The following is a 57,671-nucleotide window of genomic DNA, read 5'->3' on the forward strand; positions in this document are numbered from 1 at the left end:
CCGGGCGATGTTTCTATGCAGCTGAGGACGCAGTTTCACCTCTCTGGCAGGGGCAGAGCTTCTTAGTTGATGAGTGCATTTCAGGCTGGGCAATTCGTCATGGCGAGACGGTGACCGTTTCTGATGTTCAGCTTGATTCACGCATTCCACAAGCAGCCTATAGCCAAACCTTCGTCCAGAGCTTGGTAATGGTGCCCATCGGCAAGCCGGCTCCAGTCGCAGCATTGGGTGCGTACTGGTCGACAGTGCGGGATCATGACGTTCATACGATCAAACAGTTGGAGCGGCTAGCACAACTCGCAACCGTAGCGATCGAAAACGTGCGCATCATGCAAGCGCGCGATCGAGGAGCAGCCATTGGAGCCGCTCAGAATCGCATCCTCAAGCTGGCGGTTGAAGAAATCCCACTCAACCTCATGCTTGAAGTGATAGTTCGCGAGATGGAAATGCTATCGATCTCGGGCTTCATTGGAAGCATTTTGCTTCTGAGCGAAAGCGGGGAGCAGTTGGAATTCGTTGCAAGTCCGAGCCTCCCCCACGTATACAGCGAGGCCATCAAACACATCGCTGACGCTCAATTGCTTGACTCTCCAAGGGTCGTGAGCTCTCAGCTTGGCACGACAGAAAATGCGTTCTGGAGCGAGCTTCACGCGCTAACCCTTAGAATGGATTTGCACGTCTGCTGGTGGAATCTAATACGTTCGGCGCAGGGCACGGTGCTGGGTGCTGTCGTTTTATTACATGGGGAACCGCGTGAACCGCTACCATCGGACGTAGAGATCGTCGACTTTATAATTCAGATGATCGCTCTGATCGTACATCGCTCCCAATCGGAGTCCGCGGTGCGAATCAGCGAGGAACGACTGCGTCTTGCTGTTGAACATGCTGATGTCGGTTTTTGGGACGTGGACTGCGTTCAGGGCACGTTGATATGGCCCTCCCAGACCAGAGCGATGTTTGGTATTTCCCCGGATGCGCCTGTCACTCTTCAAGACTTCTACGATGGTCTGCATCCTGACGATCGCGAAGCTACAGTTGCTGCATTCGCAGCGGCAATGGACCCCGAACGCCGAGCGCTGTACGAAGTCGACTACCGAACGGTGGGGCGAGAGGACGGCGTAGTTCGCTGGGTAGCCGCCAAGGGGCGAGGTATGTTCGATGACTCCGGTCTATGCGTGCGCGTGTCGGGTACTGCCATCGAAATCACTCCCCGTAAAGCTGCTGAAGAGCAGCTGCGGATACTTAATGCCACGCTTGAAACACGGATTGCCCAGGCCATTGAGGAACGCGAAGAGGCTCAGCTAGCGCTGCGTCAGAGCCAAAAAATGGAAGCCATGGGGCAGCTCACCGGTGGTGTGGCACATGATTTCAATAACCTGCTCACGCCTATTGTCGGCACACTTGACCTTCTGCAGCGAAGAGGCATTGGCGGCGAGAGAGAGAAGCGGTTGATATCCGGCGCGATACAGTCTGCCGACCGCGCAAAGACTCTTGTGCAACGATTGCTCGCCTTCGCTCGCCGTCAGCCGCTGCAGAAGGTTCCGGTCGACGTGACAAAGCTGCTCAGGGAAATGGGCGATCTCGTGGCCAGCACCACTGGCCCGCAAATCAAGGTGGTGATTGATGCTCCAAGCGATTTGCCAGCGGCATTCGCCGATGTTAACCAACTGGAAATGGCTCTTCTGAATCTCTCGGTGAATGCCCGTGACGCAATGGTCGATGGAGGAACGATCCGCATGTCTGCCCAGAGAGAGTTGGTCGAGGACGGTCATCGCTCGAAGCTCCCTTCGGGCGAATACCTGTGTATTTCAGTTGCGGACACCGGCATCGGCATGGACGCGGTTACGCTGAGCCGAGCGGTAGAGCCGTTCTTTTCCACCAAGGGCGTTGGAAAAGGGACAGGTCTGGGGCTTTCGATGGTTCACGGTTTAGCATCGCAGTTGAACGGAGCGCTCACCATTCGGAGCTCGCCGGGCCTGGGCACAAATGTTGAGCTCTGGCTTCCACGGAGCCTGGCTAAAACGATCAACCCGTTACGCAATGTGGAGACTTCGCAACAAGTGCCTATAACTGGGACGGCATTGCTGGTTGACGATGAGGAGCTTGTACGTGCGAGCACATCGTACATGCTGGTCGAACTGGGCTATCGTGTCATCGAGGCGGCCTCGGCCGAAGAGGCGATTGAGGTAATGGACGCCGGTGGAGCTTTTGAACTGCTCGTTACTGATCACTTGATGCCCGGCATTAACGGAACCGAGCTCGCCAGAGTTGTACGTGCAAGTCGACCAGACACCGCCGTTCTTTTAATCTCGGGTTATGCCGAGCGAGGGGGCATTGACCCGGAGCTACCCCAGCTGAGCAAGCCATTTCGCAAAGCCGACCTCGCCATCAGCCTCTCAAAACTTCGCAATCAGTCCTGGGACGATGCGGCCAAAGTTTGGCATTAGTGGCTTGGCTCGCCCCGTAAATTCACCAGCGGCACAGATTATCGTCATGATCTATGCCTTTTTGATGCCATGCCTGACCTTCCTACAGAACTACAACCGTCCGTCGGGCATCAGACGATTCCCTAGAGCACGGTCGATCTCTGCGTGACACCGAGACAAGTGCTCATCGCTGAGCAAACCTGATTGATGAAGCGCAGTTGCATAGCGATGAAGAAGGACTGCCGCCTGTGCGGCAGATGCCCGGTCAGCAGCATCGGAAACGCTGTCAAGATCGCCAATGAGCGTATCTAGTTGATGCGTATCGAGTAGAAGCATGGGACATCCAGTGCGTGTACGAGGTGCTAGTAATGTTGACTGTGGCCCATCGCCATAATTCAAACTTTTTACGAGCGCTCGTTGCTTGAAGAGGATTTCCCAACTCCACCAAGCCAGGTTGGACTGAGTTGAGATGGTGGAGCCGTCAAGCCAGACGGAGGTCTGCTCCGCGCGTCGATATCCTCCCACTCCGAGGGCAGCCGCTGTTCCCCACAGGTCATGCAGATGTAGACCTCCGGCGCAAGTCTCAAGTAATAACCTTTGCGGATAAAAGGGTGGCTACAACCTGCGGGAGGCTGGTTATGGCGGTTGGATGCAGCGGACATGAATGATACCTCGGCAGGAGGCGTCAACCTTCTGTTTGAATGTGAAGCGCATATGCGCAATGGGTGAGAATTTATGTTCAGGGGAGGTGGGCTGCGTCACTGCGAGATCACAGGGCGATATCGACACTGATCGCCGCCCTGCCTTCCTGAATTTTTCCGAGAGTCTTTCCCCTCTGTCCGCCTGAGAAGTCCTGCTGCCAGCACCCCATTGCACCGGTCCCAGCAGAACTTCCAGCGCAGCGCTGACAGGAGGTCATCGCTCGCTGGCTGCCGGGGTTTTCCGCTACGTCGCACTTTCCGGCTAACGACGTCCAGGCACCGGCCCTTAGGCCCACCCTGGCGATGGTCCCGCAAATATCCCCGGTGTGGTTTATCGGCAGGCGGCGAAAGCAGAGGCGCAGCACTCGTAAGGCGCACTCCTATGGTGGACGCGCTCTCAAGAATGCCGATGCAAAAGGCCCGGCCGAGTCCGATCAACGGTGCAATAAGCGGGGGTAAGAATTTGAGAGGAACCGGTGATGGCCTAGGAAACATCACCGGAAAATTGCGGGTGTGAAGATCTGTCGATGGCAGCAGATCTGCTTAGCCCTTGCTTTTCGCAGGGTCCGCGCTACGAGGATACGTGCGTTCCTCCTGGATAGTGCCGTCTTCCTTGTGGATCTTCAACGAAGCCGTTTTGCCCTCAAGGAATGCTGTTGCCAACTGGATTGCTTCAGCTTTGGTTGCCGCGCTTTTGGAGGCTCGGGTTGCGCCTTCCTTTTTCAGGGCCCAGCCAGTGTCCGACTTGATGAGATGATAGTTTTCCATAGTGCCTCCTTTTTTTCAGTCCTTCTTTTCGACGCATTGAGTTGATGTTCGTTTGGTTTATTTTGCTCAGCCTTTCCATGGATTGTCGTCGGATTGCGTTACTTTCAGTGGCTGCATCCGTGCTTAGCCATTCGAGGGGTTAGGGGCAGGTGCGTCCGGCTGAATTTCGCCTAGCAAGTAACCATAGCCACTCAACAAGCTATGTGATAGTTGCATTTCTATCCGTTTGGGCGCTGAACTATTTCTCGCTAAAAGCTAAACTCGGTCGCGTGCGGTCCAGGAAGCGGTGCTCTGGTTTAACCCGTACAAAACGTGTGAATTGTCTGATCCGACAGATATCTTCAAATTTCCCTACGTTAGGTGCGAGAGACAAAACAGAAGTTTTTTACTCGTACTCCAGCCCCCATTGCACCTCGAGGGAGTTCCCTGCGAGGTGGATTCGCAGGAGTAACATATGAACACCTTTGGCATCAGACTCAGGCAAGAACGTAAACGGCTAGGTTTAACCCAGCTTCAAATGGCAAAACTCGGTGGCGTCGAGCCGAATGCACAGGGCCATTACGAATCGGGCGCTCGCTCACCCAAGGCCTCATATCTTCAACGCCTTAGCGACGCTGGCGTAAATGTCGGGTATCTTTTTTCCGACAACCCACCAGATCATTCAGACGGAATCGTTACGACTACCCTCCCTGGTCGTCTTGGGGGAGGCCCTGCCGGTGCTGCCGCAGCGTTAATATCCCAATTCGGACTGAATATAGTTACAACCGCACAGATCGTCTATGACGCTGCGAGGTCGTGCTCACGAGCGGTGCCATCCGTAGATGAAGAAGAACTTGAAAAACAGTTGAGCAGCCTGAAATTCACCACCGCACGATTCGTCGAATCAGCCTTGGTTCTCATCCCGCGATGTGTTTGTGTTGATCACCGCACTTCCAGCTGCACAACATCCCCGGCTCGAACTGAGACCTCACCACCCAAAGAATCAACCGACCCAGGTGCATAAACACCTGAGCGGCCGTCTAATCCCCAGAGGATACCTACACCTCAAGTGACGGCTCGCCGCAACGTGAAAAAAGCGCGGCGAGCCTGGCGCCTCCTTAGCGGTACAGCAGAGCTTTGCAAAATAGCCAACCCAGTTTTCCCTTGGATGAGCGGCAAACGCTGCCTGCGGAAGATATCGCCAAGGGCGTTCTACCTCCGCTCCCCTGAAGGTCAGCATTCACGAGGTTCTTCCTCGACCGCAGCGCCAAGCAGATCATAATATCGGTAATGGAAGTCCGCTTGCTCTTTGCGACCTTCCATTTTTGCTTTCAGTGCTTCCTTCAGGTGCCAGTCGCGCATCCGGCGAAGACTTTCCAACTGTCTTTGCGAACGTGAACTGTTCGGCATATGCCCTCCATGACTGCTGCGGCCTTTTGACTATAGATATTAGACGTCCTCAGCATCACGAGCGTAAAAAAGCCGCACCGAAGTGTAGCTAACTGAAGTTGCCCTGCTAAGGCGAGTATGGATGTTGCTACGGCTCGGAATTTCGAGCCAACCGTGCGGCAAAGGTCAATTCACTTTAGTTTTCCCAGACAGACGGCTATAAATTCAGGCTGCAAACACTATGTGGATTTCCTGCTGATGGTGGAGGAGGAAGACGTGCACAGCTTCGGACGCAGGCTTAAGCAGGAGCGCATACGTCTAGGCTTGAGTCAACGTGAGCTCGCCAAGATTGGAGGGGTTGAGCCAAATGCTCAATTCCATTACGAATCTGGCACACGTTCGCCCAAGGCTGACTATCTGCAAAACCTTGTGCGGGCAGGTGTGGACCTCTCGTACTTGTTTACAAACGATTCGGACACGTACCCAAGCGAACCTGCGTCGACAAATTCAGGTCGATTTCTTACGACGAATATGCGTTCGGATGAGGCTGTCGTGCTGCTGATCACACAGTGCGGCCATAATATTGAAACTGTTGTGCAAACTATCCACGACGTGGCTAGGTACTGGTCAATTAACCTTTCCAGTTGCGAAGCAAAAGAATTTGAACTTCAAATGTTAGAGCTGAAGGCGAGCGCCACGCGTTTGATAGACACTGCCTTGCGACTTTCTACCACTCATTCCTTATGACCCAGAGCGATGCGAAAGTTCAGATGAAGGCAACGCGCCGAACCCGGCGATCGGTCTGCGCTGTTTTATGCCTAAAGAACCCATATCTTTTTTGACGCTCAGATAGACGGCATGAGCAGCCCCTAAGTTTGTTGATGGGTGTTCACCCTCGAACAGGTGTAGTGAGCCATGCATAACTACCCGATTGGCCGCAGAACTCGGTAGGCGCTACAGCTATAATTAGCTATCGAGAGGATCTTTTGAAGCCCATTTTTAGCCCCGACTCGAGCAATCAATCGAGACCCGTATACCTATCATGCCTACAATTCTGCTAACAGAGTGGAACCGCCGCTGGCGATTGAGTGCGGATCACGTCACCTGCCGCCGGTGCCAAGCTGAGCAGCCGTTCGAGTCTGACGGCCAGGCGTTCGAGCACTTCGCGAACTGTCCCTATCAAAAGGATGGACGGAATCCTTGGAGGGACCTTGAAATTGCGCTGGACGCGTCGAACCGCCGTGGAAAAGATGGAGCGATCAATATATAGGAGAGACATTTGTGCCGGACTTTTGGTCCACCCGTTTGACTGCGCTCACCCAAGCTTGCATTAGCTGCTCCCGCATTACTGAGTAATCGCCGTCGGCGACCCGAAGCGGCTATTACAGGATTAGCAATCGAACCTTATAACACGTCAACATGGGAACACTGGCTGCGCTGCCACTGTTTGGGTGAAAGTCCGGCATGTTTGCGAAACGCGCGGGTGAAGTGGGCTTGATCGGCGAAGCCACATTCGAACGCCACTTCGCACATCGACAGTGACCGTTCAGTTATCAAATGCTGGGCCCGTTCGATGCGCGATTTATGCATCCACTCTTGCGGCGACATGCCGGTGGCTTTCTTGAACGCGCGAGAGAAATGGCTTCGGGACAATGAGCAGCGGGATGCGACCTGGGCGATGGACAGTTTCTCCTCAAAACAGGAGGCGAGAATTTGTTTGGCTTTGCGTTCAAGCCAAGGTGCCAAGGCAGCCTTTTGCGCAGGGGCCGCGCCCTCATCCTCACGGCGAACCGCTTGCTCCGAGCAACGCGCCATGCCCATCTGAGGCTGGGCTCGGAAAACGGCGCACCCATTGATCTGCAGCATTGGCTGAACAGCCAGTGCGATTGGGTAACTTTCCTGTTGCAACACGGCCGTGTTCATTGTCTCTCCTCGTAGTGCGCGCAGCCGTATCCGTCACCGGGAGGGCATCGGCTTGCATCTGAATCATGAGTCAGGGGATGCGGTGTTCAGCGACCGCGTCCGCTTCGTAATCCCCCTTTGATCGAGGGCCTTGTGGAGTGGCGGCGGCTAAACGCTCATTCAAGTTAACGGATCTACCGACCAATCTTTCGTGCATTTTTGAGCTTCCGGTGGCGCAGAAATGCGCCAGTGAAGTCTTGCCAGCCCTGCTAGCATCCGCTCTCTGTCAACCGAACCGGCGCACACAAGGCGTCCTACCCGAGCCAGGAGAATGCAATTGGCTGCTTCACGTCCGAATGACCGAAAAACCGCGTACTGGGGCGTTCCTTGGGAAGCAGGTTATGGCTACCCGCAAGCGCGGCTGGAAGGGAGCGCGATCTATGTGTCCGGCCAGTTCAACCACGATGAAGACGGCAATCTGGTCGCCCCGGCCCCACTCGACAGCAAGGGCAAACCTCGTGATTTCTCCAAGATGGGAGAGCAGATGCGTACTGCCTACGAAAACATTTCCAAGCTGCTCGCCCTTTACGGCGCCACGCTCGAGGACGTAGTCGAGGAAACGTTGTATGTGCTGGACATGGATGCGGCATTCGCCGTGGTGGGCAGTGTGCGCAAGGCAGCCTACGGCACCGAGCACCCGCAGTGCGCAAGCAACATCATTGGGGTGTCCAGGTTGGCGCAGCGTCCGCAATTGGTCGACATCGCGTGCAAGGCCGTCATCGGCTCACGAGCCGCTTGAGCGAAATTGCGCCCGACGCGACTACACCGGATGGACGAGCTGCCCTTCGATAAGGGGCCTCTGGTTGGCCACCGCAGCGGCGCAGAACGTCATGAAGGCCTTTACCCGCCATGACTTGCGAATGTCCTGGTGGGTGAGCAGCCAGAGTTCATCATTGAGATCGGGCACCACCGGGCCGACTCGTCTCAGGCCCGGGGTCATATCGCCCAGCATGCAGGGCAGGAACCCGAACCCCAGCCCCGCCGCGATCGCTGCGCTGGCCGCCGCGACCGAATCGGTGCGATACGAGATGCAGTGCGCATCCACTCGGCCGTCGAGGTAGGTGGTGGCCTTCAAATCACGAAGCCCCCCAGAATACGACACCCACGACTGGCCCTCGGCGAAAGTTGCGGAACCCGGCGCGCTTCTGGCGTTGCCGTAAGGCGCCCAAGCGATTGTCGCGAGCTTTCGCCCCACCAGGCTCTCCGATGGTTTCTTGGTGGCCCTTACCGCGATGTCCGACTCGTCCCGGGCCAGGCTCAGTGTTTGGTTGCCCACCAGCACCTCGATGGTGATTCCTTCGTTGACCGCTTTGAAGTCGGCGATGATGGGGGTCAGGAAATACAGGAGCAACGAGTCACTGGTGGTGATTCGCAGCTTGCCCAGAAGCCCGTGCCCCGCCCGTGATATGCGTCGGGCGACGCTGACGATGTCGAGCTCGACGCGTTCGGCCAGAGCACGCAGCTCCGCGCCTTCCGTGGTGAGCATGTAACCCGAGCGCCGATGATCGAACAGGGCGATGCCTAATGTCTTCTCGAGCTGCGTCACTCGGCGTGAAACAGTGGACACGTTGATCCCGAGCCTCTTGGCAGTGACGGCGCGATTGCCACACTCGCTGAGGGTCTTGATGATGCGAAGATCGTCCCACGAAAGCTGGTTGACTGCCTCACTCAGGTCCCACTTGGCGTTGCCATGCGTACCCTGCCCCGACGACATACCTTTTGGTGATGATTTCACGCCCGACCTTCCAGACCTCTAGTTAGCGCATCATACGAAAAGGCGTGCAGGAGAACCATTCTGAGGGGTGCAAGTACCGTTAGTGATTACTCGTGAGAACTACCGGACGAATGACATGTTCTAGGATCGGATCGGTAATTCTTGAACCTCCTACAGATAGGAGGCCTTGCTATGAAAAATCTGAAATCAGCAAATAGCTCACCGTGGAACAAGGGGAAGCTAGTCGGTCAAAAGTCGCCGCTGCGCTTGCGAGATATCTGGGGCATCCGTATCAGGCTGGAGCTTGCTGCGAGGATCAGGGACCTTGCATTCTTCGATCTGGCGATCGATAGCAAGCTGCGCGCATGCGACTTGACCAAGCTGCGAGTTCGAGATGTCGCGCACGGAGCCCATGTGTCATCACGTGCCATCGTAATGCAGCAAAAAACTCATCGACCTGTGCAGTTTGAAATCACAGTTCAAACCCGAGCTGCCCTCGAAGCGTGGTTGAATCACGCCCGGTTGAAGAATGAAGACTTCCTTTTCCCTAGTCGCCAAAGCAACTCTGCACATTTATCGACCCGCCAATATTCGCGCATCGTGAAATCCTGGGTAGCATCCATCGCTCTTGATCCGGCGTCATATGGTACTCACTCAATGCGGCGGACCAAAGCATCATTGATTTATCGTCGGACCAAAAATATCAGGGCGGTACAGATACTATTGGGGCACACCAAGCTGGAGAGCACCGTCAGGTACCTCGGCATTGAAGTAGACGATGCGCTGGAGATGGCAGAGCAAACAGAGGTATAAACAGACAGGGACGGTGGCATTAATCGCCGCCGTCTTTGACAGGTCAGATGCTAGGACAAGCATTCATCCTCTACAGCTATCCAGTATTTCGTGGAGCTCTATCCAGGGCAAACGCGAACTCTGGATGAGGGCACTCACAGTGCTCGGTGTGCGGAAAACGCCTGTTCCGCATCCATCAACCCCTGTCCTGCCAAACAACCACGGCAGACCAATTTACCGTCTGGAATTTGAAACCAAGCGCTCCACTGAAGCAACCTGCGCTCTGTGTCCATGACTTGATCCTCTCGTTCCCGGAGCTTCTTCAACATACCCTTTTGCAGCGGCGTGTAAATGCTCAATCGAGTAACTTCGTTTGAGAGTCTCGACAGACTGGCGGCCTACGGCCAAAAGCTGCCAGTCCTGCTCGTATCAGTTCTAAACGCCATGCAGCGGGATGAAAAAAGCCCCGCCCCTACATTGAAGTTCTTGCGTGGAAGAACTCAATGAAGGGGCGAGGCAAAAGGAGCATAACTGGAGGATGTCCCCACCAACCGCTCATGAGGAACAGATCGGCTGGTCAGTCGGGCTAACCAACCTTCGACTTCAGGCCTGGGCGCTGTGAGGTGTCTGCTGTTTGGCGACATCCTCGATATTCGCAACCGGCTTGGAGCCACGGATCAATGCCATCACGCACCAGGCGACGATATACGCAGCTCCGCACATTACGAACAGGATGTTGTAGCCAGCATTGATGTTACCCAGCAGTTTGAAGTGATCAAGAATCACGCCAACCAGTAGGGGGAACAGTGTCGCACCGAGCGCACCGGCAAGGCCGCCGATTCCCACGACGGAACCCACCAACTGCTTGGGGAACATGTCGGATGGTGTTGTGAACAGGTTCGCAGACCAACCTTGATGAGCAGCCGCAGCCAGGCTCAACAAGCCCACCATGACCCACATGTTTTCGATCCACGGCGCGAACGCGATTGGCACAACCAGAAACGCCAGGCCCAACATAGTCGTTTGTCGGGCCTTGGAGACCGCCCAGCCCCGCGCGATCAGCCTGGAAGAAATCCAACCGCCGCCAATGCTGCCAATTGAGGTCGATGTGTAGACGATCACAAGGGGGAGACCCAAGCTTTTCAGATCAAGCCCGAAACGCGCGTTGAAGTAAGACGGCAGCCAAAACAGCATGAACCACCAAATTGGATCAGTCAGGAGTTTGCCGCTAAAAAATGTCCAGGTTGCCCGCAGCTTGAGCAGCGACAACCAGCTCACCGATACCTTTTCTGACGCGCCGTCATCTTGGCCTTCATCAATGTAGCTGCGCTCCTCCTGGGAGAGCTTCGCGTGTCTGGCCGGAACCTGATACATCAGATACCAGAAAATTAGCCATACAAAACCAGTGAGGCCTGTGATGAAGAACGCGGACTTCCAGCCATAAGAGGCGGCGAGCCATGGTACGACGGCTGGAGCGGCCACAGCGCCAATGCTAGTGCCCGCCGTCAGGATGCCTACGGCAAGAGCTTGCTCCTTGCGTGGGAACCATTCGGAGACACTTTTCACAGCACAGGGGAAGCTGCCGGATTCCGAGATGCCGAGCAAGGCGCGCACCATCGCGAATTCCAGGGCCCCTTTCACGAAAGCGTGGCCGCAAGCAGCGATGCTCCAGACGACGACACAGAGGCCGTAGCCGATCTTCACGCCTACCTTGTCGACAAAGCGACCAGACAGCAGCATGCCGACTGCATAGAAGGATGTGAATACAACAACGATGTAGCTGTAGTCCGTTTCAGACCAACCGAACTCAGTGCTCAGTAAAGGCTTCAGGATTCCCAGAACCTGGCGATCCAGATAGTTGATGGTGGTTGCAAAGAACAAAAGCGCGCAGATACGCCACCGATAGTTGGTGCGAACGCTATTCATGACTTGACCTCTATTATTTTTTTGACGGTGTATGGCAGTCATTCACTGATCAGTAAAACACTGATCAGCTTCGGTCACTGAAAATGGCTGGACGTTTCTCCCGAAACGCACGAACCCCCTCAACCGCATCGGATGTCGCTTTGCAGACGGACGCGGCAAACTCGTGGCTGAGTTCAGCATCGCCTCCGTCAGCGATCCTCAGGAGCCGCTTTCCAATGGACTGTGCGACCGGCGAACGGGATTTCAGCGTCTGGCAGGCCTGATGAACCACCTCCTCCAGTGCCTCCGGAGCTACCGCTGCATTCACCAAACCCCAGTCAACTGCGCGCTGAGCATCAATAGGTGTTCCCAGCAGCACCAACTCACGGGAGCGTGTTGGGCCGACCAGATCGTTGAGACGTTTGCAGCCCATCCAACCAGGAATGGCACCTACGGCAGCTTCTGGAAAACCTAACGAGGCAGTGGTGGCCGCGTAGCGAAGATCACAGGCCAGAGCCAGCTCGAAACCGCCACCCAGTGCAGATGCCGACAAGACTGCCACCGTTGGGATGTCCAACTCATCCAGGCGTCTGAACACGCGGTTGCCGGTGCGGATCCATTGACTACCCATCCGCTCGGGATCGATGTCGCCCCATTCATTGATATCGGCACCGCTGCAAAAGAAGCGAGGACTGGTCGACCGAATGGTCAACACCCTGACTGCTGGGCTGTGCTCGATCTCTTCAAGAGCCCGGTCGATAGTGCGTAGCATCTCGGTCGTCAGCGCGTTATGGCGCGAGACCCGGTTTAACGAGATGGTCGCGATGCCATCTTCGACGCGAAAGGTAACGTCATCGCTATACATGATGCGATCCTTATTATTGTTAAGTTGGAACAGCGTGTGTGGTTTAACTCAGGGTGTGACGGGCTCCGGCTTACGGGCAGCGTGCATCTCGGAAAGGACCGGAGCGAACTCCATTCGAGACAAAATATCTTTATGAAGCTCAACGCCCGGAGCGACTTCAATCAGCGCAACGCCGTTGGACGTCAACTTGAAAACAGCACGCTCGGTAACGTAGAAAACTTCTTTTCCATCGGCGAGCGCCTGCTTACCACTGAAGGTGATGTGACGGACTTTCTCTACGAGTTTCGGGATGGAGCCAGGAGACAGGATTTCGATACCTTCATCCTTCGGCGCGACGTTGAGGCCTTTCGCTTCGAACGCACCGCAGAACACGATTTTTTTGGCACCTTGGGTGATGTCCATGAAACCGCCAGGGCCGACGACACGACTGCCCAGTTGGGAGACATTGACGTTGCCTTCCTTGTCGAGTTCGCCCATTCCCAAGAAGCTGACGTCGATACCACCACCGCTGTAGAAATCGAACTGATCGACGCTCGAAATAATTGCGCTCGCATTGCGGGCGGTGCCGAACATGGCGCCATCGAGCATGTCACCATTATGAATACCTTGCTCTACAGATCCCCAATACTCATGGCTCCGCCCTTGAGCGGCCAGCAGCGCAGGGATAGCGCCGGGGAATCCGAAGCCGAAATTCACTGACTGATTGATGCCCAACTCTTTTGCAGCCCGCTTGGCCACGATCAGCCGCATTGGGTCTATAGGTGCGTCTTCAGCTTTAACGTCCGCTCGCGCCTCACCACTGAGGGTCGGATCGTACTCGCTGATTGCACACTGGCGTTGATGAGAAACTTCCACCGTAGAGTCCACAAGGACGCCAGGAACGCGCACCTGACGCGGCGGGAATGGCTTAGCGGCTTTGCGCTTTACTTGAGCAATAACCTTACCGCCACTGTTATGGGCGGCGAGGCAAACAGAATAGAGGTCGAGATCCGCAGGCTCATGCCGGACGGTAAGGTTGCCCTGATCGTCTGCTTCCGAGGCCAGCACAAAGGCATAGTCGATTTTGATGGGTTTGAACCGCAGATACTCCTGTCCGTCGATGGTCAGGACTTCAACGAGATCTTCGGTAGAAATGCTGTTCAGTTTGCCGCCGTTGACGCGCGGATCCACGAATGTGCCGAGTCCTACTCGCGTGATCACGCCCGGACGGCCTGCTCCGATTTCACGAAGCAAGGTGGCGATCACACCGCCAGGAAAGCTGTAGGCTTCAATTTCTTCGCTGGCTGCCAGACGCTGCATCTCAGGTGACCAGACCCAGTGCCCACCAATGACCCGCTTGACCATCCCGGCGTGAGCCAGGCGACCAAGCCCACTGCCGTTTCCGTCACCAATGCCCAAGGCATGCACGACGGTGAGGTTACGTGGATGACCTGTTTTCAGAAAGCGACGCTCGAGCGCCTGCAACAACTCATCAGGTTCCAGCAATCCACCGCCTGAGCCTGTCAGCGTCAGGGTTGCGTTGTCTTCGATTGCAGAGACCGCTAGGTCGGCATTGATCCACTTTTTCACAGGACCTCCGATTTGCAATAATTATTTTTTAGGACCGAACCAGTTCGTTACTTAAACAAATGCTTTCACATGTCCTCCGTCTTTGCAAGGGGAGCTGGATGATGACGATGAGCGGCAACCACTCTCCCTCAAGAAGTAACGGTTTGGTGTGATAGCTGAGCCCCAATCGCTCGGACAGTGGTGTACAGTGGTCACTCGATTGAAATGAGAAATCGCTGAGGATCGTGCGATGCCTGATGTTGCAGCACCCGAAAACAACACAAAACTGGACGCACCAGCACGGCAGCAAAAGCGGCACCGGAATCCTGAAAAAACTCAGGCAATGATTCTGGCTGCTGCGAAAAAAGTGTTCGCACGTGTAGGGCTTGGTGGTGCAAGAATTGAAGCCATTGCCGAGGAGGCGGGCGTCAACAAACGCATGATTTATGAGTATTTCGAGAGCAAGGATCAGTTGTTCCTACGGGTGCTGGAAGCGGCCTGGACGGATATCCGGACAGCAGAGGCAAAGCTGAACCTCGATTCGCTACCACCTGTAGATGCCATCCGTACACTGCTGACCTTCACCTGGGATTACTACCTGAAAAATCCCGAATTCATATCACTGGTCAACAGCGAAAACCTGCATCGGGCTCGCCATATCAAGGAGTCTGAGCTATTCACCCAGCTGCACACTGGATTCGTTGGCATGGTTGAACGCATCCTCAACCGAGGTGTTGCATCAGGTGACTTCCGACCAGGTGTAGATCCACGTCAGCTCCATCTGACACTGGCCGCTATCGGGTTTTACTACCTCAACAACCGGTTCACCGGGGAAGTGATTTTCGGCTTCGACTTCACCAGCAAAGAAGCGCTGAAAGCTCGTCTCGAATTCAATATCGAGACCATCATGGGCATCTTGCGCCCAGTCTAAACCGCACTATTCCGCCCCTTCCCCAAGCAACGCAGCCTACATGGCTGCGTGCTGCGTTTTGCCGTCTGGCTATTGGTCATTGACACCTTGCTGATCGCCAGATTAAATACCGAACCGTATCGTTACTTAAATAAAAACAAGAGTCTCTGGCGATGCGAGCCGTTACGGCGGCAGCTTCCAGAGCGCAAGGAGGATCAGAGATGGGCCGTCCAGTAGCACTCGTGACCGGCGCTCGAAGAGGCATCGGTAAAGCCATCGCCCTGGAGCTGGCGAAGGCCGGTTTCGACATCGCGGTGAATGACGTCCAGGCATCTACAGAACTCGACGACGTTGTCGTGATGTTGCGAGACCTCGGCGTAAAGGCGATTCCCTCCATTGCGGATCTGAGCAACATCGACAGCCATGATCAATGGCTAGCGACTGTCGAAAAAGAACTCGGCGCGTTGGACTGCCTTGTCAACAATGCCGGTGTTTCGGTTATGTCGCGCGGTGACCTGCTGGATGTCACACCAGAAAGCTACGACCGCTGCTTGCACATCAATACCCGTGGCACTTTTTTCCTCATGCAGGCGTTTGCCAAGGCAGCATTGAAACGCGATAGCGACCCCAACGCTCATCCTCGCTCAATCATCACCATAACGTCCTCAAATGCCGTTGCAGCATCTCCTGCGCGCAGTGAGTACTGCGTCTCCAAAGCCGGGTTATCGATGGCCACTACTCTGTTCTCGCTCAGGTTGGCGGAGGAAGGGATCAGTGTTTACGAAGTCCAGCCTGGCTTCATCGAGACGGAAATGACGGCGCCATCCAAGTCGCGCTACGACGCATTGATGGCAGGCGGGCTCACGGCAATCCAGCGTTGGGGCCGCCCTGAAGATGTGGCCGTGGCTGTCCGTAGTCTGGCGACCGGATCCCTTCCCTACAGCGTCGGTCAAGCCATCCGTGTGGATGGTGGCCTCCTCGTCAACAAGTACTGAGAACGATCATGCCTGCTATCAAACTTCCATCTCTTAACGGCTCCGTCGAAAACTACCAACTGCGCGGCACTCCTATACCCGTAGTAAAACCCACCCAGCCATTCTCCCGGATCGTCTACTCGGCAGCGCACGTTGTGGCCAATCCCCTAGCAGCTGGTGAGCTGAATCAACCAGCCGCTATCGACTGGCAGCGAACTATGGAATATCGCCGCTACCTGCTTGAGCAAGGTCTGGGCATCGCTGAAGCCATGGACACCGCGCAGCGTGGAATGGGTTTAGCTTGGGCAAATGCGCTGGAACTGGTTTCCCGCACAATGCAGGAAACAAGCGATATTCCAGACGCTCTGATCGCTTCCGGATGCGGCACGGATCACTTGGGTCCGAATGAAGCTCAGTCGTGCGACGATGTAATCCGCGCCTACGCCATGCAGATCGAAGCGATCCAGAAGACGGGAAGCCGCATCATTCTGATGGCCAGCCGTGCTTTGGTCAAAGTCGCTAAATCCTCCAGCGACTATGAGCGCGTCTATCGCGAAGTATTGGCCATGTGTGATCAGCCGGTCATCCTGCACTGGCTGGGCGAAGCTTTCGATCCGGAATTGGCCGGATACTGGGGGGCACCTGACTACCGTGAGGCTTCTGCGGTCTGCCTGGATATCATTGGTGCTAACGAATCCAGGGTAGATGGCATCAAGATTTCGCTGCTGGATGAGCAGAAAGAAATCGAGTTTCGTCGCAGGCTTCCAGCCTCGGTGAAGATGTACACGGGTGATGACTTCAACTACCCCACGCTGATCAAGGGCGATGAAGTTGGCTTCTCGCACGCGTTATTGGGCATTTTCGACGCAATCGCCCCTGCCGCATCCCAAGCGTTGGCGGCACTGAGCAGCGGCAATACTGACCGCTTCCATTCGCTGCTTGACCCAACCGTAGCCTTGTCCCGGCATATCTTCCGTGCCCCGACTCAGTACTACAAAACAGGGGTGGTGTTCCTGGCCTACTTGAACGGTTTCCAGGATCACTTCTTTATGCTGGCTGGGCATCATGGTATGCGGCCTCCTGCCTATCTGGCCGAAGTGCTGCGCCTTGCTGATCAGAGTGGCCTGCTACGCGATCCGGACGACGCCGTACGTCGCGCTCAACGCGTCATGTTCAGCTATGGCGTCAGCGAGTAACCGCCATGGCCAACGGGATATTAGAAAGTCTGGACGGCAAGCTCGAACGTTGCTCGATCAACACGGCGACTCTGGGCCATAGAGAATCACTACGTATCACCGTGGACCGCATTGCTCGTGCAGGGTTTGGATCTATCGCTCCTTGGCGAAGCGAGGTTGAATCTTGCGATGTTCATGCGCTTAGCCGACAGATCAAAGACGCCGGTCTGAGTGTCAGCGGCTATTGCCGGTCGACCTATATCCCTGCACTCAGCCTCACGGAGTTCAAGGCAAACGTGGAGGGAAACAAGAAGGCACTTCACGACGCCGGCGTATTGGAGGCGCGATGCTTCGTCATGGTTGTCGGCGGTATTCCAGTAGGCAGCCAAGACCTCGCAGGTGCACGAACCCAAGTACGTGATGCAGTGGCAGAATTGCTCAATGTCGCCAAGGAGGTGGGCGTCCCGCTGGCACTTGAACCCCTGCACCCTGTGTACGCTGCCAATCGGTCGGTTCTGAATACGCTGGGACAGGCGTTGCAATGGTGTGACGACATTGATCCTGACCGGAGCGGCTATCTGGGTGTAGCCATTGATGCCTATCACTGTTGGTGGGATCCAGACTTGGCTCAAGGTATCGCATCGGCAGGGAACGCTAAACGGATTTTGGCCTATCACGTCTGCGACTGGCTTCACGACACTCAGGATTTCCTCCTAGATCGAGGGATGATGGGAGATGGGGTCATTGATCTTCCAGAATTGCGGCGTCTCGTTGAAGCGGCAGGCTATGTCGGCTCAGTTGAAGTAGAGATATTTTCAAAAGAGAACTGGTGGAAAAGGGACGCCGAAGAAGTGCTCTCCATTTGCGCCAAACGACTTCAAACAGTTTGCTGAACCCTAAACGTTATTAATAAATCGCCCCATACAAAGTTGTAAGGAGCCGAGAATCTAAATATCGGAAAGTTTTCTGCGTCTGTTCAAAAATAAAAACAGCAACCTGGCATCTGTAAAAAGGGTGCGCGCACGTAGCCTTGGGAACAATAAAAATGAAACTCAAGTTTTCTCGATACACCAATAGTCTGTTGGCCGTCACCATCAGCGGCATCGCTTCCACTGGCTCGGCTTTCGCAGAAGGTTTTTTCGAAGACACGCAGGCAAACCTGAAGCTTCGCAATTTCTATATGAATCGCAACTTTTTCGATAACGGACCGGCCAAGGCTGTTCCGGGGCCAACGAAGCGCGGGGGCGCCGAAGAATGGACGCAGAGCTTCATCCTGGATCTGCGTTCCGGGTTCACTCAAGGCCCGGTTGGATTCGGCGTGGATGCGCTCGGGCTTTATTCGATCAAACTGGACGGCGGTCGCGGGACGTACGGAACCCAGTTGCTGCCGACCCATGATGGTAATCGGCCAGCAGACGACTTCGGTCGCCTCGCGGTAGCTGGGAAGATGAAGTTTTCGAAGACCGAATTGAAGATTGGCGAATGGATGCCAGTCCTTCCTATCGTTCGAGCTGACGATGGCCGCTCATTGCCTCAAACCCTGGAAGGTGCTCAGATCACATCCAAGGAGATACCGGATGTGACGCTTTATGCCGGTCAGTTCAGAGGTAACAGTCAGCGAAACGATGCCAGCATGGAGAAACTTTCACTGAATACTGCTGGCACAGTGGTGCACGGGAAAAACACCATCTCGTCTGATCATTTCAACTTTGCGGGTGCCGAATACACCTTCTACGAAAAGAGCACCATGGTGGGTGCCTGGTATGGACAGTTGGAAGACATCTATCACCAGAGCTACTTCCAGCTTGTACACGACCAACCTGTAGGCAATGTGACCCTGGGCGCGAATCTCGGCTACTTCATTGGCGATGAAGACGGGGCTGCGCTCGCTGGCGGACAGAAAAACCGTACCTTCTCGGGCCTGTTCTCCCTCAAAACAGGGGCGAACACATTTTACCTTGGGCTCCAGCATGTCTCAGGTGAAGCAGCCTGGCAGCGCATCTCGGGAACCAGCGGCGGCACTCTCGCAAACGACAGCTACAACTGGAGTTACGAGGGGGAGAAGGAACGCTCGTGGCAGGTCCGTCATGACTACGACTTCGCTGGATGGGGCGTACCGGGGCTCACCATGATGAACCGGTTTATCAAGGGGACCAACGTACACACCGCCACTGTCGACGATGGCGAGGATCGGGGACGGGAATCGGAACTGGCGTATGTTTTTCAAAGCGGCACTTTCAAATCCCTCACTGTTCGCTGGCGCAACTCCACCCTGCGCAGAAACTACGGCAGCAACAGTAGCTTCGACGAAAACCGTCTGATCATTCAGTACCCCATTTCGATTCTGTAATCCATGACGGGGACTCGGCTCTGAGATGTCTACAACAGGATCCAGAGCCGAGCAACCAAAGAGGCGATCTGCTTCCTGCTCGATCCCGCGAGCGTCCGCTTTGGGTCGATAGCAGCCGCTCAAGCAGCATGTGGAAAGCCCTCTATCACTTAAGCGGAGAACTCGTACTGCGCTTACCGCTGTCCATCAACCCCATTTCCTTGATGGTGTTTGCAGCGAATTCGATGAACGCAGATACCGCGCGAGGCAATTGGCGGCTGTGGTAGACAAGATGCACACCTATTGCGCCTGAGGTGTAATCAGGAAGCACTTCCTTCAAGCGCCCCGCATCGATATGGGCAGCGCTGAGTGCTATGGGCAGCAGCGCAATACCCATTCCGGCCAGCGCCGCTTCAAGCTGCGCAGAAGAGGTATTGGCTTGAAATGGACCGTCCACTTCGATGGTCGCCGCTTGATGGTCGACACCGCCCAGCCGCCAGGTGGTGCGAGGACCACTGTGAGACGGCGAGGTGATGCATTGATGGCCACTCAGATCCCCAGGCTCTGCCGGCACGCCATGTGCCGCCAGGTAGCCTGGGCTCGCCACCAGCGTTTGGTAACTCGTGCCAAGTTTGCGAGCGAACAGCGACGGATCGCGATCACCTCCGCGCATAGCGACGTCTATTCCTTCCCCCAGCAAATCGATTCGCGCGTCATTTAGCTCGAACTCAAGACGTACTCGTGGATGCTCGGCGATGAATTGCGCGACCGCCTGTGCCGGAAACCAGTTGAAAAAATCCACAGGAGCAGCCACCCGGACGCGACCAGCAATCTCAGCAGAATCATTCGTCACCTGACCGGCAACCCGCAGCAACGCATCGATCTGATCGGCAGATTCGGCGTAAAAATTGGTCCCTGCATCGGTCAACATTAAGCGCCGCGTAGTGCGCTGCATCAGCCGTGTACCTAACGCGGCCTCCAATAGCTGCACACGCCTGCTGGCCGTACTGGGCGGCATACCTAGACGCCGGCCTGCTTCAGCGAAACTCCCTGCTCGAACGACTTGAACAAAAAGCGCGACATCATTCAGGTCCACGTGATTACCGCCGTTTCTGCATGAGTAAGATTGATCCGCCTCTTCCAGAACGAGGCCCGACCGGCCAGCTTGATCCTTCATCACCAAGTCTGTGTTAGTCACTCTACCCCATTGCACTCATTTATGAACGAGTGCATCCCACCCATCCATCTTTCTGGATGATCGGTGACTTCCTAAAGTGGGCTCCATGGCGCACAGGCGCCCCACTTTTTTCTCAGGAGACTCACCATGACCACCGTTTCCGTCATCGTCGGCAGCATTCGTGACAGCCGCTTTTCCAGCGCCCCAGCTAACTGGATCAAGCACCACCTGGAACAACGTGAAGGGCTCAACGTGCGCTTGCTCGACCTGCGCGATTTTGATCTGCCGTTCTTCGACAGCGCCATGCTTCCCGGCTTTCCTGGCCGTCCAGCGTATGAAAACGAAAATGTTCGTCGCTGGACTGAACAGATTGCGACCACTGATGCGTTCGTGGTGGCCACAGCCGAATACAACTTTGGCCCGCCGGCTGTTCTGAAGAACGCACTGGACTGGGTCTACCCGGAGTGGAATCGCAAGCCGATTGGTTTCGTGAGCTGGGGCAGCGTTGGCGGCGCCCGCGCAGTTCAGCAACTGCGCGAAATCGCGACCGAGCTTCAGATGGCATCGATTCGTACAGCGGTGCATATCCCGGTCGGGGCGATCTATGCCCATTTCCAGGGCAAAACCGATGAAATCGAGGCCGCGTTGCAGGCGCAGAACGATCAGGCGGGACGCATGATCGACGACCTGCTCTGGTGGTCGGACGCCCTCCAAACTGCCCGCAATACAACCGCCTGATCGAGGAGATGACCATGTCCCACGCTGCTGAAAAAACCAATATGCAACTGCGTCAGATCACTCATCGCACCCATGGGCAACGCAACGGCGCGGCCGTGCGACTGATGAGCCCGTCAGATTTCGGTCAGATTCTCAAACCGTTCGTGTTCCTGGATTTCTTCGACATGCAGGGCCCGCCTTTCGTGGGCGACCTTCATCCACATTCGGGTATTGCCACGTTGTCCTATCTGATCGACGGGCGGATGGACTTGATTGATCCGGATGGCACCACGGTCGTTCTACCCAGCGGCGGCGTCGAGTGGATGCAGGCAGGTAAAGGCATGTGGCACGGCGGCAGCGTCAGCAGCGCAATCGAAACCCCGTCGCCTATGAATTTCCTGGCCGTGAAACTCAAGGCCGGAGACCGGTGGACCTATGTCTCGCCGAGTGGACACACGGTGCTATGGGTATCACCTGTTGAAGGAGGACTGCTGGCCAACGATGAAAAGCTTCACCCTGAAGAGTTGGTGGCATTCGAACGTTCCAGTCAGTCGGTTCACTTCGAGGCCTTGACTGATACCCAGTTCATCCTGGGGTCTGCCACACCTCACAAGCACGATCTCGCCCTAAGCTATTACTCGGTTCACACCTCACCGCAGGCGCTGAAGGTCGGAGAAGCCCAAATCCAAACCATCGGCAAACGCCTGGTCGAAGAAGGTCGCCTGGACCGCCGGTACATTCGATAACAGGTTCGGAGGAGAACACCATGTCTATTCGCTCTGCGATGACCAACGATGTGCTGGCTCAACTGTTCACAGAAGCCCGGTCTCATCACCACTGGACAGATAGAGCCGTATCGGACGAGTCGCTTAAAGCACTCTACGAACTGGCCAAATGGGGCCCTACGAGCGGGAACCTTCAGCCTGCCCGCATCGTTTTTGTCCGATCCGAGGAAGGGAAACGCAAGCTATATCCCGCGCTTGAGGGCATGGGCAGCAACCCCGAGCAAGTGCGGATGGCACCTGTAACCGCCATCGTGGCTCAGGACACGAGGTTCTTTGACCAGGCACCTCGCCTGTTCCCCCGCATGAATTTCAAGCCGATGTTCGAGGCCGACGCGGCCTTTGCCGAGTCGATTGCCTACCGCAGCAGCTCGCTCACAGGGGCCTACCTGATGATCGCGGCGCGCGGCCTGGGGCTGGATGTGTGCCCCATGTCCGGTTTCCACAACGCTATCATTGATGAGGCTTTTTTCAACGGCACGTCATGGAAGGCAAACTTCATTTTCACCATTGGCCATGGCGATGACGCGCGCCTCTACCCACGTGACCCTCGGCTGCCCTTCGAGGAAGCCTGCCGCTTCGAGTGAAGGATAAACAGGAGCAGATATGAAAAGCGTCGGAACCATTGGCGCCGGACAAATCGGCAGCGCAATCGCTCAGCAGCTCGCGCGTTTGAACATTGAAGCCACGCTGGCCAACAGCCGAGGACCTGAAACCCTCCGCGACCAGATCAGGCAATGGGGCCCTTCGATCAAAGCAGATACACGAGAAGACGCAGTTGCCAAGGACATTGTGTTCGTAGCGATGCTCTGAGAGGACTCGAAAGAAGCACTCAGAGACGCCAGATCGACTACTACCGCAATAATCCACTATTTGCGAGTCGTTACCGCGCTCGTAGCTGCGGCCAACCGACCACCCATCACTGCATGACCACGTTTAGTTTTCATATAGTGGCGCAGCGCAAGTGTGGCAGTAAACGCCATGAGTCCTGCAGCTCCCGTCCATGCCCCCGGCATGCCGCGATTACCTGTTTCATGAATCAACCATGTATCGATCGCAGGAGTGAATCCACCCACGATGGCTGCAAGGCTATACGCGACCGAGAACCCGAGGGTGCGCAACGACTCAGGCACGATTTCAATCACGTAGACAATCATCGCTCCGTTGAACAGACCGTAAAGCACTGACAGCCACAGCTCGACGATCAAGAGTTTCTCAAAAGAAGGACCTGCAGCGAGCCAGGTCATCGCGGGATAGGCTGTTAGCACCGCCAGCAGCGTGCAGGTGAGTAACACGGGCAACCTGCCCAGACGATCGGATACCGCGCCACCCAATGGTAACCACACGAAGTTTGCGCAGGCCACGAAGAAGGTCACTGCAAGGCTTTCAAACCGGGTGAGATGCAGGACTTCACGCCCAAATGTCGGGGTATAGCCGTTCAAGGTATAAAACGACACGGTAGTCATCATCGCTACCAGCGCCCCCATAAGTACGACCGGCCAGTTTGCAGCCAAAGAAGTAAAAAGCTCGGCGGTTGTCGACCTGCGCCGGGCCTCAAATGCACTCGTCTCCTCAAGAGATCGGCGCAACACGAACAGTACCGGAATGAGCAGGCAGCCAACGAGGAGCGGAATACGCCAGCCCCAGGCGCTCAACAGGTCCGGCGCCATCACGGTGGTCAGCAAAACACTGAGGGAAGAGGCCAACACCGCCGACAGCTGCGTGCTCGCCGATTGCCAGCTCACGAAGAAACCCTTGCGACCGGGTGGTGCGATTTCGGCAAGATAGACCGAAACGCCTCCTTGTTCCGCGCCCGCCGAGAAGCCCTGCACCAACCGCCCTATCACAACGATGATTGGAGATAGGATTCCGATTGACTCATAGCTCGGTGTTACCGCAATCGTCAACGTTCCCACTGCCATCATTGACAACGTCACCATTAGCCCGCGCCGCCGACCTACCCGGTCAATATAAGCGCCTAACACGAAGGCCCCGATCGGCCGCATCAAATAACCTGCACCGAACGTTGCCAGGGTCGCCAGCAACGATGCGTAAGTATTGTCGCTGGGAAAATAGGCTTTCGCGATTTCAGTCGCGAAATAGCCGAATATCAGTAGGTCGTAGACCTCGAGACAATTTCCTACGCACACTCTCACGATCGTTGAAACGGTGTCGCGTCTGCTGCTCATATGCTGTGCTTCTTCTTGTGGCTTATTGTTTGAGTTGTTCAGACGATGTGAGTTGTCAGTTCCATGACCCCCTCGATCCCGGCCACGCATACATCGCCAGGCTTGAGATAGAGCTCATCAGCATTGGGGTGGGAGATCGCCGTGCCGCGTGGAGCACCGGTTGAAATCACATCGCCTGGCTCGAATGGCATCCAGCGCGTGAAGTGCTCGATAATCTGGTCGATACGGAATATGTGCTCGTTGGTATTTACCCGAAGACGTTCCTGGCCGTTCACTTTGCAGGTCATCCAGAGGTTGTAGGGATCGGCAATTTCCCAGATCGGTACGACGAAGGGGCCAGTGGGGCAAAAGCCCGGCATATTCTTGGCCGTCCAGAATTTCGTACCTGATGCTACTTCCTGCTTTTGAATCGCTCGTGCAGTCAAGTCGTTCAGGATGGTAATGCCGCCAATCACTGCATGTGCGTCAGAACGCTTGGTTCGATGGGCGGGACGCGACACGACGAAGGCGAGTTCGGGTTCGTAGTCAAGGGTGGTGATGCCCTCCGGGCGGAGAACCGAAGCGCCCTCTCCCACCATTGTGGATGGCAGCTTGACGAATCCGGTCGGCTCCTGTGGATCCTCCTTCAACATGTTTTCGCGAACCAACTCTTCACGGTGCACCCGCGAGTTTTTGCCTACGCAGAAAATCTTTGATGGCTGAAGAACTGCAGGTAGTAATTCTACTCCGCTCAGCTCACGGTGGTGCCCTGCGCGGGCGGCTAAGCTGCGCAAGGCATCCGGCTCGAACGCTAATAGCGATTCCAGCGTCGTCTGAGCACCTATTAGAGACGTCAGATCGGCGATCATAGTCTCCTTGACAAGACCTACTCGGGGTAACAAGTTGCCAGGGCAACGATAGTTAGCCAGTTTGATGAATGACCGGTTCTTAGGAAGCTGCATCTTAATTGCCTATTTTTGTGAATATTCGGTGGATCGGCACGCTCGGCAGTATGGCCACACCAAACGGGGTTTTAAATTGCGATAACTTTGAAAGCACAAGAGTTGTCGCACCACATCGAAATGGAATTAGCAAAGGGAATAGCTGGTGAGTTCCGGTAAGGGAAATCTCTCAGCCATCCATTAGAGGCGCTGCTCGCAGCACAGCTTTAAGCTGAAACATTCTGTAACGGCGAATCTGGGAGCGATACTGACATTCCTGAACCGCCCCTGTTCAATTTTGTAAGAGGTCAACAGGTTGACATCACTCTGAGGATGGGCAGGCCATCTTTTTGAATTGTCATAATCTGCCATATAGCGCAGGAAGCCAGGCAAAAGATCGCGCGAGTTACCTATAAGAAGATGCGATGCCCCTCCTTATGAGCTTTCCTCTCACATCAGCCGTTAGGCCTCTTCACCGTGAAACCTCTTCAATTGCGATTGCGTATAGCGGTGCATTGCCTCCGAGATCGCGACAGTGTCTTTGGGTTCAGCCTCTAGTGCTCCGATAGAGATGCGAACCATCCGACGTCCATCGATAGTTGGAGGCGGGAGAATACCCTCACCAGATTGATTCAGGTCATCCACCCAAGCACGCGTGTATTGTCAAGTGGATCAGGATTCAATCCTTGAGGCTCGTATCGGACGCGCACACTTTGCGACTGCACCGGTGCTACAACTTTCCAGCCCGATGTTGCTTAGTCTTTTTTCTGAAAGCATATTGGCGCTGTTGATTTCACCGGTGATTATTCCTTCCCACTGTCTTCAGCCATCAGCAAAATTTCGTCACGACTCGAGGCGTTCCCGAGACACGTCACATCCAGGGTCGAATCAGCGTGCCAAATGCTCTGCAGAAGCGCTCGATCCAATTGATCGACGGCATTTGCATTAGCCCAAATACGGGTGTCGATGGCCGCGCGGCTTTCCAGTGCGTCGAGCCGAGCGTGTAGTGGTCTACTGAAACCACACACCCATTTAGGCGAGAATGCTCGCCAGATAGAGGTGTTTGATGACCAAACAACGTCGTTCCTTTTCTGCTGAATTCAAACGCGAGGCCGCGGCTCTCGTGCTTGATCAAGGCTATAGCCATATCGAGGCCTGCCGGTCACTCGGGGTGGTCGAGTCCGCGGTACGTCGCTGGGTCAACCAACTCCAGCAGGAGCGCAGCGGTGTTGCTCCGCAGACAAAAGCGTTGACGCCCGAACAGCGAAAGATCCAAGAGTCGGAAGCCCGGATTGCTCGTCTTGAGCGGGAAAATCCATTTTGAAAAGGCTACCGCGCTTGATGTCGGAAGAGCACGAGCGCACGCGCTGATTGATCAGTTAAGCGCCCTTGAGCCGGTCGACTGGCTTTGTGCGGTCTTTGAAATCACTCACCCGTGTTATTACGCCCCCGCCTCAGGCACCAAACTCCAGACGTTGAGCGGCTTCGATTGCGCAGTCGGGTCAACAAACTGTTAACGCAAAGTCGAAGCACCACCTGTAGCCGCAGCATCGTGTTAGTGATGCAGGGAGACGGCGAGCAAATCGGGCGGCTCAAAGTGCGTAGTCTGATGTGGGAACTTGAGTTAGTCAGCAAGCAACCTGGCTCGCATGCTTACAAACACGCGACCGTCGAGCGACCTGATATTTCGAACATCTTGAATCGGGGGGTGATGTGCCGGCCTCCAATCAGATTTGGTGTGGCGATATCACCTACATTTGGGCTCAAGGAAAATGGTATTACCTGGCTGTCGTTCTGGACCTCTACGCGCGCCGAATTGTGGGTTGGGCGCTGTCGAACAAACCAGACGCTGACCTGGTGACCAAGGCGTTGGACATGGCTTATGAACAGCGAGGCAGACCTCAAGTACTGCTTTACCACTCGGATCAGGGGTCGCAATGTGGCAGCCGCCAGTTTCGCCAGCGTCTCTGGCGTTACCGAATGCGCCAGAGCATGAGTCTCCGTGGAAACTGTTAAAACAATACGCCGATGCAGCGTATGTTCCGCAGTTTGAAAACCGAATGGATACCAACCATGGGCTATGTGACAGCCAGGAATCGCAGCGGGACATCAGTCATTATCTGATGCATCGCTACAACTGGATTCGACCGCACCAATTGAACGGAGGGCTGTCCCCATCTGAAGCCCAAAAAAAACTTAACGTCGTGTCCGGTATCAGTTGATCACTACAAGGAAATACCATGCGCTAACGCATTACAGCCCAGTGGGTCGTGAACTTATGGCGACCTCTTACACTTGCGCCCCTCAAAGCTTCAGCGCCACGCAGATGCCTCCACACCCCAACGCTACGCAAATAAGGCCCAATGCCAATACCTCGCCTACCGCTGGAGACAGGCGGTTGTAGTTGATGCCCTGTGCATGCCTGTGATAACGCCGCAATTGCCCTAGCCAGATGCCCAAGGCGGCCAGAGATGCCAGACTGGTCATGGCAAAAGCAAACGGCCCATGGTGAGGGACCCAGCGTAGGAATAACGCGCTGGCGGCCAGCAGTGAAAGCAGGGTCCGCCGCCACGCCAACAAAGTGCGCTCAGGCTGAAGGCCTATGTCGTGGTGCATCGGGGCGATGGGACTCATGCCTGGTGCATGAACGTAAATGCTGTCAACGCGGCTGCCACTATCGCAGCGCCGATCGACAAGAGCGGCACCAGGAACGGCAATGGAAGCGGCTGGTCCAAGCGCATTGCGCGTTCTACATTGAACCAGCGCAGACAAGCACTGGCGCTGATAACTAGCCCAAACGCCATCAAGGCGATAGACAGAAGCTTGCATACTTCTGGCAAGAAGATGCCGGGGGCAAGCGCTTGCACCGCGATGCCGGCCGCCTGTAGCGCCAACGCGGTACGAATCCATGCTAAAAACGTCCGTTCGTTGGCTAGGGTGAATCGCGGATCAGGTTCGCGGCCTCCACGGAGCAGACTTACGATGTAAGGACGAGGTTGCCTGCGTTGAGAGCTCGCCAAGGGGTCATCAGCAGGGGGATGAGAAGAATTAAAAACCATGGAGATGATAGGCCGCAAGTAGTCAGTGTGTATCGAAGTAAGTTAGGCCAATTGCTGAGGGCAAAGCATTTGCCCCCTTCAATCATTCGCTGCAGCAGACCGAAAGCCGCAGCCAAGTGGCTTTACCTGGTGACCCATGGAATCGGTCAACTGCGCGTCACCAAAGACCGATCAACCGTTTGCTGGCAAAAGACGACAGCCTTTCCACATCCGCATCGGTGGTGGTGACCCTCGTTTTACGCTGGCGACTCCACCGGGCCAACTTATCCGCCATTTCTTCGATGACATGAGCATACGAGTCGTCGCCTCCCAAATCCTTTAATTCAGAAGGATCATTGGTTAGGTCAAACAACTGCGGCCGGAACCGCTCGAAGAAAATGCACTTCCACCTCGCCGTCGCGACCATATAGGCACGAGCTTCGCTGGGGCCTAGTTCGAGATCCAGACGCGCTTTCCTAAAACTGTAATCAAGCTCGCTGATCACATAGTCCTTTTCGCCGCTCAATGCGCCCTGCCCTTGCAACAACGGCAAAAGCGAACGTCCTTCAAGCCGATGATAAGGAACAGGCGCACCCACGGCATCGAGAAACGTGGGGACCAGATCGATGGCTTCAACCGGCGTATGACATTCCGCGCCACGGGTCGAATCGGCACTGGCCGAAGGGTCGACCACGATCAAGGGCACCCGAACCGACGGCTCGTGAAACAGCTCCTTCTCACCAAGCCAGTGGTCACCCAGATAGTCACCGTGGTCGCTGGTGAATACGATCATCGTATCGGCCAGCCTGCCCTTCTGCTTGAGATAACGCATGAGCCTACCTATGTGATCGTCGAGCTGTGCGATCAACCCCATATAAGTAGGTATGACGGTTTCCCTGACATGATCTTTTGAGAACACTTGACTTTCGGCGTGCTGCATAAACGCCTGAAAGACCGGGTGCCCATCAGTCACCTCCGCGCTGCTTCTGACAACCGGAATGCATTCTTCCATCGAGTACATCTGGTGATACGGTTGCGACACGATATACGGCCAGTGAGGCTTGATATAGCTCAAGTGCAGAATCCAGGGTTCTTCCCCTTGCTCCTCGATGAACCTCATCGCCTCATCGGTGGTCCAGGCTGTCTCACTGTGCTTATCAGGAATCCGCGCTGCCGTGCCTGCATTGCGCATATGCCAGCCGGAAAGCAAGTTGCCTTGAGCGTCGACCCCGGAGTTTGCCCACTCCTGCCATAGATTGCCCCCTTCGTACCTTTGCTCTCGCAGATAAGTCTCATAAGCAGCATCGGCGTCATACAGGAAATCGGGGTGCAGACCATCGTCGCGGGCATACGGCTCAAAACCACATTGAGCGACAAACCGGCCAGCGTCGGATTGTTCGTCGACACGTAGCCGTTGCATGCCTTCCCGGTCGACACGCATATGCGTTTTACCCACCAGCGCAACTCTGATTCCGTGTGGACGTGCATAGTCACCCAATGTCCACTCACCGACTGAGAGTGGGATGTTGTTCCAGGTGGCACCGTGGCTGCTGACATAGCGTCCGGTATAGTAGGACATCCGCGAGGGACCACACACGGGCGACTGGACATAGGCGCGAGTAAACTTCATGCCTCGCGATGCCAAGTCGTCAATATTCGGCGTGCGGAGCGTCGGGTGACCATAACAGCCCAGATAATCAGCTCGCAGTTGGTCTGCCATGATGAACAATACGTTTTTGACCTTGGTCATCTGCGCCTCCATGAGTCAATCTGTCTAACGCGAAGTTGAGATAAGTGATCAATCCAGTATCATTCAGTCTTGATACAGTGTCAATCAAATGATCAATTCTTAAGCGCGCTCGCTAAACCAACAGTTTCCTAATACGCTTCAGTGCATGAGCTCTGCTTGGGCAAGGAAGCGTTTTGATGCTGCGCGTCTGCTGCGGATTGATACATAGCGATGAAACATTGATATGCTAGCCGCTAAGTTTATTCCGACGGACGGTGGTCATCGATGCAAAGCTGGAATCCGGTCATCCAAAACGATGGAGAAGCCAAATTCATCTCACTGACAAACCAGCTAGAACGGGATATTCGTTCAGGGTTACTTGAACCAGGGACCAAATTGCCGCCTTATCGTGACCTGGCTCACATTTTAGGTGTGAGCCCAGGCACTGTGAACAAAGCCTACGCGGAGGCTAAACGTCGTGGGCTGGTCGATGGGGAAGTCGGGCGAGGAACTTTCATCCGGGACCTTTCCCAGCCCCGTCGCGCTCCTTCAGAGGAGACTGCAACGCAAGTGGATGTCGATCAATACTCCCCCACGATTATCGATTTAAGCATCAATACGCCGCCAATGCTTTCGCACAACATCGTGTTGGCAGACGCGTTTGCAAATCTCTCCCGGCAAAATGACCTAGAGATGCATAGTCGCTACCTTCCCTACTTCGTTCATGCTGAACATCGGGAAGCAGCTGTCATGTGGCTGGGTCACCATGGTCTGAACGTGGCTGGGGACGAAGTCGTGCTGACCAATGGTGCCCAACATGCCATGGCGGTTGCTCTGTCATCCGTGGCAACCCGCGGTGACGTCCTTTATACGGATACGCTGACCTATCCAGGGATACTTTCGCTGGCAAGCTACATGGGACTGGAAATCTGCGCAGTTGAAGGGGACGACTATGGAATGTTGCCCGATAAACTGGAACGTGCATTTGCCGATCAGCCGGGCAAAGCGGTGTATCTCATGCCAACCCTACACAATCCAACGGGCCACACCATGCCCCCCGACCGGCGCCTGAATATTGCCAAAGTGGCACAACGATTGGGTCTATACATCCTCGAAGATGATATTTACGGCGTCGTGGGCTCGCCTAACATCGACCCGTTGCGCAATCTTGCACCTGACCGCACGTTCTATCTGACGAGTATGTCGAAAGCCGTGATCCCCAGCCTGCGAATCGGGTTTCTGATCCCTCCCATGCATAAGCTTGCAGACGTGACCGCACTGATGCGGGCCACTGGCTGGACTGCCGCGCCGCTGATGATGGACGTAGGCGCGACCTTGATACTGGATGGCACGGCAAAAGCGCTGGCTGAACAAAATCGCGATGAAGCGTATCAGCGACAAGCCCTCACCCATTCTGTATTGAGCGCCTGGATGACCGGCGAGCCGGCGCATTGCTACCACCTGTGGTTGAAGCTACCTGAGGGATGGGAAACCGAACGATTCATATCATCCGCCCGAGAAGCAGGCGTCATCATCACGCCAACCGAAGGCATAAGAGTCGGCACCGGAGATCCAGGAGGCGTGAGATTGTGCCTAGGCGCTGCCCGCAACTTGAAAGTTCTGGAAATCGCGATGACCCGTTTGCGAGCTGTGCTATTGGGCGGAATGAGGCCCGCGTTCAATGGCCTAATTTGAAGTCGACGGGCCGTTTCCGTCAGCCGAAGCGATCGCGGGGAGTGATTATTGCACCGACTCTCCCGCCGCCTCATTGCAATACCTCGAGATTAAGGCAGGAATTTTTGAACAATACTGTGAAGGGAGTTGATCAGACAGGCTAAACCGACCGCCGTCACCAACACATTAGAAGGTTGCCAACGATATTGCTTAAGCGAGTCTATACGATGGAACGCGTAGAGTGGGATGAAATAGACGACGAAAACATTCAGCGGCACGAATATCATAGTGATCAAGTTAACGACATCAAGATTGGCAATCGCCGAAACAGTCGTAATTATGAATACCGAGATCACCACCAGCCAGGAAAAGGCGGTGCCTTTTAGTGTGCTCTCCGGCATGTTAAAAAATGCGCGTCCAAACGCACGAGCGCTTTCTTCAGTCGCTATATAGTGGGCCAAAAACGCTTTCACTACTGCAGTGAACACAACTAACTGTGATGCATAGGCGAGCGCCGGAACACTGAATTTTCTAGAGAGAAACGATAGAACGGTCAAATTATCTGCCTTCGCCTCAGCTAATTCTGCCGGGGATAGCGCGAATATGCAGCTCCAAGAAAACAGCATGACAGTCGAAACCACCATGACAGTCGAAATCATCATGATACTGGATACTTTTGTTGCCGCCGCCCTGCCATAGCGACGCTTCTGTGCTACAACAAACTGCGACAGAATGGACGTGAAGCTGAACGCGAATACCGTGAGAGGGATGCCTTTCCAACTGCTCAGGAGGATGCCCCCAAGATCATTAGACGTCTCGATGGTCTGAAGCATGGCACTGTTCCAATGGGGAGCGGCAACTACTGACACGATGAGGATCAAGGTAATGAAAGGAACGACGATATAGCCCATCGCTTTCACCACCGCCGTAGTGCCATACCGCACGACCACCATCATCAGAAAGATACTGACAGGAGCAACGATCCACCGTGACACAGACCCCACATGAAGCTGACTGTTAAGAAAATCGATAATCGTGTTGGTGATGATGATGGTGTAAATCATCATCCCCGGGAACACCGTCAGAAAGTAGATCGTAGTCAGGGCCTTGCCCCAGTTAACTCCGAAGTGTTCTATCGTTGTGTCCAGCAGGTTGCCATCATGACCGCTTTTATTCGAACCCGATAACACATACTGCCCAAGCGCCCGATAAGGAAAGTACGTGATCGGAAACGCCAACAGCGAAAGAATTAACATGGGCCAGAAGCCTTGAAGCCCCAAACTTAGCGGCCAGAATAATGAGCCTCCGCCGACCGCGCAGCCGTAAATTCCCAGCACCCATAGCGTATCGTGCCGCGACCAACCGACTGCTTTGAGCGAAGCAGTTTCACGCGCTTCCAGTTCCATTAATCCGACTCCCGCGAGTTATCGTTTACTATGCCGATCCGCCCGCGTGCACAGATGTGCAGGGTCGAGTTCAGCCATACCCATTTGTTATAGGTTTCCACGGCGGTGGGAACCGAAGATTGTTGAGTGGCAGTAAAGATTTGACGGTACGTATTATTATTTTTTGACGAGCGGGTGGATGCGCTCGATAGCCTGATACCTAATTTCTCGGCGCTTCCGAAAAGGCGAACGTTGGTGAGTTCAGCGATTTACGAAAATAAACCCTATTGAAATCTCCCTCCGTTTTCCTGTGCGTTTCAATGAATCCGGTTTTCGAATAAAGCCGGATGTTTTCATGCATCAATTCGTTGGTGAACAGCGTGATCGCGCCAAGGCGCAATTCATGGGCAAGCGACTCGGCAAACAACATAAGCTCGCGCCCATAGCCTTTACCTTGATCATCCGGATGAACCACGAGATTACTCACCATGATCGAGTCATCCTTCTGGGTCAGTAAGACCGCACCTAGTATCGTCTGCTCATCGCACAGCACGTAAAGATTGCCGCTTTCCGCCAGTGCGCCATAGTCCGACCGCATGGCATTAGGAAGCATGCCCAGGCGCTCAATGTACATGCTGTAAGCCGCATCTACGATGGTCTTTACCGAATCGCCATCATCGGCGATGGCGCGTCGAATGATTAAGCCATTGAGAGGTGCATCAGTCTGCATCTTTTGTCTCCGTTACGTTTGTCTGTTCATCTCTCTCCGAGTGCGGCGGTGAGGACTCCGCACGCGATCACATCTTCCGGCCACCGCGATAGTGAATCAATCAGTCAGCACGCAATCATTGATCTATCTCAAATCGATATTGACACCCGCTTTGAACCACTGTCAAATAAAATCAATCTTATTGATACGCATCATGAGGCGAAAATGATCATTGACCGCTACCCCTCGCTTGCAGCAGATGATTTGTTTCGGCAATCGAATCTGATTGGTCCCGACTGGATCCCGGATTTCGACAATGGGCATATCGAGGTCACTGACCCTGCCACGGGTGCCCGAATCGGCCGCATCCCCAAGATACGGCCTGTCGATACCGAACGTTGCCTGGACGTCGCCCGAGATGCATTCCATCGGTGGAGCCGAAAACCGGCCAGAATTCGCGCGAATGCGCTACGTAGATGGCACGACCTGATCCTCGCTCGAAAAGACGACCTCGCTTTGATACTGTCCCTTGAGCAAGGGAAACCGACCGTCGAAGCGTTGGCGGAAATTGAATACGCGGCGTCTTTCGTCAGATGGTTCAGCGAAGAGGCAGAACGCGTTTATGGTCGTATTGCACCGTCTCTGGACGGCTCAAGCCGACTGGTAGTCAGTAAAGTGCCTGTCGGCGTAGTCGCGGCGATTACACCGTGGAATGCCCCATGCTCGATGGTCACCCGAAAAGTAGCGCCGGCCATCGCCGCAGGATGCTCCGTGGTATTGAAGCCTGCGGAAGCGACGCCATTTTCCGCGTTGGCGTTGGCCAAGCTCGCATTGGATGCAGGTATCGACCCCGGTGTATTCAATGTCATCACGGGCGACCCCGCGCAGATTGGTAACGCATTCACGCAATCGCCCCGCGTGCAGAAAATTTCATTCACCGGCTCAACACCCATTGGCCGCCACTTGCTAGCCGAATCCGCGGCGACGATGAAGCGTGTCTCGCTCGAAACCGGAGGCAATGCACCGTTCATTGTTATGCACGATGCTGATCTAGAGCTGGCGATCGATTGCGCCATGGTCGCCAAATTTCGCGCCGGAGGTCAGTCATGCGTTGCGGCGAATCGTTTTTTCATTCACTCATCGATATATGACGCGTTCCTGACGCAACTGGTCGGTCGAGTTGAGGCATTAACGGTAGGACACGGTTTATCGGGGACAGATATCGGTCCCGTGATCAACGAGTCGGCAGCCCTTCGGATCCACGAGCTAATCGACGATGCCGTACGAGCCGGTGCGGTGTTGATGTGTGGGGGACACGAGACCGGGACTGCTTTCGTCCATCCTGCCGTCGTTTGCGATGTAAGCCCGAGCATGCGGATATACAACGAGGAAGTATTTGGCCCAGTGGCGTCGGTTTGCTCCTTTACAGACCTCGCTTCGCTGGTGGCGGCCCTAAATAGCGAGGACACGGGGCTGATTGCCTACTTGATTGGCAAGCAGACCTCCCAGATGACGGCAATTGCAGATGATCTGGACGTCGGAATGGTCGGCCTCAATACCGGCTTGGTTTCTGATGCAAGCATGCCGTTCGGAGGAATGAAATGCTCTGGTCTAGGACGTGAAGGCTCCAAAGAAGGCATAGAAGCTTTTCTGGAAACCAAATACATCAAATCCGCCGGGTGACGAGCAACCTGACGGAATGGCTGTGAGCAATCATCGGTCTTTATGTCCGGCCCCATACACTGCATCAAAATTTGGTAAGGGATGAAACTGTGAGAGAAAGTTGGAGCGTACTCCAGTGGCTCAGCCGACTGGTGGCCCATGACACCACATCGAGCAAATCGAACCTGCTGCTGATCGAGGAAATTGAAACCTATCTGCAATCGTGGGGGTTCACTTGCCAGAAGAGCTTCGATGACGATAAACGCAAGGCCAACCTACTGGCTACCATTGGCGATCCGGAGCGTCCGGGAATGCTGTTTTCCGGGCACACCGATGTAGTTCCCGTCACCGGGCAATCGTGGGCTTCAGATCCGTTTCAGTTGTCCATTCGCGAGGGAAAAGCGTACGGTCGCGGCACGTGTGACATGAAAGGGTTTCTAGCCGTGCTGCTCAAGATGGTGCCCGACTGGGTGCGCTTGGCCGATCAGCAGACTACGCACTTGGCCTTTTCCTATGACGAGGAAATCGGCTGCGTGGGGGCTCGACGACTTGTACCGCTGATCTCCAACCTGCCCGCCCTTCCGAAAGGCTGCATCGTGGGAGAACCCACTTCCATGCAGCTGATTCTCGGGCACAAAGGGAAAACCAGTTACCAGGTCGATGTGCGCGGCTGCGAGTGCCACTCATCAATGCCTGCGCATGGCGTCAACGCCGTCGAAATCGCCGCCGAACTGATACATACGTTGAGCCTGCAGGCCAAACTCCAACGTACACGTGAGGGCGATAACCGGTTCGACCCACCCTACACCACGATTCACACCGGGACTGTACACGGCGGTACAGCACTGAACATTGTGCCTGGGGCGTGTGCGTTCGAATTTGAGATGCGTCACTTGCCAAGCGAAGACCCGACATCATTGCTCATGCATCTTGATGATCAATCGAACCGCATATTGGATGAGCGCGCACCGGGTTTTGATCAAGCGAAGGTGCGTTTCAATATGCGCAGCAGCTACCCTGGCTTGCTAACGCATGAGAATCAGCCTTTTGTTAGCCAAATCAAAAAAGCACTCGGGACGCCTGACCAGAGCTTCGTCAGCTTTGGGACCGAAGCCGGGCTTTATTCACAAGCGGGTATCCCTACAGTGGTCCTCGGACCAGGTTCTATAAGCCAGGCACACAAGCCGGATGAGTTCGTGGCGCTGGACCAACTGATAAAGTGCGAGACGGTTATGAACAAGCTTCTCAACGGCGGCTAATGCGATCGGATGTGTCGGGCAAACCGACTTCGCACCAGCGGGCTTTTAACTCCCCTTTGGGTCGGTAGCTGTCGGCGACGGGAAGGACCACAGATTTGTTGTGTCTTCTCATTTAGTCGCGATGCTTCATGCCGAGGCCTATGTCTTTCAAAGCGGCACTTTCAAATACCTCACTGTTCGCTGGCGGAACTCCTCCCTGCTCAGAAAATACGGCAGCAACAGTAGTTTCGACGAAAACCGCCTGATCATTCGGCACCCCGATTTGATTTTGTAATCTATGACGGGGACTCGGCTCTGAGATCCCTACAACAGGATCCAGAGTCGAGACATCACGGGGCGATCTGCTTCTTGCTCGATCCCGCGAACGTCCGCCTTGGGTCGGTAGCTGTCGGTGACGGGAAGGACTACAGATTCGCTGTGTCTTCTCTTTTAGTCGCGATGCTTCAGGCCGACTGACGCGCGGCAATTTCGGGATTCGATACTTCCCCGTCTGTAAGGCCAGCAGACACGTTCTCTCATAGTTGGCGATTGCCGGACGATCGTCAGCTTTGCTTGCTTAGGAGCCTCTGACCTTGGCATAAGTCCGGAGCCAACTCGGAAGGCGACCACATTGTCAGCGCCTCTAGCTAGAAAGCTCTGATCATTGAAAACCGTTTGCTTTGCTGCATGATCCGGCAGAAGGACTTCCGATGACGCTCGAAGCCATGATGAGTCGAGCCCCTGCCTCGTTACATGCGTCAGGGCTTGATCTCTTTCGGCAGGACTCTCCATTTGCTTGTGTGGTGGGTCGACGCTTGAAGATCGGCCGATCAACTGAAGGGCACCTACGGTGGCTAGGCTTCCGATCAGCAGGCAGATAAACGTACGGAAAACGTTCTGTTTGGGATGTCTTCGGAATACTCGTTCTGGGGCATCGCTGATGTCGGCTTTAATATCCATTCTCCGGCACGTCCATGTCTTCCTTCAATCATCCCTCACCTAGCGCTAAGGCGGCACGACTGCGGGCTAGCGGATGCAGGGATTCTCGGCCGGATTTAATCATACCAGGGCAATGCGAGGCGACCGCTCTGGTCAAAAACAACCTGTCATCCCGAGTGCCGAACACTCTGCGTTACATCGGCTTGACCGATACTACTTCCACGTAACGGTATTTCTTCCTGGCTACCTTTGTGGCTTCCTGTTCCGCCAGTAGGGTACTCAGGGTGTCGGCCTCATGAACGATCTCAAACGTCTTGCCTTCAAACTCATTGCCCACCCGCAAAGTTACCTTCAGCCTCGGGGTAAGGGTCTTGGACGTCCTCTTCTCTGTAACCTTCGATACGGGCGCAGCAATGCCATCCGTTTGGACACCTTTCGAGGGAGCAGGGCTCACGGGCGCTGATATTGGAGCGTTGCCGAACAACGCCTGACGCATTTCTTCTTCGGTCAATTCACTGTTCATGTTACTTCTCGGAGGTTGATCGCTAAACCGGCGGAATTATACCACCTAGTCCCTACCAGAAAGTGCCTAGCGCAGGACTATCCATGGGTGACGAAGTCCCTGCGTCCAAAATTTTCTAATTCGATTACGCAATTCGACATCTTCTAGGATCAGACTCGGTAATCCTTGAACCTCCTACAGATAGGAGGCTTTTCGATGAAAAAAAACTGTACAACGAGAAAATAGATCACCATGAAACAAGGGGAAGCTTGTCGGTCAGAAGTCGCCACTGCGCCTGCGAGACATCTGGGGCATCCGTATCAGGCTGGAGCTTGCTGCGAGGGTCAGGGATCTCGCACTCTTCGATCCGGCGATCGATAGCAAGCTACGAGCATGCGACTTGACCAAGCTGCGAGTTCGAGATGTCGCGCACGGAGCCCATGTGTCTTCGCGTGCCATCGTAATGCAACAAAAAACTCATCGCCCTGTGCAGTTTGAAATCACGACTCAAACCCGAGCAGCCCTCGAAACGTGGTTGAATCAAGCCCGGCTGAAGAGTGAAGACTTCCTCTTTCCTAGCCGCCAAAGCACCTCTGCACATTTATCGACCCGCCAATACTCGCGCATCGTGAAATCTTGGGTAGCGTCCATCGCTCTTGATCCGGCGTCATATGGGACTCACTCAAGGCGGCCGACCAAGGCTTCGTTGATTTATCGTCGGACCAAAAATATTAGGGCTGTACAGATACTATTGGGGCACACCAAGCTGGAGAGCACCGTCAGGTACCTCGGCATTGAAGTTGACGATGCATTAGAGATGGCAGAGCAAACAGAGGTATGACCAGCCAGGGACGGTAGTGATAACCGCCGCCGTCCTTGAGACGTCAGGTGCTAGGAAAAGCACTTAGCCTCTGAAGCTATCCAATATTTCGTGGAGCGCTATCCAGGGAGACTCGGATTCCGGATGACGGTGCTGACAGTGCTCGGTGTGTAGAAACGCCTGCTCCGCATCCATCAAACTCTGTCCTGCCAAACATCCCCGGCAGACCAATTTACCGTCTGATATCTGAAACGAAGCGTTCCATTGAAGCAGCCTGTCTTCTGTATCCATGGCGTCAGTCCTCTCGCTCCGGTGAGATTCTCAACATACCCTTTTGCAGCGGCGTGTAAACACTCAATTGAACCACCTCGATTGAGGGACTCTTCAGATTGGCGGCTACCGGCCAGAAGCGGACCGCAGCAACCGGCTCAACTGAGCCCAAAACCGGAGCGATCCGCTTGGTCTAAAGTTTGAGGTCCACCCCATAAAAGTACCCACGGCAGGACTATGGCAGAAGAAACTGCGAAGACGACTCAAACCCTCCTTTGTTCTGAATGCTTCACGGATGAAGGACTGCGGATAGATGCATTCAAGCTCGGCACCGAGGAGCATGTGAAATGTCCGAACTGCCACAGCGAAGAGGGCCGAAAGCTGACGAAGGAGCTTATTGAAGCTCTTGCATGGCGTTTTTTTGTGGGTGGTACTACCGTCCGTTGCGACTACGGTGCAGCGCCTGTAATTCAGTGCAACGAGCATCACTATGGGAGGAGCGATATATCGCCATCGATCTGGCTCAAAGATGACATCAGGCTTCTTGAGGAGGCTGCTCAGCTTGGCTTCTTCCACTACGGCCCACGCCTTTGGATGGTTGGCGAAGTCGAGCCACTTAAGGAGCTTCAGGACGAATTGAAGCGGTCGAACATCATCAAGCGCGTAATGAAGGAATATCCAGAAAAGACACTTGAAGCGGGTCAGAAATTTTATCGCCTACGAATTTGCCCACAGCGTCCAAGTGATCCAGCAGAGTACGACAGCCCGCCTACTGCACTCGCAGGAAAGGGGCGACTCGACTCGCCAGGCTTTCCTATAATGTACGGATCGCAGGACATCGACGTTTGCATCCATGAATGCCGAGCATCGACAGATGACGACATCTACGTTGCTACCCTGGAGCCTAAGCGAAACTTACGGCTTTTGGATCTTACTCATCTTCTCGAAGAAGACGTGACGGAATTCGAAAGCTTGGATATGGCTATCCATATGCTCTTCCTGGCACGTTCCCACTCCTATGAAATTTCCAGAGCGATCGCATTAGCGGCCAAAGAAGCAGGCTTCGACGGCATAGTTTACCCGTCGTTCTTTAGTTTGATTCGCACTGGCGGCCATCCTTTTGAAACCGCCTATGGTATGTCACTGCGGCGCTGTCATCCTGATCGGGAAAAATACGCGGAGGCATACACAATCAAAAATTTTGCCCTGTTTGGACGTCCGCTGGAGAACGACCTGGTAAGCATCCAATGCATTAATCGTTTGGTACTCACTCAGGTCGGGTATAGAGGGCACTTCGGTCCCGTGCAGTATTGACCGAAATGTTAGAGGTGCTCAAATCAAAAGCGGCTACTGCCCTTCCTTGAAGGGCAGCTTCAGGTCGATACCTGCCGGCCAAGGCTTACCCATGCGCTGGTCAAATGGGATGCAAACGCTTGGTCAAGTCAGATGCAATTTCCTACCACGGGCTGGGTGTACTAGGGAGGGAGGCAGCGATTCCCCGTACTACTACCCTTTGGGCAGTGCGATTACGTGACGGCTCACGAACGGGCAAACTTTCTCTCGTCAGCCCGGCAGGATGCTCGGACATGGGTGACGCCGCCCATAAGTGCCTGGGGCGGCGTAGCGTGATCAAGCCTCTCCGTCAGCATCAAGGAAAGACGCTGATGAGCGTGCTTCAAGCTGAATGGGCCTTCCTGAACACTACGAGTATCGCCTGTGATCTGATCCATGATTCATTTCCTAGGTCGTTTTGAGGATTTGGCGTTTTCGTTGCCTTGCAGATGGGGGGGGCTCGCTTCCATCTTTCGGGGCAGGCCCAACACCTTGAGCGTGGCGCAGCTGTTCGTTCTCATTCTGCAGTGACGTGATCCTCGCTGCGGTTTCGCGCTCCTGCAGTTCTGCGACAGTGGCCGCCTTGTGCAGGGCTTTGACCTCTTCACGCAGCTCGGAGAGCTGTCCGTTTAGATGCTCAGCCACGCCAGCAGTTTTTGCCTCTCCTTGGCGCGATGTCTCAACCTGGATGTTGAGCGACTGAATCAGGGCTTCCTGAGTACGTAAGGATTTGGCTTGCTGCCTGGCTTCCCCAAGCAACCGTTCGTTATCACGATTGAGCCGCGTCGACTCATCTTGTTTCACCGCAATCGTTTCTCTCAGCTTTCGCTGCTCGACCTGCATCTCATGCAACTGAGACTCATGCTTACGGTGATCCTGATCTCGTTGCTCCTTCGCCGCCTCTCGATAATGCTCTAGGGCCCCACGTGCCTGAACATGCTTTTCCTCCAGCGACTGGATGTGCTTGTCCTTCTCTACAACTAGAGCCTCGAGGTCGCTGCAGCGCTGGCTGAGCCCCGCGTTTCGTGTCAACTCAGCCTGTAACGAGGATTGGGCGGTTGCGATTTCAGCACTCTGCACTTCCAGCGCAGCATGCTGGGTGGCCGACTTACGCTCGACCTTCGCCAGCGCGGATGTGAGTTCGAGAATGTGGGTCTCGAGAGTAGTGCGCTCCAAGGCAAACGCCGCGGTGGCCTCGGAGATGGTTTCTTGGCCCTCCTCCATAAGCTGATCCAGCAGCGTTTGCACCATACCGCTGAGCGCGTCTCCTAGGCGTTCCCGTGATACGGGAGCAACCGCTGGGCTGGAAGCTTCAAGCTCTTTCAGGTACCGAGAGATCGTGGTCTTGGAGCCCGTATTTCCGAGCTCAACCCGCACAGCGTCAATGGTGGGATTGACTCCTTTGGCCAGCAGTGCCTGACGTGCTTTTTGCACGATAGCCTTGTTGATTCCGCCTCTGGCCATGGGACCTCCTACGTTTTCGTACTGTGTTACATAACATGTAAATACGTAACACGTAAAAAGTATTTTACGCTATTTGATCCTGTCTTTCTAGAAAGACATAATGGAGACTTATGGCTTCTAGAAAGCCCATTCCGCTTTCTGAGCGTCCAGATACCCTGCTCTTGGCGCGAACACACCGACTTCAAGGTCAAGTGAGATGGACAAGGCGAATCGATACCTACAGGCGGGTACCCGGGAAAACACGCGTAAGAGCTACCGGGCTGCGATTGAGCACTTCGAGGTGACCTGGGGCAGCTATCTCCCTACGACAGCAGATGGAATCGTCCGCTATCTCGCGGAGTACGCCGACAAGCTGTCACTCAACACGCTCAAGCAACGCTTGGCGGCCTTGGCTCAGTGGCATATCACCCAGGGATTTCCCGATCCGACTAAATCTCCGAACGTGCGCCAGATGATCAAGGGCATCAGGGTTGTGCACCCTGCGAAGGTCAGACAGGCCGCCCCGCTGCTGATCAGGCATCTGGAACAGGTGATTGATTGGCTGGAGGCTGAAGCAGCGGCCGCGCATCAGCGAGGTGACTACAAATCGCTTGTTCGCCATCGCCGATCGGTGGCTATTGTGCTTATTGGGTTTTGGCGAGGATTCCGTGGCGACGAGCTCGCCAGGCTAACCGTCGAAAACACTGAGGCATCAAGTGGCGAAGTGATCAGCTTTTATTTGCCATACACCAAAGGTGATCGCGCACATGAGGGGCAGACCTTTCAAACGCCGGCGCTGACGAAGCTTTGCCCTGTGGAGGCGTACATCAACTGGATCACTGTTGCCGGACTCACCAATGGGCCCGTGTTCCAGCGGATTGACCGCTGGGGAAATCTCTCAGGTAAAGCCATTCAGCCTCATAGCCTGATCCCGCTGCTCCGTAGGATCTTCAAAGAAGCGGGCCTGCCGGAGGCCCTCTACACGAGCCACTCGATGCGTCGGGGTTTTGCGACCTGGGCGTCGGCCAATGGCTGGGACATCAAGGCACTAATGGGTTATGTCGGGTGGAAGGATATGAAGTCTGCGCTGCGCTATGTGGACTCAAGCGTCTCTTTTGGCCACCTAGCAATCAAAGCCCAGCATGGGTACTGACGCCGAATTGACCCCTTCCGGCGCTTAGGTGGCTCAGGCTGTCAAACCTGGAGACACCTAACCGTCAGTCTTTGGCAGATCAGATGTGGTGCCTTAGCGACTCGGTAACAACTGCCGACGAGCATGCTCAACGTCGTAGTGTGGTTCATCGGGCAGTGGCTCAAATTACCACACCAGAGTGAGTGCTCTACCGTTAGGGGCCGGCGGACTCACCGTCCAAACTCCAGTATTAGAGCCAAGGGTGTCCGCGTTTTTTCAAGCGGACACGATCACTCACAATCGCTAGGTTAGGGATAGAAATTCCACCCTGCTCCTTTCCAAGCCGTCATGACCTGGTTACGCCACGGATGCGGCGCCCTGCCCCCACTGCTGAACAACCGCTCTTCAGTCTGATGAGCTGGCCATCCCAGGTTCATCGACAAGCTATCGACCTGATTGCAGTAATCTACGTAGTCAGCAGCACTCACCTTGTCGTCCACAATCAATCGGAGCATCCCGGGAGCGTTGTGACGCAGCGCCTTGGACGCCGACGTGTAATCTTTGCGTACAGCCGGGCACCTACCCTGGCCACTCAAGATATGCATGCTACGAGCTGTCCACTGATCCAGGATGTATGCGTCCTGAAGCGGCGATGCAAAAAACAGGATCTTGGTAAAATACGCAGGGCCCATCCCCGGTAGCAGCTTCTTCCCCCTGAGCGCTAGAAAAGCGTCAAATCCAGATGCCCGGGTATGCTGACCTGCCCGTAAAGCGGTACAGAGGGTGAGGCAGTCACCGCGAACGGTCCAAATCCTGCGTCCGTTCCCTCTTTGCATCCCCCCCCAAGCCATGGTGCTGAGGAAACAGCTTTCCACTGAAACTGATGGGCTCGCCCAAAGCGCTCTCAAAGATGCTCGCGAAAGCGGTGTCTTCGACAAGCCATGATGACGCCCGAGCCCTGGCTTTACTGACTCCGCCCAATCGTGAGGCGACGCTCCCACCCAAGGGCTAGGGGCCGTCTTGTTCAGATGCTGGAACAGCGAAATTTGAGCGGGATCTAGTGCAGGGATCATTGGTGACCTGAATCGTCCTTATTCGGGGCCATCAGTATGCCACCTATCCACGTGAACAGGATCCTTCCCGCAGCTGCGAAATCCTCCTGGCGCTTTAGAAGACATGATCTATGGTCAATACGACGACTAAAAAAATTGACCAAGGATCAATATCATGTCCAATGCAGCACTTCTTAAGCAGGCAATGCAATACCTCGACTTGACGGGCGTGGCCTTGGCAGAGCGGGTCAGCGCCTTGCGAGAGGACGACAAGCGGACGGCACCGGAAACGATAAGCCGCTGGCTGAACGGAACAAATCCTGTCGATCCATTCCTCATGGGCTGGATCACAGAGCTCGTGCGCTCGAAGGTTGGTGCCAACATCCAACCTATGGTGGAGCTGCCCAAAGACGGGCTCATTATCGCCGTGGTCAACCCCAAAGGAGGCACGGGTGTAACCAGCCTCTGCATAAACCTGGCGGCCACAGCAAAGTCGCTACACATGAAGACCACATACATGTATGCCGAGTACGAGGACGCACGGGGACGAGCCCAAATTGTCCCCAAGCTACTCGAACCGTTGTGGATCAAATGTCCTAATCTGAGCCCTGAAAAAATCCTAGGGTATAGGCCGTCTATCGGGGAAATCGTACTCGTGGATGTGTCGAACCATCTTGCGTCGGACTCTTTTGTATGGCCTTCACCGCATGACAGCAGTGCGCCCCCCAAGGTAGATCCTAAAGGCTTCCTGGATCGCTTCCGTCCTGACCTCTACCTCATCCCTGCTGACCTGGAAAGCAGCCTCGATGTGCGGGCGACCAAGCGCTTTATCGACGGAGATGCTTTACACGCTCCCAAGTGGATCGTACACCGGCCCCGTTCGATGTCTCTGAGCTTTGCATCCGTGGTCGCTCGGGAAGGCATGGATATCAGCAGCGAGCTTTTCTACCCGTACTTCATCCCGCAAGCAGTCTCAACCTCGCCTCCGATCCCACGCGACATGCTGAGCGATTGGCAGGATGAAGATCAGCACCACCATCACTACCAACTACTCGACGCGGCGCTGAACAAGTTAGGTGGCAGAATCGTAGAGAGCTACGCGCTGCAACTGGAGATCGGAAGAATGGATTTGCCAGGGCTGTTGGAGCTAGTGGAGAAGACCTCTGCTCCCCGTCGGCAACCAGCTTAATGTAGGCAAAACGTAGCCCCGAAACCTCCACATCTCTGTATAGGATGGCAACGCTTGATGACTCCAGGACTGCTGTGGGCTTGGCCACCGTCATGAGGTTGCAGAGCCTCATGACGGGAATCTGCTCAACCTGCAGCTATCCGTGCTCACCAATGGCGATGCCCAGACCCAGCCACGTCTTCCGGCTGCCACTGAAAGCTTAGTCCCACCCCCTACAAAACCGGTCTTTATCTACAAAAAGTATTTCAGCTGGAACATGAATCTTTAAGGACTCACTATAGCCATCATAATCAATGCAGCGAGCCAAGAAGGCATTATGGTATCTCGCCAGAAATGCATATTTTTTATGAACCCCACTGCCAGGCTTGTGGTTAGCCAGGTTGAGTCGAATATGGTGTTTGTGCTTTTCGAGCAGCCTATAATCCAAACAACACGCAGCATCTCCTTGGCGATCTCTAAAATGAATAAATGTGCGCCTTAGGTAGTTAAGGTAATAGAGTCCATCCAGATTCACGAAATAGCCGTTACCTGACTTATCCATGATGCTGCTCACCGCATAAAAATGACCACTATTCCGAGCGCGCTCGATAACATCACCTGAAATCAAAACCATCGGATTTAAAGCCTTTTCGCTTTCCAGCTTGTAGGCCTCAACCAACGCATTGCCATAAATAAAATTATCATCAATAACTAAATCACCAAGCGAGAGGCCTCCGCGACAAAAAAATCCATGCTCAATCATGGAAAGTTGATAGCCGCTGATGAATTCTAAAAACGATCCGAAGTATTCTAAGCCGTCCGTGTACTTCACGGCTATCACAATGTTGTCGGAAAAAGTTTTTACCTTAAGTAGTTTCAGCTCCTCTCCCAGCGTCAAACTTTCCCTTGCATATTCCAGGGACTTGACGATAGAAAGAAACGCATCCTCATCACCTTCCTTGTCCTGCACATATGCACTGAATCCCAAAACATCCAAAAAAACACATAGCTGTTGCGTCAGCAGGGATTCGCTCTTAGTGCCTATCTGCCTCCAGAACTCCTCAGCACCATGGCCTTCGTCAAATACGCTCACGCCATCACTGTTGCTCATTACACCCTCTTGCTCTCGTTCTACTTCCGTTGATAATTTAGCGTCACGCCCGCGACGCTCCAATGCAAAAAATAATCCTGCCGGTATGTCCCCAGCTGTTTGAAAAACCATCAGAACGAGCTAAGTTCAATTGCTGACTCAAGCACTGCTGCTTTATGGATTTTTGATCCAGCTACCACTTCGCAAGCCTTAACGAAGGTGCTGTGAATATCGAAACCAGTTCAAGTTACCCTGTGGCGACATCTGCTGCTGTTTGCCACCGTTTAACATAGTTGACAAATTCAGCATGGGGGTTACGGGCGGTGCGCCAGCTATTGATATCGGCAAGCTTATCCCTTGTATTGCTTGTGGTCACTAAGAGACGCCTTTTAGCACGAGAGATCCCGACGAAGAAGGTAGATCGCACTTCTTGAATGTCATTACCCCAGTAGGCCTCCTTTTCCACGCCCAGCAGAACAACCGAATCAAATTCAAGGCCTTTACTTTTATGGACAGTCAAAATTCTCATAGACTGATCATCGGTGAGCTGTGAAAGTGCCTTACACAAATCTGGCTCTTTTTCCAGTACTGCGTCGATATGTTTTTTGACATCCCGAATTATTTCTTTTAAACGATCACGTGATTCGTAGTCATGAGAGAGACCGGTTAAGAGACTGACTCCCACCATACCTAGGAAAGACTTCAACAGACGCCATCTCTGCACATAATTTTTTGAGGCGAGATCCTCTGCAGCAGATTTTCGGGCCTCCTTTATGAATCTGTTCCAGTCGCTTCTAACAATGCCACCATGTTCCTCGTCATCTGCGGGGATGATACGCCTCAGCAGCCTTGTCCATGCCTTAGGCTCACGCGAGCCGTACAGGCATAGAAGGAAGTCCACAATTACCAAGGCTATAGGTTCCGTGGTGATGTCCTGTAATTGGTTTTCATTGCGGTGAGCAATGCCCAGAGCATCTAGCGCATTGGCCAGCCTGGCTGTGTATGCTTCAGGGTAAGCTCTAGTCAATACCGCGATCTCAGCAGGGGCCACACCCTCCGAGCAGATCCAAGTATTGATTTGGTCGGCTAGGCTCTGCGCTTCGGCTGTGCAATCGCTGAACACCTGGAGTAAAATCTCGCCGCCCTGCCCACCCAACAGTTCTGTCGGCATCTCTGAACCGGGATCAAGGACTTTTATCAGCTCGTTCTGTAATCTCAGGAGCTGGGGCTGTGACCGAAAGTTACGATAAATGTTGAGGTGGTGCGCCACAAAATCCGCCTCAAACTCTCCGAAGACGCCGTCCAGTGCGCCCGCCCATCCCATGATTTTCTGCTTTACATCGCCCACTGCAGTTATACGACACTCAGTCCCTTGGAAAATCTTTCTTACTAGCGTGTACTGCTCGTCCGTGCAGTCCTGAAACTCATCCAGAAAGACGTCACTGTATGTCTGCCTAATGGCAGCCACCGCCATTGGGTATTTTTCCAGAATTTTAAGAGCCAAAGGAATCAGCAGAGAGAATTCTGTCTGTTTAGGGTGGGCCTTGCCCTTGGGTACTACCTGGAAGCCGGCGTCCAACGCATCATTGCCTGTCAGAACAGAGCGAAATCGCTCGATGATCCTCTTGGCGAAGCCATGAAAAGTGTAACTGTCAAAACGGCTGGCGTATTTCGGCCCGCACCGGCGCCAAACGCGCTCATTGAGGTTGTTGGATGCATCCACCTTGAAAGCGATAGCCAATATCCGCTTCGGGTAACGGCATGTTCCCGTGGTCAGCAAGAAATCCGCACGCTGTGCAAGCAGTTCTGATTTGCCTGCTCCTGGGCCGGCCGTCAAAGCTACGCAATGCTGAACCTCTCGGACTGCTTTTTCCGCATTAGGCTCTAAATCGATACCTTCCGAAGGTCTCCAATCATCAGGAGAGATCATTCCGATAGGCCCTCTACCTTGGCTACGACGAATTCCGCCAATCGCTCTAGAGACTCAGGCATGTTCGTGCGCAACTCTTCATCAGTAAGCTTGGAGAGGGCCTCGATATGCGACTTTGGCTTGCTGTCGAGCTTGAATAGCTTGTGATACGCGATGAAGTGTTTGCGCTCGATCGGCGAGTATTGTGCGGAGTCAAAGTGGCTGTCCCCCAGCACGGACTTGATCTGAGCGAGGTCTGGAATAACCAAGTTTTCTGGGGCAAGGCCATAGGCAGTCGGGAATGCCCTGATCATTGAAAAGTCGAGATCCATCGGCGATGAAAAAAAAACACCCAGTGGTTCTAGCTCAGCTATGTAGGAGAAGTATTCAGCATCGTCCTCGATGTCCAATAGCTTCTGCTCTGGATCGTTCCATTTGGGCAGGGTCTTGATCTCCTCCTCGGTGAGGTAGGCATCATTCCGACAATGCTTGTTCATCTCAGTGGCTACGTATCTGATTCGCCCCCATCCTCCACCGAATCGCGCCACATCTAAGTCCAGAAGCGTAATATAAGGAATTTTCAAGCCACTGAGTAACCTCCAGAAGTGATTGATATGGCGCCCGCCGAGCGGTGCAATCGTCACGGCCGCGTCGTCAACCAGAAGCCCCTTTGCTGCCAGCAATCGCGGTAGCACGATCTCCTCACTGTCACCCTCGCCTAAGATGACCAAGCGGGAAAAATAGATCTCCGGATACGCCTGAACAGCCTCCCTGACGAACTTGTAAGCCTCATCCTTTTTTAGAGGCATTCGAATCTTCGTAACCACGGTGCAGCGCGCCTCGTTTAATCGAAGATATCTGATGGCCGCAGGGTCGATACGCCGGAGCATCGATGGCGCATGGGTCGCAATGAGAGCCTGGGCGTCCGCATACCTAGGATCACTTACGAGAGCCTTGAGCGACGAAACGATCCTACCCAGATAATGAGGCGACAAGCTGTTTTCCGGCTCTTCGAGAGCAATGATTGTGAACACCGCAGGTCTCAGCTTTTCAACATCGAAGCAATCATCTTTGCCTTCTAACACGGCTCGCCCAACGGCTTGCGAGGACAACACCAGCGAGAGATAAAGCATGGATTTCTGTCCATCACTTAACCTTGAGAAGTCCACCAGTTGCTCACCGTGGCCTGGAGAGAACGATACTGAAAGATGCCGCAGAAGGGATTCGATCTCATTGGCCATGAACGTCACGCTGGGTTGCGTGAAAAACTGACCTTTATGCAATTCGTTCCAGGCTCTGGAAAGGCCAGCGCTAAGGCTGAGTACTGATTCGTTCTCCGTGAGGCTAGAAGAGATATCTGCGGTGAGCTGCTGGATCGTCTCACGTTGCTCTGTCCAATTTACCGCGCGAAGTAGGCGGCCTAACAATGCATTCGCACCATAGGTGATATGGTCGGCGGGGTCGCGGCGTGCTGGGAGATAGTGAACCTGGATGAAGCTTCGTTCGTCCCGTGGTACAGGAACCGTATCCACTGGATTATCATCGTCATCTACGTCCAGAACGTAAACCAGGCTCTGCTCAATCTCATCATCGATGTCAATCGATGCATCCAACCGATACCGCACACGCGGGACACCGTCTGCTTCATCCAGGCGCATATGCCCAAAATGGGATGGAATCGTTGGGTACTTATGCTCATCGTCGTTTAGCTCAGGGAAGGTGAATTCCGCTTCGATCCACAGCACCCGCTGAGCTGGAACCTCAGTTTCTTCATGAGGTACAGAGAAGTCCGACTTACGTAGGCGGCGTTGGTTGGGATCAAAAGAAAAGAGTCGGCAAAGAGCTTGTAGGGTTGCCGTCTTGCCGGAGCCATTCGGCCCGATCAGGAAGGTGAGGTCGGACAGATCGATAGTGACGGGAACTGCCCCAAATGACTGAAAACCACAGATGCGAACAGACTGAAGCTTCAAGATAGAATCCTTTCCAAGCGGGCCGGGTTGGCTGGAGGATACTCTACTCACCCAGGGTAAAGTTGGCATTCGATGCGAATCGCGCATAGGGCACACTCCAGCGCCAGTAGGCTCCGCGAATTCGCCACGGTACCGACATGCTGCGGGGAGAAATCCCTGAGTTCAATGTCAGTTCAGCATCCAGGGCCGAGCGCTTCATCCCCTCGAACCTGTTCGACATGATGCTGACTCGACCTGTCGATAAACGCTGTCGTTTGAGCATTAACCGTCAGCACTGGCAGTACCTATCCTTGCTTGACGAGCAATCCTCCTGCCAAGATGATCTCCAGATAACCACTGTCGCGACCGTGGCTGCGTTCGAAAAGAACAGCAGCTACGCTTGGCGCAAGCTGTGGAGTTTCGGAGGAAATCACGATGGTGTTTGCAGAGCTACTGCACGATCAAGCTGAGCGTATCTTTGGGGGCAAAATCAAAGCAGCGGTGTGGCTCAGCCAGGCACGTGCCGCGTTTGATGGGCTAACCGCACTGGAATACGTCCGAGATGAGCCAACATATCTCCATGCAAAGGAAACACTGGACAGAATCGAACACGGGTTTGCAGCCTGATCCAGCTTCAGCGACGCCTCTACCGTTGATAGCTCTGACATGTGAACCCAGGCTGAGTAGGCGTGTGAACAGGTTCGGCTCTCCACGCAATCCTCTACCCTCCCACCCCGCTCCTTGAGATCCATCACAGCCCCAAGCTGAGAGACTGACTGGGCCAGAGTCCGGGGAAGCCTCGTACGCATTCTGCTGGGCAACCCACTACCTAAGATCGGGATCTAAAAACTAAGGTTTACCTTAGTTTTTGCGGTTTTTGTCACGGTTGGTTAGAGAATCTAAGCTATTGCTTAGTTTTTCCCCGGCTGCACCAAGGCGATGTCCCACAGGATTTATTAGGTCTCGCGGGCTGTGAGTGGTTTTGCTGCCAAACGAAAGGTACTTGTGTGTTCTGGTGCTTTAGGCCTGCTCGTACATGGCCTGGGGCAACGGCATGGTAAATGAGATATTTCAGACAGAGCCTAGGTAGCAGCGAAGGAGCCCACATCTCTATGGGCTCCATCTCATTGCTTCCATCCAGTCGAGGGTTTGGCACCTGACCTGCACCGGCTCGTTAGAGCGAGTCTGCCCTTTTCGGCCATTCATGGGGAATCAGGGCATCCTTTGACTCCCTGTTCCACCGTTTGCGGGTAGCGGCGACGTAGCGAGGGTCATCCCCAAAGTAGGCGTGCTCAATCAGCAGCACTTGAAGCCCTTCCTGGGCAGCTGTTCTATTGAACAGGAAGTCTAAGTGCCGGCGCATCGCCGAGACCTCTTCATTCTCCTCGATGTTCGACTCATCTCCCCGCTGGGGGTAGTAAGGTCGGCTGATCTGGTCGAACGCCAGGAAGCCTGGTACCGGGGCGTCGATTTCTTCCAGGTATTTCTGGAGAGCAAAAGAGAGAGCGATATGAATGGCCAGGTAGTTCTCATCTGACCCAGCATCCGGCAACCGCAATACAGCCCCGGAACGGTCTTCGATAATCGCTACATCCGGCGGTTTCGACGAAAACTCCAGATCAGCGCCGATGCATGGTGCGACCGTAGGGAGCTCTGCAAACGCAGCAGACAGATACTGGGAGACTTTGCGCTCAGCCCGCGACAACAACACCTGCTTAGCTGCACCGTTTACCAGGGCCTCCAGGCCTTGAATCTGCTCACGCAGGACGTTCAGATCCGGGCCCGCCAAAGGAGTCGCCGGGTTCATTTCCAAAAACTGGGATACCTTGCCCAGTAAGTGAGAATGGTACTGAGCCAGGCTGTCCAACCGTTTGGTTTCGTCGCTTTGTCGAACCCAGGTCTTGATGCGCTCATCAACATCTCTCAGTACCTGGTTGAGCTGAGCCAGCTGCAGCTGCAATGAGTCCTCATGCTCCACAAGGCGAGGCCTGACATTTTCTACGGCGACGCTCTCTGATCGAACGATATCGATGGAATGGCGAATGGCTTCAGATATCGCAATGCCTCGATCGCTTGGAGCTTCACATACTGGACATGCCTGGCCTACCGGTTGGAGATGTTCAGCGATTTTCAGTTTCTCGTACTGACGCCGAACCGCGCCGTCGAATCCATTCATTTCTTGAAGGGCAGTTCGAGTCGCACGAGATTTGCGTCGTACCTTTTCAATGTCACTAAGCAAGCTGCGCCGCTGCGCATAGAGGTTGGCAAGCTCACTCTCATTTGCGTTTTTTGCTGCACTTGGCTTGATCTGTCTGACCCTCATCAGCAACGCTTGCAGGGCTGTTTCGGAGGCATCATCAGACGGGAGGTCGCACAGGCCGCTACGGTGCGCGTCCATGAGCAATCGCATGGCGTGCTTTCTGTAATCAGTACCCGCAATCAGCCGGGAGCGTTCCTTCCGCTCCTCGCGCTCCAGCTTCTTACGGAGATCTCGCAGTCGACGCTCCTGCAGTACAATGTCTTCGGTCACGACACCGAGGAAGTATGGCATCGTCTCGATGATCGCAGGCGCCTCGTCGGCTTGATCCAGACCATGGAGCAAAGCGGTTTCGTTGTAGATGACGTCCTTCGGCACGAACATGTACGCCGTCGCGTGGCGCACTGTGGGCCGCCACTTACGCGCTACCTTGTGATCGGAGACGTCCGGCACACCGCCAATACCAAATGCACGCTCAATATAAGCCTTACCAGCATCAAGCGTCGTGGCACCCTCGAACTGCTCTACAGTTGTGGGAATCGGCAGGTCGCGGCCGTTACTGACGAACATTCGAGTACTGGTGCCTTGACCAACCGGGGGAACGAGTCTGCCGGTAATCATCTGAGCCTCGCCCAAGACCCACTTGACCCCTACTGCAAGGCAATGGCGCTTCACGTGCGCAGCGAGTTCGCACTTGCTGGATCCTAGGCAGTAATCGATGGTCTTGATCAAGGTCGATTTGCCGGTACCGGAAGCACCGGTGAAGATGTTGACCTCGCCTGGCTTCAGGTCGAGGACTCGAACGCGCCCTCCTTCGCCGACGAAGAAGATGTCGGAAATGTTCCAACGCGTCATAACTCCAGCCCCATCATGTCGAATACCGTCCTTGTCGAACCCGCCAATGCCAGCCAGCAGCCCAGGCGGTCGATGTTCTTGAAAATCTGCCGGGTGTCTTCGCTCAGCTGCTTGGTGAGAGATGTCGGCAGGCGTGCGCCTCCCCGGGCTATCCGACCGTCATCATCGATCACGAGCAGTTTGTTGAAGCATGCAAACCGAATCGCTTCCGTGACGATATCCATGGAGCCATTGACTCGCGCGGCTAGACGTATCTGGATGATAGGGCTGCGATGAAGCCACTCTAGAAGGCCAGTGCGACGGTCAGTGCGATCAAAACTGCTCGCAAGATCTCCAGATAGCGCCAGGGGCAATGCCGCGTAGCACAGCGTGATGTCGGGACTCATATCACTTCGAGAGAGGTAAGCTCCCACAAAGGTGGTTAGGAGCGCAGCGCAGTAAGCCGGATTGGTTTCGGCGAAAATGTCATGGGCGATGGCCATGCTCTATTCCTTTAGAAGCTTGCGATAGTCCGCGTGCCAACCTACCTGAAGATCAATGGCCAGTACCTGGTACGTGCCTCGCACGTAGTAGTGGCCTTGCCAACTCGGAGCGATGGGTTCGACTTGGTTAGGTGCGAAATCGTGTGTCCAGCGAAGCAGATCCAATCCTTGGGCTTGCACCTGAGCCGGATCAAGTCCCTCGCAATCTTCGGTCATTCGCACATGTCGATCCGACCAGTGCTCAGTGAGCTTGGCGTCGTAGGTAGCGATCTTAGAGCGCATCTGGGGATTGTCGGTGATCCACTTGGCGCGCTGCTCTTTCGCCCGCCATTGTTCGCGAACCGCCCTAGTTACATCGGAAGTCTTGCCACCAACCAATTCGATCTGGCGGTACAGCATGCCATCGGCTTTGTAGTCTTCGGGATGGGGCATGACATCGAAGTCGGCAACAAGCCTCTCCTCCTCCAGCTGCGCAATGATCGAAGAGATGCACTGCTCCAATTCGCTGCGCTGGATGATTCGTTCTCGCTTGCCACAGAGGGTATAGACGACCTGCTGATCCCACCACGCCAACAACCTTTCTGCCGCCTGCAAGCGCTGCTGTTTCGGCAGAAGATGCAGCCACTTGGCTACTCTGTCTGGGATTTGATCGATGGTGACACTTTCTTGCTGAATTTGAATCCGTCGAAGCAGACTCAGCCGTACTGACGGATCAAGGGCAAGAAAGGCTTCACAGCCAGGAGCTCGCGCTGCGTGACGAGCTTTGCCATCAGTCGCGCCTGCGCGCTCATCGACCACCCGCTGAGCTTCCTCAACCATCGCCCTGAGCAAAGCTTCTCTGTCGGCCTGCGCGTCACACAGCGCGCTTAAAGGCGACTTGTCGGGCACTTTCCCCACTGAGACAAGGTGGAAAGTCGTATCGGCGAGCGACACCAGGGGCAGAGCATCAATCCAGACTTTGATGGTTTTCCACAGCGCTACAGAGGCAAGCGTGACGGGTGGAGGGTTGTCTTGGACGGAATGCTTAAGCTGGAAGAGCAGTTGCTGCCCGTTCGCCTTGAGCTCTACGTCATCCAGCCGCTCAATGGCAACCCCAGCATCATTGTCGGGCTGTGACATCAGAGTTAGCAGTGCAAACTGGCTCTGATAGTAAAATCCCAGCGCAGCTGCTGATGCGTCGTGCACCGAATTCGAGTCTGTGTTATCCATCACCCGTGCAAGCGCCTCCTGATGCGACTTGTGATTCAGATTGGTAACCGGGAAATGATACCAGAGTGCCATTAGCGAATCACGAAGGGCTGTCCGAGGGCTGAAGCCGAGCCACCTCTTCCCTACACGCCTAAATCGATCGAGAACAGCGAATCTCTCATTGAGTCGCTGGCAAGGTCATCCTGCATCAAACGCTGCAGAATGTGACGGTAGAGATAATCCCGCTTGTGGCTTCGCAACCACAGGAAATCAGTATTCGAATCTAAATTGCGCCAGTCTTCACTCAAGCAGCCATGCAAAGCAGTAAACGCCTCCGATCCAATGCCTTGCCGATACAAGCGGGTCATATCGTCGTGCCCTGGCGGTCGCGAATAGCTTTCAAGCGCTGCTTGGAGAATTTCGGTCAATGAACGACCATACGACTGAGCAGCATGCTGCCAGACCGTTTTTTCAAGCTCACATCTTTCCACCGCACACTCACCACAGACTTCTCAGTTACCACGAAACGGGCCGATTACCACCCTCGCGGAGGGTGCCTCACCGCCCTGACCTTGATCAACATCCAAGGATGCCTAGAGTGCTCGTACAACTCGACCTCAATCAAAATGACAGAGATGCCCTCCTCCGTCACTGCCAGTCGTTCAGAGACAGCTCAGGCGATCCGCGTGAGGATGCCCGCCTAGCTGACGCCCTCGAAGCTCTTCAACTGGCCTTGGAACAATGCGAGGCTGATCCGAGACGCAATGAGTAATTCGATGAGCACAACACCCCTTCGACCGACATGTCCGGCATGTTGTCCGAAACGAGAACCCAGCGGGCGCACTCATCTGTATCCAAAGTAATCAGATTACCTTGTCTTTTTTGGCTTCAAAGGAAAAGCAATTCGGCCTTACGGCATTAAGTGGCGATTGCCCCTGCCCCTGCCCAGGACAGGCCTTGAAGTGGCTCCAATTTCTGGGCAAGCCGGAAGAGACAAGGCAGAAGCGGTCAGCCGAATGACGAAAAAGCACAATTGACCTCTGCACAACCACAGAAATTGAGCGTCAGTGAGATTGCTGCTTTTCTGTTGTTCTCAAATATAAGAACTCCGTTTCGCTTAAAAATTTTCAAGGGGGGGTGGGTGAACTATTTTCGATTCAGCCGACGAACGGCTGCCAAATTGACAAGCTGTCAAGACCTTGAAGCTACGAGGCCAGGGTCTACTGAAATCATGCTTCTAGACGGGCTGATTAGCGCCGAGGAGAGGTTTTCACGGGTGACACGTCGCCAGGGCATGGCGCAAAGGTTAGGCAGCCTGGTTCAGCGCTTGAGGTGCCTGTAGACGGCATCATGAGGAAGAAGGGTTGTTAAGGCATTAACTTCTTCGACACAGCCAACAGCTACTCCGCCGGCACCTCGGAAATCATCGTGGGCAAGCTCCAGAAGGAATTTACGCAGCGCGATGAAATCGTGATCGCCACCAAGGTGTTCTGTCCGGCAAACATGTGGGAGCGCTCAACCAGCCCCAATGAGAAGGGCTTGTCGCGCAAAGCCACCATGGCCAACATCGACGCCAGCCTGACACGTCTAGGGGCTGACTATGTCGACTTGTACCAGATCCACCGGTGGGACTACGAGACCCCGATCGAAGAGACCATGGGGGCTTTGCACGACATTGTGAAAGCGGGCAAAGCGCGCTACATCGGCGCCTCCTCCATGTACGCCTGGCAGTTTGCGAAACTACACCCACTATCAGCTAAATCTGATCTCTTATAGCTTATAAAGCTTGCTCCAGATAACGCCCCATTTCGGCAAAGCCACTAACCACCTTACAATCGGAGTAATGATCGATGCCAATCCGTTTATCAGTGATGAGATTTTTGAGCTTTCTGTCCGTAAAAAACGCCGATGCAACTGGGAGCGCCGACGCAGCAATCATGAAGTCGTTGATGTCCCCCTTTTGATATTTACGCTGTGGATCAAGTAACATAAGCCCTCGAATCGAACTCAACGAGCGCAATGTTGGTGCAAACTTTGCGCCCTTGTTATCTTGCCAATAAAGCATGGCGCGGTAAGCGTATCGATTCAAGTCTTCAATGCTCAGCTCAACATTAATATCTTTGAACCAAGCCCCGATCAATTCTCTGAACTCAATTGCAATTGCCGTGTTCAAGTTAAGCCCGAGAACTTGCAGCTTCGACTTCCGTAGATTCTCCTCATTAACCCCGCGATCATTATCCCACTTCAGGCCCTGCTCATCCCGCGTAACCTCCAATAGAGTCGAGAAAGGCATTTCACTCATAACGTCGAATAAAGCCTTATCAAAGGTAAGCTTATTCACAGGCCAAAAGCCATTCGCCGAAAATTCTGGAATCCCAAGCAACTCAGCTGGACTACACAAAAACGCATCCAGATCTTCAGTGATGTCAAACTTTTTTGACTTGATTTGCCGCAACTCGGTATCAAATCGTTCTGTAAATGGAATAACACAAAGCCCTTTGCTCAACTGATCGGCAATCCTGCACATTGAATCCCGCGTCACACTATCCGTCATTGCATCCATTTCGAATAATGTGGGAGCACTTATCGGGAATGCAAAGCTCCCCGACGCTCCAGCCAGCTCCAT

General features: G+C 54.4%; 45 protein-coding genes and 4 pseudogenes (2 of these 49 cut by a window edge). 24 read left to right on the forward strand and 25 right to left on the reverse strand.

What is annotated here, in order from left to right; translation table 11 throughout:
* Positions 1 to 2,447, forward strand: partial view of an ATP-binding protein gene (locus DBP26_RS05055; RefSeq protein WP_256600675.1) — the 3' portion only. The gene continues 169 nt to the left of window position 1, outside the view; the window shows 2,447 of its 2,616 coding nt (coding positions 170–2,616); its start codon lies off the left edge, out of view; the stop codon is at positions 2,445 to 2,447.
* Between the two features lie 1,223 nt (positions 2,448 to 3,670).
* Here the strand turns inward: DBP26_RS05055 and DBP26_RS05060 are convergent.
* Both DBP26_RS05060 and DBP26_RS26935 read right to left on the reverse strand, forming a co-directional pair.
* The gene (locus tag DBP26_RS05060; protein ID WP_108236665.1) at positions 3,671 to 3,895 is read right to left on the reverse strand and encodes a DUF2188 domain-containing protein; all 225 of its coding nucleotides are present in this window, start codon (positions 3,893 to 3,895) and stop codon (positions 3,671 to 3,673) included.
* A gap of 1,212 nt (positions 3,896 to 5,107) precedes the next feature.
* Positions 5,108 to 5,284 carry a hypothetical protein gene (locus DBP26_RS26935; protein ID WP_158541402.1) on the reverse strand — a complete coding sequence of 59 codons (177 nt, stop codon included), beginning with the start codon at positions 5,282 to 5,284 and terminating at the stop codon, positions 5,108 to 5,110.
* Between the two features lie 222 nt (positions 5,285 to 5,506).
* Here DBP26_RS26935 and DBP26_RS05070 point away from each other — a divergent pair, with 222 nt between their 5' ends.
* The gene (locus DBP26_RS05070) at positions 5,507 to 6,010 is read left to right on the forward strand and encodes a helix-turn-helix transcriptional regulator (protein WP_256600674.1); all 504 of its coding nucleotides are present in this window, start codon (positions 5,507 to 5,509) and stop codon (positions 6,008 to 6,010) included.
* 657 nt (positions 6,011 to 6,667) lie between these two features.
* On the opposite strand, the gene DBP26_RS05075 is transcribed toward DBP26_RS05070, so the two are convergent.
* Positions 6,668 to 7,186: an AraC family transcriptional regulator gene (locus DBP26_RS05075; protein ID WP_108236663.1), complete on the reverse strand. Its 519-nt coding sequence runs from the start codon at positions 7,184 to 7,186 to the stop codon at positions 6,668 to 6,670.
* Positions 7,187 to 7,502: 316 nt separating this feature from the next.
* Between DBP26_RS05075 and DBP26_RS05080 the strand changes: the two genes are divergently transcribed.
* Positions 7,503 to 7,964 carry a Rid family hydrolase gene (locus tag DBP26_RS05080; RefSeq protein ID WP_108236769.1) on the forward strand — a complete coding sequence of 154 codons (462 nt, stop codon included), beginning with the start codon at positions 7,503 to 7,505 and terminating at the stop codon, positions 7,962 to 7,964.
* Between the two features lie 21 nt (positions 7,965 to 7,985).
* On the opposite strand, the gene DBP26_RS05085 is transcribed toward DBP26_RS05080, so the two are convergent.
* The gene (locus DBP26_RS05085; protein ID WP_108236662.1) at positions 7,986 to 8,939 is read right to left on the reverse strand and encodes a LysR family transcriptional regulator; all 954 of its coding nucleotides are present in this window, start codon (positions 8,937 to 8,939) and stop codon (positions 7,986 to 7,988) included.
* 192 nt (positions 8,940 to 9,131) lie between these two features.
* Here DBP26_RS05085 and DBP26_RS05090 point away from each other — a divergent pair, with 192 nt between their 5' ends.
* The gene (locus tag DBP26_RS05090; RefSeq protein ID WP_108236661.1) at positions 9,132 to 9,752 is read left to right on the forward strand and encodes a tyrosine-type recombinase/integrase; all 621 of its coding nucleotides are present in this window, start codon (positions 9,132 to 9,134) and stop codon (positions 9,750 to 9,752) included.
* 582 nt (positions 9,753 to 10,334) lie between these two features.
* On the opposite strand, the gene DBP26_RS05100 is transcribed toward DBP26_RS05090, so the two are convergent.
* The 3 genes from DBP26_RS05100 to DBP26_RS05110 all read right to left on the reverse strand — a co-directional run bounded on the left by DBP26_RS05100 (position 10,335) and on the right by DBP26_RS05110 (position 14,070).
* Entirely contained in the window at positions 10,335 to 11,657 is a 1,323-nt protein-coding gene (locus tag DBP26_RS05100; RefSeq protein WP_108236659.1) for an MFS transporter, read from the reverse strand.
* A gap of 64 nt (positions 11,658 to 11,721) precedes the next feature.
* A complete protein-coding gene (locus tag DBP26_RS05105) occupies positions 11,722 to 12,501 on the reverse strand; it encodes an enoyl-CoA hydratase/isomerase family protein (RefSeq protein ID WP_108236658.1) in 780 nt (259 codons plus the stop codon).
* A gap of 48 nt (positions 12,502 to 12,549) precedes the next feature.
* Complete coding sequence (locus DBP26_RS05110) at positions 12,550 to 14,070, reverse strand: CoA-transferase (protein ID WP_108236657.1); 1,521 nt, start codon at positions 14,068 to 14,070, stop codon at positions 12,550 to 12,552.
* A 229-nt stretch (positions 14,071 to 14,299) separates the two neighbouring features.
* Here DBP26_RS05110 and DBP26_RS05115 point away from each other — a divergent pair, with 229 nt between their 5' ends.
* The 5 genes from DBP26_RS05115 (at position 14,300) to DBP26_RS05135 (ending at position 19,458) form a co-directional block, all read left to right on the forward strand.
* Entirely contained in the window at positions 14,300 to 14,980 is a 681-nt protein-coding gene (locus DBP26_RS05115; RefSeq protein ID WP_108236656.1) for a TetR/AcrR family transcriptional regulator, read from the forward strand.
* A 200-nt stretch (positions 14,981 to 15,180) separates the two neighbouring features.
* Entirely contained in the window at positions 15,181 to 15,954 is a 774-nt protein-coding gene (locus tag DBP26_RS05120) for a 3-ketoacyl-ACP reductase (protein ID WP_108236655.1), read from the forward strand.
* 8 nt (positions 15,955 to 15,962) lie between these two features.
* Entirely contained in the window at positions 15,963 to 17,129 is a 1,167-nt protein-coding gene (locus DBP26_RS05125; protein WP_108236654.1) for a dihydrodipicolinate synthase family protein, read from the forward strand.
* Positions 17,130 to 17,134: 5 nt separating this feature from the next.
* The gene (locus DBP26_RS05130; protein WP_108236653.1) at positions 17,135 to 18,001 is read left to right on the forward strand and encodes a sugar phosphate isomerase/epimerase family protein; all 867 of its coding nucleotides are present in this window, start codon (positions 17,135 to 17,137) and stop codon (positions 17,999 to 18,001) included.
* 152 nt (positions 18,002 to 18,153) lie between these two features.
* On the forward strand, positions 18,154 to 19,458 hold the full coding sequence (locus tag DBP26_RS05135) for an OprD family porin (protein ID WP_108236652.1): 1,305 nt from the start codon (positions 18,154 to 18,156) through the stop codon (positions 19,456 to 19,458).
* Between the two features lie 145 nt (positions 19,459 to 19,603).
* Here DBP26_RS05135 and DBP26_RS05140 read toward each other — a convergent pair whose 3' ends face one another.
* On the reverse strand, positions 19,604 to 20,614 hold the full coding sequence (locus DBP26_RS05140; protein WP_108236651.1) for a LysR family transcriptional regulator: 1,011 nt from the start codon (positions 20,612 to 20,614) through the stop codon (positions 19,604 to 19,606).
* 147 nt (positions 20,615 to 20,761) lie between these two features.
* On the opposite strand from DBP26_RS05140, the gene DBP26_RS05145 reads away from it, so the two are divergent.
* From DBP26_RS05145 to DBP26_RS05160, 4 genes are read left to right on the forward strand one after another with little or no spacing between them, the layout of a single operon-like run.
* Positions 20,762 to 21,352: an NADPH-dependent FMN reductase gene (locus DBP26_RS05145; protein WP_108236650.1), complete on the forward strand. Its 591-nt coding sequence runs from the start codon at positions 20,762 to 20,764 to the stop codon at positions 21,350 to 21,352.
* A gap of 14 nt (positions 21,353 to 21,366) precedes the next feature.
* On the forward strand, positions 21,367 to 22,077 hold the full coding sequence (locus DBP26_RS05150) for a pirin family protein (protein ID WP_108236649.1): 711 nt from the start codon (positions 21,367 to 21,369) through the stop codon (positions 22,075 to 22,077).
* Between the two features lie 20 nt (positions 22,078 to 22,097).
* Positions 22,098 to 22,700 carry a malonic semialdehyde reductase gene (locus DBP26_RS05155; protein WP_108236648.1) on the forward strand — a complete coding sequence of 201 codons (603 nt, stop codon included), beginning with the start codon at positions 22,098 to 22,100 and terminating at the stop codon, positions 22,698 to 22,700.
* 19 nt (positions 22,701 to 22,719) lie between these two features.
* Positions 22,720 to 22,926 carry an NAD(P)-binding domain-containing protein gene (locus tag DBP26_RS05160; RefSeq protein ID WP_108236647.1) on the forward strand — a complete coding sequence of 69 codons (207 nt, stop codon included), beginning with the start codon at positions 22,720 to 22,722 and terminating at the stop codon, positions 22,924 to 22,926.
* Between the two features lie 56 nt (positions 22,927 to 22,982).
* Here the strand turns inward: DBP26_RS05160 and tcuC are convergent, their stop codons facing one another.
* The gene (tcuC, locus tag DBP26_RS05165; protein ID WP_108236646.1) at positions 22,983 to 24,302 is read right to left on the reverse strand and encodes a tricarballylate/proton symporter TcuC; all 1,320 of its coding nucleotides are present in this window, start codon (positions 24,300 to 24,302) and stop codon (positions 22,983 to 22,985) included.
* Positions 24,303 to 24,340: 38 nt separating this feature from the next.
* Positions 24,341 to 25,150 (reverse strand): fumarylacetoacetate hydrolase family protein, encoded by an 810-nt coding sequence (locus tag DBP26_RS05170; protein ID WP_158541401.1) that lies wholly within the window; start codon positions 25,148 to 25,150, stop codon positions 24,341 to 24,343.
* 1,138 nt (positions 25,151 to 26,288) lie between these two features.
* Between DBP26_RS05170 and DBP26_RS05175 the strand changes: the two are divergent.
* Positions 26,289 to 27,444, forward strand: a pseudogene (locus DBP26_RS05175) (IS3 family transposase).
* An 82-nt stretch (positions 27,445 to 27,526) separates the two neighbouring features.
* On the opposite strand, the gene DBP26_RS05180 reads toward DBP26_RS05175, so the two are convergent.
* The 3 genes from DBP26_RS05180 to DBP26_RS05190 all read right to left on the reverse strand — a co-directional run bounded on the left by DBP26_RS05180 (position 27,527) and on the right by DBP26_RS05190 (position 30,010).
* Positions 27,527 to 27,856, reverse strand: a complete 330-nt coding sequence (locus DBP26_RS05180; protein WP_108236644.1) for a DUF202 domain-containing protein — start codon at positions 27,854 to 27,856, stop codon at positions 27,527 to 27,529.
* Positions 27,853 to 28,281 carry a DUF202 domain-containing protein gene (locus DBP26_RS05185; protein ID WP_108236643.1) on the reverse strand — a complete coding sequence of 143 codons (429 nt, stop codon included), beginning with the start codon at positions 28,279 to 28,281 and terminating at the stop codon, positions 27,853 to 27,855. The genes DBP26_RS05180 and DBP26_RS05185 overlap by 4 nt, the downstream gene beginning before the upstream one ends.
* A gap of 157 nt (positions 28,282 to 28,438) precedes the next feature.
* Positions 28,439 to 30,010, reverse strand: a complete 1,572-nt coding sequence (locus DBP26_RS05190; RefSeq protein WP_108236642.1) for a sulfatase-like hydrolase/transferase — start codon at positions 30,008 to 30,010, stop codon at positions 28,439 to 28,441.
* 264 nt (positions 30,011 to 30,274) lie between these two features.
* Here DBP26_RS05190 and DBP26_RS05195 point away from each other — a divergent pair, with 264 nt between their 5' ends.
* Complete coding sequence (locus DBP26_RS05195) at positions 30,275 to 31,684, forward strand: PLP-dependent aminotransferase family protein (RefSeq protein WP_108236641.1); 1,410 nt, start codon at positions 30,275 to 30,277, stop codon at positions 31,682 to 31,684.
* 89 nt (positions 31,685 to 31,773) lie between these two features.
* Here the strand turns inward: DBP26_RS05195 and DBP26_RS05200 are convergent, their stop codons facing one another.
* Entirely contained in the window at positions 31,774 to 33,069 is a 1,296-nt protein-coding gene (locus DBP26_RS05200) for a hypothetical protein (protein WP_218565096.1), read from the reverse strand.
* Between the two features lie 199 nt (positions 33,070 to 33,268).
* Entirely contained in the window at positions 33,269 to 33,778 is a 510-nt protein-coding gene (locus DBP26_RS05205) for a GNAT family N-acetyltransferase (RefSeq protein WP_108236640.1), read from the reverse strand.
* Between the two features lie 204 nt (positions 33,779 to 33,982).
* Here DBP26_RS05205 and DBP26_RS05210 point away from each other — a divergent pair, with 204 nt between their 5' ends.
* The 3 genes and pseudogenes from DBP26_RS05210 to DBP26_RS05220 all read left to right on the forward strand — a co-directional run.
* Positions 33,983 to 35,440 carry an NAD-dependent succinate-semialdehyde dehydrogenase gene (locus DBP26_RS05210; protein WP_108236639.1) on the forward strand — a complete coding sequence of 486 codons (1,458 nt, stop codon included), beginning with the start codon at positions 33,983 to 33,985 and terminating at the stop codon, positions 35,438 to 35,440.
* A gap of 89 nt (positions 35,441 to 35,529) precedes the next feature.
* Positions 35,530 to 36,678 carry an acetylornithine deacetylase gene (gene argE, locus DBP26_RS05215; RefSeq protein WP_158541400.1) on the forward strand — a complete coding sequence of 383 codons (1,149 nt, stop codon included), beginning with the start codon at positions 35,530 to 35,532 and terminating at the stop codon, positions 36,676 to 36,678.
* Between the two features lie 136 nt (positions 36,679 to 36,814).
* Positions 36,815 to 36,952 (forward strand): annotated as a pseudogene (locus tag DBP26_RS05220) (OprD family outer membrane porin); the annotation flags it as partial.
* A gap of 837 nt (positions 36,953 to 37,789) precedes the next feature.
* On the opposite strand, the gene DBP26_RS05225 reads toward DBP26_RS05220, so the two are convergent.
* Positions 37,790 to 38,119 (reverse strand): hypothetical protein, encoded by a 330-nt coding sequence (locus DBP26_RS05225; protein ID WP_108236636.1) that lies wholly within the window; start codon positions 38,117 to 38,119, stop codon positions 37,790 to 37,792.
* Between the two features lie 235 nt (positions 38,120 to 38,354).
* Here DBP26_RS05225 and DBP26_RS05230 point away from each other — a divergent pair.
* Both DBP26_RS05230 and DBP26_RS05240 read left to right on the forward strand, forming a co-directional pair.
* A pseudogene (locus tag DBP26_RS05230) lies at positions 38,355 to 38,939 on the forward strand (tyrosine-type recombinase/integrase); the annotation flags it as partial.
* 486 nt (positions 38,940 to 39,425) lie between these two features.
* The gene (locus DBP26_RS05240) at positions 39,426 to 40,502 is read left to right on the forward strand and encodes an RES family NAD+ phosphorylase (protein WP_108236633.1); all 1,077 of its coding nucleotides are present in this window, start codon (positions 39,426 to 39,428) and stop codon (positions 40,500 to 40,502) included.
* Between the two features lie 426 nt (positions 40,503 to 40,928).
* On the opposite strand, the gene DBP26_RS05250 is transcribed toward DBP26_RS05240, so the two are convergent.
* Complete coding sequence (locus tag DBP26_RS05250; protein WP_108236631.1) at positions 40,929 to 41,984, reverse strand: DNA-binding protein; 1,056 nt, start codon at positions 41,982 to 41,984, stop codon at positions 40,929 to 40,931.
* 196 nt (positions 41,985 to 42,180) lie between these two features.
* On the opposite strand from DBP26_RS05250, the gene DBP26_RS05255 reads away from it, so the two are divergent.
* On the forward strand, positions 42,181 to 43,116 hold the full coding sequence (locus DBP26_RS05255) for a tyrosine-type recombinase/integrase (protein WP_108236630.1): 936 nt from the start codon (positions 42,181 to 42,183) through the stop codon (positions 43,114 to 43,116).
* Between the two features lie 1,206 nt (positions 43,117 to 44,322).
* Positions 44,323 to 45,336: a hypothetical protein gene (locus DBP26_RS05265; protein WP_108236628.1), complete on the forward strand. Its 1,014-nt coding sequence runs from the start codon at positions 44,323 to 44,325 to the stop codon at positions 45,334 to 45,336.
* A 199-nt stretch (positions 45,337 to 45,535) separates the two neighbouring features.
* Here DBP26_RS05265 and DBP26_RS05270 read toward each other — a convergent pair whose 3' ends face one another.
* The 3 genes from DBP26_RS05270 to DBP26_RS05280 all read right to left on the reverse strand — a co-directional run bounded on the left by DBP26_RS05270 (position 45,536) and on the right by DBP26_RS05280 (position 50,284).
* The gene (locus DBP26_RS05270; protein WP_108236627.1) at positions 45,536 to 46,426 is read right to left on the reverse strand and encodes a hypothetical protein; all 891 of its coding nucleotides are present in this window, start codon (positions 46,424 to 46,426) and stop codon (positions 45,536 to 45,538) included.
* Positions 46,427 to 46,652: 226 nt separating this feature from the next.
* Positions 46,653 to 48,335 carry an ATP-dependent helicase gene (locus tag DBP26_RS05275; RefSeq protein ID WP_108236626.1) on the reverse strand — a complete coding sequence of 561 codons (1,683 nt, stop codon included), beginning with the start codon at positions 48,333 to 48,335 and terminating at the stop codon, positions 46,653 to 46,655.
* Positions 48,332 to 50,284 carry an AAA family ATPase gene (locus DBP26_RS05280; protein WP_108236625.1) on the reverse strand — a complete coding sequence of 651 codons (1,953 nt, stop codon included), beginning with the start codon at positions 50,282 to 50,284 and terminating at the stop codon, positions 48,332 to 48,334. The genes DBP26_RS05275 and DBP26_RS05280 overlap by 4 nt, the downstream gene beginning before the upstream one ends.
* Before the next feature lie 414 nt (positions 50,285 to 50,698).
* Here DBP26_RS05280 and DBP26_RS05285 point away from each other — a divergent pair, with 414 nt between their 5' ends.
* Complete coding sequence (locus tag DBP26_RS05285; protein ID WP_108236624.1) at positions 50,699 to 50,890, forward strand: MbcA/ParS/Xre antitoxin family protein; 192 nt, start codon at positions 50,699 to 50,701, stop codon at positions 50,888 to 50,890.
* A 547-nt stretch (positions 50,891 to 51,437) separates the two neighbouring features.
* On the opposite strand, the gene DBP26_RS05290 is transcribed toward DBP26_RS05285, so the two are convergent.
* From DBP26_RS05290 to DBP26_RS05305, 4 genes are read right to left on the reverse strand one after another with little or no spacing between them, the layout of a single operon-like run.
* Positions 51,438 to 53,375 carry a DUF3732 domain-containing protein gene (locus DBP26_RS05290; protein ID WP_108236623.1) on the reverse strand — a complete coding sequence of 646 codons (1,938 nt, stop codon included), beginning with the start codon at positions 53,373 to 53,375 and terminating at the stop codon, positions 51,438 to 51,440.
* Complete coding sequence (locus DBP26_RS05295; RefSeq protein WP_108236622.1) at positions 53,372 to 53,857, reverse strand: three component ABC system middle component; 486 nt, start codon at positions 53,855 to 53,857, stop codon at positions 53,372 to 53,374. Before DBP26_RS05295 ends, DBP26_RS05290 begins: the two co-directional genes overlap by 4 nt.
* A gap of 3 nt (positions 53,858 to 53,860) precedes the next feature.
* A complete protein-coding gene (locus tag DBP26_RS05300; RefSeq protein ID WP_108236621.1) occupies positions 53,861 to 55,138 on the reverse strand; it encodes an ABC-three component system protein in 1,278 nt (425 codons plus the stop codon).
* 50 nt (positions 55,139 to 55,188) lie between these two features.
* Complete coding sequence (locus DBP26_RS05305; protein WP_256600666.1) at positions 55,189 to 55,473, reverse strand: hypothetical protein; 285 nt, start codon at positions 55,471 to 55,473, stop codon at positions 55,189 to 55,191.
* 943 nt (positions 55,474 to 56,416) lie between these two features.
* On the opposite strand from DBP26_RS05305, the pseudogene DBP26_RS05310 reads away from it, so the two are divergent.
* Positions 56,417 to 56,785: pseudogene (locus tag DBP26_RS05310) on the forward strand (aldo/keto reductase); the annotation flags it as partial.
* 37 nt (positions 56,786 to 56,822) lie between these two features.
* Here the strand turns inward: DBP26_RS05310 and DBP26_RS05315 are convergent.
* Positions 56,823 to 57,671 carry the 3' portion of a hypothetical protein gene (locus DBP26_RS05315; protein WP_146749641.1) on the reverse strand. The gene runs 246 nt beyond the window's last position, so the window shows 849 of its 1,095 coding nt (coding positions 247–1,095); its start codon lies off the right edge, out of view; the stop codon is at positions 56,823 to 56,825.

This window comes from Pseudomonas sp. RIT409 (genome assembly GCF_003052515.2).
Lineage (GTDB): Bacteria > Pseudomonadota > Gammaproteobacteria > Pseudomonadales > Pseudomonadaceae > Aquipseudomonas.

Bases quoted from the DNA above. Each gene is read 5' to 3' on its own strand.
- DBP26_RS05145 (WP_108236650.1), top strand. From the start codon at position 20,762: ATGACCACCGTTTCCGTCATCGTCGGCAGCATTCGTGACAGCCGCTTT.
- DBP26_RS05120 (WP_108236655.1), top strand. From the start codon at position 15,181: ATGGGCCGTCCAGTAGCACTCGTGACCGGCGCTCGAAGAGGCATCGGT.
- DBP26_RS05140 (WP_108236651.1), bottom strand. From the start codon at position 20,614: ATGAAGGATCAAGCTGGCCGGTCGGGCCTCGTTCTGGAAGAGGCGGAT.
- DBP26_RS05285 (WP_108236624.1), top strand. From the start codon at position 50,699: ATGGTGTTTGCAGAGCTACTGCACGATCAAGCTGAGCGTATCTTTGGG.
- DBP26_RS05180 (WP_108236644.1), bottom strand. From the start codon at position 27,856: ATGAGTCCCATCGCCCCGATGCACCACGACATAGGCCTTCAGCCTGAG.
- DBP26_RS05150 (WP_108236649.1), top strand. From the start codon at position 21,367: ATGTCCCACGCTGCTGAAAAAACCAATATGCAACTGCGTCAGATCACT.
- DBP26_RS05195 (WP_108236641.1), top strand. From the start codon at position 30,275: ATGCAAAGCTGGAATCCGGTCATCCAAAACGATGGAGAAGCCAAATTC.
- DBP26_RS05075 (WP_108236663.1), bottom strand. From the start codon at position 7,186: ATGAACACGGCCGTGTTGCAACAGGAAAGTTACCCAATCGCACTGGCT.
- DBP26_RS05130 (WP_108236653.1), top strand. From the start codon at position 17,135: ATGGCCAACGGGATATTAGAAAGTCTGGACGGCAAGCTCGAACGTTGC.
- DBP26_RS26935 (WP_158541402.1), bottom strand. From the start codon at position 5,284: ATGCCGAACAGTTCACGTTCGCAAAGACAGTTGGAAAGTCTTCGCCGG.
- DBP26_RS05240 (WP_108236633.1), top strand. From the start codon at position 39,426: ATGGCAGAAGAAACTGCGAAGACGACTCAAACCCTCCTTTGTTCTGAA.
- DBP26_RS05275 (WP_108236626.1), bottom strand. From the start codon at position 48,335: ATGATCTCTCCTGATGATTGGAGACCTTCGGAAGGTATCGATTTAGAG.
- tcuC (WP_108236646.1), bottom strand. From the start codon at position 24,302: ATGAGCAGCAGACGCGACACCGTTTCAACGATCGTGAGAGTGTGCGTA.
- DBP26_RS05270 (WP_108236627.1), bottom strand. From the start codon at position 46,426: ATGAGCAACAGTGATGGCGTGAGCGTATTTGACGAAGGCCATGGTGCT.
- DBP26_RS05090 (WP_108236661.1), top strand. From the start codon at position 9,132: ATGAAAAATCTGAAATCAGCAAATAGCTCACCGTGGAACAAGGGGAAG.
- DBP26_RS05185 (WP_108236643.1), bottom strand. From the start codon at position 28,281: ATGGTTTTTAATTCTTCTCATCCCCCTGCTGATGACCCCTTGGCGAGC.
- DBP26_RS05200 (WP_218565096.1), bottom strand. From the start codon at position 33,069: ATGGAACTGGAAGCGCGTGAAACTGCTTCGCTCAAAGCAGTCGGTTGG.
- DBP26_RS05205 (WP_108236640.1), bottom strand. From the start codon at position 33,778: ATGCAGACTGATGCACCTCTCAATGGCTTAATCATTCGACGCGCCATC.
- DBP26_RS05135 (WP_108236652.1), top strand. From the start codon at position 18,154: ATGAAACTCAAGTTTTCTCGATACACCAATAGTCTGTTGGCCGTCACC.
- DBP26_RS05225 (WP_108236636.1), bottom strand. From the start codon at position 38,119: ATGAACAGTGAATTGACCGAAGAAGAAATGCGTCAGGCGTTGTTCGGC.
- DBP26_RS05115 (WP_108236656.1), top strand. From the start codon at position 14,300: ATGCCTGATGTTGCAGCACCCGAAAACAACACAAAACTGGACGCACCA.
- DBP26_RS05255 (WP_108236630.1), top strand. From the start codon at position 42,181: ATGGACAAGGCGAATCGATACCTACAGGCGGGTACCCGGGAAAACACG.
- DBP26_RS05105 (WP_108236658.1), bottom strand. From the start codon at position 12,501: ATGTATAGCGATGACGTTACCTTTCGCGTCGAAGATGGCATCGCGACC.
- DBP26_RS05060 (WP_108236665.1), bottom strand. From the start codon at position 3,895: ATGGAAAACTATCATCTCATCAAGTCGGACACTGGCTGGGCCCTGAAA.
- DBP26_RS05125 (WP_108236654.1), top strand. From the start codon at position 15,963: ATGCCTGCTATCAAACTTCCATCTCTTAACGGCTCCGTCGAAAACTAC.
- DBP26_RS05250 (WP_108236631.1), bottom strand. From the start codon at position 41,984: ATGGCCAGAGGCGGAATCAACAAGGCTATCGTGCAAAAAGCACGTCAG.
- DBP26_RS05170 (WP_158541401.1), bottom strand. From the start codon at position 25,150: ATGATCGCCGATCTGACGTCTCTAATAGGTGCTCAGACGACGCTGGAA.
- DBP26_RS05190 (WP_108236642.1), bottom strand. From the start codon at position 30,010: ATGACCAAGGTCAAAAACGTATTGTTCATCATGGCAGACCAACTGCGA.
- DBP26_RS05155 (WP_108236648.1), top strand. From the start codon at position 22,098: ATGTCTATTCGCTCTGCGATGACCAACGATGTGCTGGCTCAACTGTTC.
- DBP26_RS05160 (WP_108236647.1), top strand. From the start codon at position 22,720: ATGAAAAGCGTCGGAACCATTGGCGCCGGACAAATCGGCAGCGCAATC.
- DBP26_RS05300 (WP_108236621.1), bottom strand. From the start codon at position 55,138: ATGGCACTCTGGTATCATTTCCCGGTTACCAATCTGAATCACAAGTCG.
- DBP26_RS05100 (WP_108236659.1), bottom strand. From the start codon at position 11,657: ATGAATAGCGTTCGCACCAACTATCGGTGGCGTATCTGCGCGCTTTTG.
- DBP26_RS05210 (WP_108236639.1), top strand. From the start codon at position 33,983: ATGATCATTGACCGCTACCCCTCGCTTGCAGCAGATGATTTGTTTCGG.
- DBP26_RS05295 (WP_108236622.1), bottom strand. From the start codon at position 53,857: ATGGCCATCGCCCATGACATTTTCGCCGAAACCAATCCGGCTTACTGC.
- DBP26_RS05290 (WP_108236623.1), bottom strand. From the start codon at position 53,375: ATGACGCGTTGGAACATTTCCGACATCTTCTTCGTCGGCGAAGGAGGG.
- DBP26_RS05085 (WP_108236662.1), bottom strand. From the start codon at position 8,939: ATGTCGTCGGGGCAGGGTACGCATGGCAACGCCAAGTGGGACCTGAGT.
- DBP26_RS05265 (WP_108236628.1), top strand. From the start codon at position 44,323: ATGTCCAATGCAGCACTTCTTAAGCAGGCAATGCAATACCTCGACTTG.